This is a genomic window from Actinomyces sp. HMSC075B09, assembly GCF_001812395.1.
GTDB classification, from domain to species: Bacteria; Actinomycetota; Actinomycetes; order Actinomycetales; family Actinomycetaceae; genus Gleimia; species Gleimia europaea.
This window is the reverse complement of the sequence record NZ_KV808730.1, coordinates 115344-172853: the sequence shown is the minus strand read 5'-3', so window position 1 is coordinate 172853 and position 57510 is coordinate 115344. Positions and strand designations below refer to the sequence as shown.

Genomic DNA, 57510 nt, shown 5'->3' with positions numbered 1-57510 from the left:
CGGGTCACAACGAACACCGTAGTAGTTCTGCACGCGACGCTCGGTGGGCAGCCCATTGTCATCCCAACCCATCGGGTAGAACACGTTCTTGCCGCGCATCCGCTGATAACGCGCAACCGTGTCGGTGTGGGTGTAGGAGAACACGTGGCCTACGTGCAAAGATCCTGAAACCGTAGGTGGGGGAGTGTCAATCGAATACACCTCTTTACGGGTGGTTTCGCGATCGAACGCGTAAACGCCGCGCTCATCCCACTTGGCCATCCATTTTTCTTCGAGGCCGTCAGCGCTCACGCGATCCGGAACAACCGGTGCTGGCAGCTTGTTGTGTCCGGTATCTTGCGCAGATGGTGACATGCTTTAGTCTCCTGGTGATAACGATAAATAGACGAGTTTACACGTCTGTTTTAAGGCTATCGCTCATGCTATCAGCTACGAAATTCCCAGGCGCGATTCGCCGCCTTTTGGGTGGGAGGGATCACGTTAAAGAGTTTGGATCTCCGCGCGCAGTACAGCCACAACCTCATCAATGTTCGGTTCGGTGAGAGTGACGATGGCGAGGGCGGTGGGCTCCATGTACGTGCCCCGTACGGGCACGGCAACGGAGGTGAGACCCGGGATTACTTCATCTTTAGAGTAGGCCCACCCGCGCCGGCGGGCGCGTTTGACTTCCTCAAACTTGGACCCGGCAAGCTCTTTGAGCTCTGCCGATCCCATTCGGTCTCCCATTGAGACGAGGAGGGCTATACCAGGTGCTCCCACTTGCAAGGAGTGAACAGTTCCGGGCCGCTGTACCAGGGTTGCGCCCTCACGCGGAATTTCTGCGCATGCCAACGTGACGCACATTTCGTTGCGTGCGTGGACGAGGAACGCCGTCATATCCAGGCGATTCGCGATGCGCTTAAGCACATCCGGGGTCTCATCAACCACCTGCGACTTGGTGTCGGCTAGCTTGTGAATGCCAGCACCGATTCGCCACCCCTTGGAAGATCCAGAAATGAGGTCGTGTGCTAGCAGCGTGTTTAGTAGCCGGTTAACGTTGGTGCGCGGTACATCCAGGTAGTCGGCCAGGTCTGTGGTGGACAGGGGTGCGGGGGACTGGGCAAGTACTTCGAGAATCGATATACCGCGAGACAGCGTTTGGGTGATATCTGCGCGTGCCGCCATCGGTAGCCTCCCCACCTGTGAAGTAGCGGTGTCCACATTGGACACACCTAAATCCGGTCTAAAAAATCAAGATCGTATACAAATCTACCAGGTGTGTGCGGTTGGGCTGGAACCACAGGTGCTAGAGCCCCTCGGGGTGGACGTTCCGAGGGGCTCTACGGCTTTAACGGTTAGTATCCAGCGCCGTGCTCAAACGTTGCTGGCGTACCGGAAACCTTCTGCGCCGCAACCGCGGCCTCTAGCTGCGCATTGCCGGGAATGTCGTTGGCTTCCTTACCCAGCGGTAGCCCCGTGCGGTCTTTGATAGTTGATACCGCGATCAACCCAATGGCCGTGAAAGTAAATAGGTAGATTGAGATTGCCGTGGAGGTTCCGAACTTGCCGTACAAGAAGGTGGAGATGAGCGGCGAGAACGCTCCGCCTAGAATCGCCCCAATCGCGTACGCAAGGCCCGCTCCTGAGTAACGGACTCGGGCCGGGAAAATCTCGGCAAACATTGCAGACTGTGGTCCGTAGGTGAGGCCTAGGCCAATCGTCAACGGCAAGACGCCAAGCATAATGTTTGACCACTCGCCGGTATTGATCAGCATAAAGAGGGGGAATACCCAGACCAGATTTAGAACGAAGCCGATCTGGAAGGTGCGCACGCGGCCTATCCTGTCTGAGATCCAGGCCGCAAACAGGGTGGTGACAATCCAGGAGGCGGAGGCCAGCGTGATGATGTTCAGCATCTTGTTTCCGTCAAGGCCCATGCCGTTGGGTCCGGAAGTGTAGGCCAGGATGAACCCTCCGGTGATCATGTAGCCAACCACTCCGTTACCCATGAATGCGAGGGCGCCCTGTACCAGTTGCTTGCCGTTGTACTTGAACATCTGCACGATGGGCAAGCGCAGCTGATCGGCGTCCTTCGAGACCTCCTCGAAGATGGGGGATTCGGCTACGCCTAGGCGGATGAACATGCCGATGGCGATCATGACGATTGAGAAGAGGAACGGTACTCGCCATCCCCAGGTATTGAAGGCATCGCCAGAAATAGCATGCACGATAGCGAGGACGCCCGTGGCAGTGAGCATGCCCAGTGGCACGCCAACCTGGGGGAAGCCGCCGTACCAGCCGCGCCTGTTGGCAGGTGCGTGTTCTACTGCCATGAGGGTGGCTCCGCCCCACTCGCCGCCGGCCGAGAATCCTTGAACGATTCGTAGCAACACAAGCAGGATCGGAGCCCAAATACCGATTGTTTGGTAGGTGGGCAGCAGGCCAATCAATACGGTTGCAAGACCCATGAGGATCAAGGTTGCTACCATCATCGATTTGCGGCCAAGCTTGTCACCGAGTGTGCCCGCCACCATCGCCCCCAGTGGGCGGAAGAAAAAGCTGATGCCAACGGTTGCAAAACCAATGATCTGTCCTAGGAAAGCGTTGTCCTGTGCCAGGGGATCAAAGAACAGCGGGCCGAAAATCAAGGCGACTGCGTTGGAGTAAATGAAGAAGTCGTACCACTCAACGGTGGTGCCTACAAGGGTTGCGACTGCAACCTTGCGATCTTCCTTCTTCTTTGGGCTAAGAATGAGGCGATTGTTTGCCACGGTGGCCTCCTGTGCGTGGGCGGGACGATTGGTGGGTGTCCGACAAGCGGGTAGGTGTCTTAAGCTACGGCATTGCAGTACTCAAAACGGAAAACATATACATCGTCGTATACGATTTACAGTTTAGTTGAGCTACGCATCTTCGCAATGCTTCCCGCCCGCAAATATGGCCGACACTTAGGAAAAACGTGCAACGTCGCCGAGGGCGCCTCAAAACCCTTCTACATCAAGGAAATCGCCAAGGCGTCAAAAACCCCGATGTAGCTCTTTCGTAGCAGAGCGAACATCGGGGGCTTAGCTTTGTGACCGAATAGTGGTCACGTCCCTATAGTTGGAGACCTCGCTAATAGGCGGGCTTGTGATCTGTAGCGATGTACTTGCGCATCGTGCGCATCTTGTGTTCGCGAACCAAAAGCTCTACATCAACCGAAGGTGAACCCTCTTCAATCAACTTCAAGATCTCTTCATGCTCGTCCACTGACCGCGTCGAGTAGCTTGGGTCAAATGCAAATGCAGATCTGCGAATGATCGTAATGCGGTCCCATTCGCGCTCAAGCAAATCAAAAAGCCTGTGGTTAGGGCAGCGCTGAGTCAAGATTCGGTGGAACCTGTTATTGAGCGTGGTGAACTTGCGCGGATCAAACTCTCCAACCAGCAGTTCGCGCATTTGATCGTTAAGTTCGTGAGCCTCTTTCAGGTCTTCTTCAGCCAGGTAGGGGATGGACAAAGCGGTGGCGTAGCCTTCCATAACCGCCATCGTTTCCATCGTTACCGCATAGTCCTTTTTATCCACACCAGTAACGATCGCGCCAACATTTCGCTGGAACTCCACGAGGCCTTCAGCCTCTAGACGGCGAACAGCCTCTCTTACAGGGACAGCAGACACCCCAATTTCGCGAGCAATACGGTCAAGAACCAGACGATAACCAGCCGAATACCGACCGGAGAGGATTCCTTGGCGCAAAGTCCGATAAACCCTTTCGGACTTCGAAATAGATCCCCCAGCATGTTCCGTCATCGTGCCTGCTTTCTAAAGTGCCAGAAGCACCAAGACCCTTAGATTTCTTAGCGTTCTCTTTATTTATCATATCTAAAGAATCCATAAAAAATAAGTTAATTATTTGCCGGCCCAAAGCTAAAGTGCTTTGGGCCGGCAAAACTTTTGTTCGTTCTAGAGCTGTTCGCCTACCTTGAAGCCCTTCTCCGTATCGCCCTTACGGGTGTATGAGAAGCCGTCGGCTCCAATCGTCACGTCCATCTCCTTCGGCGCCTCCCGCTCGATAAGCGGAACGAGGTTTCCATCCAGGTCCACAACGCGGGAAGCCTCGGTGTACCAGGACGGCACAACCTGGTGGCCCCACCAGTCGCGACGCTGGTTATCATGCACGTCCCACGTAACCAACGGGTTGTCCGGGTCACCCGTGTAGTAGTCCTGCGTGTAGATCTCCACGCGGTGACCATCCGGATCACGCAGGTAGAGGTAGAACGCGTTCGAAACGCCGTGGCGTCCCGGGCCGCGCTCAATCTGGTCCGACATGCGCATTGCGCCCAGCTTGTCGCAAATGTAGAGAATGTTGTGCTTCTCGTGGGTAGCGAAAGCAACGTGGTGCATGCGCGGGCCCTTGCCGCCGGTCAAGGCGGTGTCATGAACCGTCTGCTTGCGAGCAAACCAAGCTGCGTAGGTTACGCCGTCCTCATCCTCAATATCCTCGGTGCGCTTGAAGCCAAGGCCATGCTCAAGATACTTCGCACCAGCTTCCACATCGGGGAACACCTGGTTGAAGTGATCCAGGCGCACCAGGGCGCCCGCACCCTGCTTGTCGTAATCCCAACACATGCGCCTTTGATGCTCGGTCTCGTAGAAGAACTCGTAAGGGAAGCCCAGCGGATCGAGCACGCGCACCGAGTCACCAACGCCCTTCACAAAGCCTTCCTTCTCACGGCGAACGTCACAGCCAAGCGCCTCGTAGTAGGCAACGGCCTTGTCTAGGTCTTCGGGCGTGCGCACGCGGTAAGAGAACACGCGCACCGCAGCCTCGTTGCCCTTACGAAGGATGAGGTTGTGGTGGATGAACTCTTCGAAGCTACGCAGGTAGATGACCTCATCATCTTCGTAGGTGACTACCAGGCCGAGAGCGTCAACGTAGAACTCGCGCGACTTGGCAAGGTCGGTGACGATCAGCTCCATGTATGCACAGCGCAAGATGTCAGGTGCGGGTAGATCAGGTAGTTCAATCGGCTTGATTTGGGACATGTTAGGCTCCTTTGGCTACGGGGTGGTTAAGGGTTTCGTCATTGAAATCTGCTTTGCCGACCCCGGTTTGAAGGCCGGCAAAGCTGGTGGGTTATGCGCTGGGGCCGCCGAGCCCGAGGTCGTTATCGGCGTATCCTGTTGCGCCAAACCTGGTGGTGTGCACGTCACCGAGGGTGAGGTGGATTGCCTGCTGGTCAGAGTAGAAGTCCAGCGAACGGTATCCGCCTTCCTGGCCAAGACCGGAAGACTTCACGCCGCCAAACGGGGTGCGCAGGTCACGAACGTTATGCGAGTTGATCCAGACCATTCCGGATTCAATGCCGTGCGCGAAGTTGTGGGCGCGCGTTACGTCCTTGGTCCACACGTATGCGGCGAGGCCGTATTCCACTGCGTTGGCCAGTTCCAGGGCTTCTTCTTCCGTGTCGAATGGCGTGATTGCAACGACGGGGCCGAAGATTTCCTCCTGGAAGATTCGCGCGTCGCGCGGCACGTCCGCAAATGCGGTTGCCTCAACGTAGTTGCCCTTGTCAAGGCCCTCGGGACGCTTACCGCCGGCAATCAGGCGAGCTTCGCTCTTGCCAATCTCGATGTAGCTCATGACCTTGTCGTAGTGCTCGGGGTGTACCAGAGCGCCGATCTCGGTGGTCGGATCTGCCGGGTCTCCCACCACTACCTTCTTGGCGCGCTGTGCATATGCCTCTACGAACTTATCGTAAATGGGGCGCTCAACGAGGATGCGCGAGGACGCGGTGCAGCGCTCACCATTCAGTGAGTAAACGCCAAACAAGGTGGAGTCGAGTGCGGCCTCGAAATCTGCATCAGCAAAAATTACGGCAGGGGACTTGCCACCGAGCTCCATGGACATGGACTTCATGTTTGGAGCGCAGTTTCCGTAAATGATCTTGCCGGTTCCAACTTCGCCGGTGAACGAAATCAGGTTCACGTCCGGGTGCTTCACCAGCGAATCACCAGCGGTTTCACCAAAGCCGTGCACCATGTTGAATACGCCCTTGGGAAGGCCGGCACGTTCAAAGATTCCCGGCCATAGCGAGGCCGAGGTCGGGGTGAACTCAGCGGGCTTCAAAATGACTGTACAACCGGAGGCAAGGGCCGGGGCAAGCTTCCACGACTCCTGCATGAACGGCGTGTTCCACGGGGTAATGAGGCCGGCAACGCCCTTGGGCTTGCGGTTAACGTAGTTAATCTGGCGGCCGGGCATTTTGAACGCGTTGTCGTGCTGGGCAACGATTAGGTCGGCAAAGAAGCGGAAGTTCTCCGCCGCACGGTTGGCCTGGCCCTTGGCCTGGCGGATCGGTAGGCCGGAGTCAAACGACTCGATTGCGCCGAGCTCCTCGTTTAGCTTAGAAACCTCATCTGCAATGCGGTAGAGCACCTGGGCGCGCTGGCGAGGTAGCATGCGCGGCCATTCGCCCTCGTCGAACGCCTTGCGGGCAGTCGCGGCCGCGAGGTCCACGTCGGCCTTGTCGCCGGACGCACACTTAATGTAGGCCTCGTTGGTGGTGGGTTCGATTACGTCGAAGGTTTCACCGCTTACCGAGTCCACGTTCTGGCCATCAATGTAGTGCTGAATGCGCTCGGGTAGGTTTGCTGGACGCTTCGTCATGTTTCTCCTTTGAACGTGAGGTTACTTTGACTCGCGAAGCGAGGACGGCAGCGGATTGTCTTGCAGCCATGCCTCGTAGCGCGTCTTCCATTCGGGTTTCTTGATGGGGTAAAGGCCGTCAACACTGGCGCCCTCGGCAACCATCTGGGCGATGAACGTTTCGCGGTGCTCTTGGTCTTCTGCGGCCGCAACCACCTCTTCCACGAGGTGGCGGGGAATCACGATCGCGCCGTCGTCATCTGCAACGATTACGTCGCCAACCATGACGGTTGCGCCGCCGCAAGAAATGGTCACGTCGTGCTCGTAGGGCACGTGGCGCCGGCCGAGTACGGCCGGGTGCTGGCCCCCGCAGAACACGGGAATACCAACTTCTGCTACGGCTGCCGCGTCTCGTACCGAACCGTCGGTAATGACGCCGGCCGCTCCGCGTACCTTGGCACGTAGGGCCAGGATGTCACCGAGCGTGCCTGCAGTGTTGTCGCGGCGCGCCTCCATGACGAGAACTTCGCCTTCACCCACAGAGTCGATTGCCTGCTTCTGATGGTTGAAGCCGCCGCCCATCTTGTCGAACAAGTCTTTGCGGTAGGGCAGGTAGCGAAGCGTGCGGGCGGTGCCAACGATCTTCATACCGGGACGTAGCGGCGTCACGCCGTCGAAGGAAACCTCGTTGAATCCCCGCGAGCGTAGCTGTACTGAAAGGGTAGCTACCGCAACATTTTCGAGGCGGGCGCGAAGCTGCGGGTCCAAAGGTGCGGTCTGGGCGGCCTTCTCGGCCTCTTCGCCGATGGGGTAGCCCCACGCGTCAGAGCGCTGCTTGTCATCAACCTTGGGAGGATTACCAACCTCGGCCAGAGCGGGGCCGGACTTCACTTCGGTGCGCAGCTTGCCCGTGGTTACCTCGGGGCGATCCAGGTCGAACACCTCAACTTCGATCACCTGGCCGGGTTCGGCAACGGATGCGCCGGCCGGAACGCCGGTGAGGATCACGTCGCCCTCTTCTAAGGTGAGCAGGCGTGAAAGGTCGGCAACCATCGTGGAGATCGAGAAGAGCATTCCCGCTGTGGAATCATCTGATACCAACTGGCCATCCAACCACGTGCGTACGCCAATGCGATCCTCGCTCAGCTCGCTCGCGTCGAGGAGGGTGGGGCCAACCGGCGTGTAGCCGTCGCCGGACTTGGAGCGCACGTTTGAGCCCTTGTCCGCGTAACGCATGTCATGCAGACCGAGGTCATTGGAAGCCGTGATCCAGCCGACGTGACCCCAAGCGTTAGCAACACTTACATTGCGCGCTTCTTTCCCGATTACGACCGCAACTTCGCCCTCGAAACCAAGAAGCTCGGTGCCTTCTGGGCGCACGACAACGTCAGAACCGGTCAGCGACGATGGAGCCTTAAAGAAATAGGAGGGGTATTTTGGAGTGCGGCCGCGCTGGTTGGCGCGTGACTTGTAGGAAAGGTGGACGGCAAAAATCTTGCCCGGTCGCTTTCCAAGTGTTTGAGTAATAATGTCCATGAAATGAAACCTTCTTACTGCTCTTCAGCGGCTATCCACTTGAGGCTTCGTTGCCCCTTTTAGTCAACACTTACAATATCGTATATGATCTACGCGAAACAGTACGGCAAAGTGTGATGTGCGTCAATAGATTTTCTAATATTGAGAGACTTTGGCAAATAGTCGGATCTGTTTGTAAAAACGTATATGATTTTAGTGTTGGTTTCAGTTCGTGAAAACCAGGCCTAAAAATGGGCGTTACCCACTCGCTTTGCAGAGAGCTCGAGTGGAAATAAGAGCAAAGGAGCTACCCGTGGCGAATATTAAGGTCGACGAAGTTATTGGAAGAGTTCCAACTCGGTTGTACGTCAATGGCGAGTGGAGAGATTCCTCCAACGGAGAAACCTTCACCGTTATTAACCCGGCTACCGAAGAAAAGCTTGCCGACGTGGCTTCCGCAACTCCCGAAGATGGGATGGCTGCACTTGACGCTGCGGTTGCCGCCCAACGTGAATGGGCCCGGACCCCCTCGCGAAAGCGCGCACAGATTCTGTGGGACGCGTTTGATCGCGTAGTCGAGTTGAAAGATGACTTTGCGGCCGTGATGACCGCCGAAATGGGCAAGCCCCTGGATCAGGCGTATGGAGAGGTCGCCTACGGCGCGGAGTTCCTCCGCTGGTTTGCAGAGGGCGCTACGCGCACCATGGGGAACTACTATCCGACGCCGGAGGGCAACATTCAGGTAGTCACGATCAAGAGGCCGGTGGGCCCGTGCTTGCTGGTGACGCCGTGGAACTTCCCCCTCGCTATGGCTACCCGAAAAGTGGCTCCGGCTCTTGCCGCAGGTTGTACCACTATTTTGAAGCCGGCCGAGGCAACGCCCCTCACCTCGCTACTTTTTGTACGCGTGTTGGAAGAAGTAGGGGTGCCCCGCGGCGTAGTGAACATTGTTCCAACCTCGTCAACGCCGGCTATGACCGGCCCGATGATCCAAGATTCGCGTCTGCGCAAACTGTCATTCACCGGTTCCACCCAGGTTGGGCGAGCGTTGCTGCGTGAGGCTGCGCAAAATGTTTTGCGCACCTCCATGGAACTGGGTGGTCTGGCGCCGTTTATCGTATTTGAGGACGCCGATATTGACCTTGCCGTTAAGGCGGCTCTTGCAACAAAGATGCGCAACATGGGAGAGGCCTGTAACGCGGCCTCGCGCTTCTACGTGCACGAGTCGGTAGCCAAGGAGTTCACGCAAAAGTTTGCTGCGGGCATGAGCAAGATGGTGGTCGGCAACGGTATGGAAGAAGGCGTGGACGTAGGGCCAATCGTGTCGGCAAGGCAGCTGGCGTCGGTTGAAGAGCTGGTGGAAAGGTCCGTGGCTGCAGGCGCGAAAATCGAGGTTGGAGGCAAACGCCTGGACCAGCCCGGTTTCTTCTTCCCACCCACGGTACTTACGGTGGAAGGCGCCGACAACCCACTGCTGGAAGAAGAGGTGTTTGGCCCGGTTGCGCCCGTCTACTCGTTTGCGAGTGAAGAGGAAGTACTTGAACTGGCCAACAAGTCCCAGTACGGTCTGGCCGGATATGTTTACACCAAGGACATGCAGCGGATCATTCGCCTGGGTGAAGAGCTTGAGGTGGGCATGATCGGCGTAAACTCGGGCACAATCTCGAATGCGGCCGCTCCCTTTGGTGGGGTAAAGGCCTCCGGGCTTGGTCGTGAGGGCGGTGTTGAGGGAATCGAGGAGTACCTGGAAACCATCTACCTCGGTACTCCGCGCGCATAGCTAGCCGCTTTAAAAGAGGGCGTCCGCCAAATGCGGACGCCCTCACTGCGTGTTGACGCTTCTTTGCGGGACGCTAGTTTCTGGTCGTCCCGCACTCTCTGTTGGCCCACATGGACGTGTGCAGCAGGGGGCTAACGCAGTAGCCTTCTGCTTGAAATCACGCGGCAACAGCCTCGGAAGTCGAACGAGCTTCGCGATGTAGTGACGCTCGTGCGCGCAACGTGGACCAAGCGTATACGAGGGCAAAAACGAAGCCGGAGACGGTTACCACGGTTGCGCCCGATGCCATATTGAACCAGTAGGACAGGTAAATGCCTATGGTTACGCATATTGCGGAAATCAGGGGTGATACCCATAGCTGGGTGCGGAAGCTATCCGTGAGCAAGAATGCGGTGGCGCCCGGAATGATCAGCAGAGCCACAATCAAAATCATGCCTACCGCCTGCATAGCAACCACAACCGTGATCGCAAGGCAAGAAAGTAGCAGTGCGGAAAGTCGCTTGGTGGACAGGCCGATTGTGGAGGCGTGCGCCGGGTCGAATGCGAACAGGGTCAGGTCACGGCGTTTCAGCCACACGGTGATGCCGGCCAGCGGCGCTAGAATCATAACCTGCAACATGTCCTCATTGGTTATGCCAAGCAGGTCGCCAAACATGATGTGCTGCAGATCGATGTGGCTTGGGAATATCGATATGAGAGTGAGCCCCAGTGCAAGCATGGTGGTGAACACGACGCCCATCGCTGTGTCCTCTTTGATTTTTGACGTGTGTTTCAAGGCGCCGATCAGGCCAACGCAGGCGAGGGCAGCGAGAAAGGCGCCCAGTGAGAATGGGATGCCAACAATGTATGCAACCACAATGCCGGGAACAACGGCGTGAGAGAGCGCGTCTCCCATCAAGGACCATCCCACCAGAACCAGCCAGCATGACATTAGTGCGCACACCATGGCAGCCAGCAGCGTCACCGCATATCCGCGAACCATGAACGAATGCGTCCACATCTCGCCAAACGTTAGCCACAGCCAGGTACTTATGTTCATTTTGTCTCGCTAAAAACGTGGAGCAGATTTTCTTCCACGAGGGCGCGCTCGGGAGTGTCTACGGTGTAAATCTTTCGGTTAAGCAGAGCTACCTCGTCTGCGAACTTATGGATTGAGGCGAGGTCGTGAGTGGAGATCAGCAGGGTAGTGCCCGCGATGGCCAGCTGTTTAAGTAGGTCGGTGATCAAAGCTTCGCTGGTGTAGTCCACGCCAGCAAAGGGCTCATCGAGGAGTATCACGTGCGCGCCCTGGGCTACGGCTCGCGCTACAAAGGCACGCTTTCGCTGCCCTCCAGACAGTGCCCCAATGGGGCGATCAGTCAGGTCGGTAAGCCCCACAATTTCGAGGGCGCTCGCTACGGCCTCCACGTCGGATGGCCGCGGCTTTCGACGCCAGTTCATTTTTCCGTAGCGGCCCATCATCACGACTTCTCCTACAGTGATGGGGAAGTCTTTGTCTATGCCGTCATTTTGGGGAACATAGCCGATGAGGCCGGCGCGGCGGGCCTCGTAACTACTTTTTGCGCACACGCGGATTTCGCCGGACCTGGTTGGCACTAGTCCCATGATCGAGTTAAACAGGGTAGATTTGCCCGAGCCATTCATGCCTACAACCGCCATGATCGTGCCCTGCCTTACGGCAAGATCCACGCCGGTAAGGGCATGAACCTTGCCGTAGGAGACATGCAAATCGCGGATGGTAAGGGCAACGCCCGGCTCGACCGAAGGCGTGCTTTGTTCCACCTGCATTGCTGTCATTGTCACTTGCTGAGTCCCTTCGTGATCAGCTCGGCATCGTAGCGTAGCAGGTCGAGGTAGGTGGGCACGTCCCCGTCCGGGCCGGTTAGTGAGTCAACGTAAAGAGTGCCCCCGTACTCGGTGCCGGTAGCCTGCACGATTGGTTTCATCTTGTCGCCAACCGTGGACTCGCAAAATACGGACGGGATTTTGTTGGTCCTAACAAAATTCTCAACATCAGCCACGCGAGCGGGGGTGAGCGCCCCCTCAGCATTTACGGCCCACAGGTACTTTTCTTGTAGACCTGCGTCCCGGGCAAGGTAGCTGAACGCTCCCTCGCAAGTCACCAGCGCGCGCTGGTCGGGCTCCAGGGTTTGCAGTTCTTCTTCCATCTGCTTGCCCACAGCCTCGATCTTGGCGGCGTATTCCTTGCCATTCTTTTCGTAGTAATCGGCACCCTCCGGATCGAGCTCGCTAAAGGCCTTCACGATGTTCTCAACATATTTCACGCCGGCAGCGGGGGACATCCAAGCGTGTGGGTTGGGGTGGCCCGCATAATCGCCCTCAGAAATAGGGATGGGTGTGATGCCTTCGGAAAGCACTGCGGTTTGCGCGTCGGTGTTGGTCACAAACTTTTCAAACCAGCGTTCGAGGTCGAGGCCGTTGTTCAAGATTAGGTCCGCGCTCTCGGCCCGTTTGATGTCATCGGGAGTTGGTTGGTACTCGTGGATTTCCGCATCGGGTTTGGTGATGGAGTGGACGTCGAGGCGCTCGCCCGCAACGTTTTGAGCCATGTCTGCAATCACTGTAAATGTGGTTAGAACCTGTGGCTTTGCGTCTTCGGATGTCTCTGGCGAGCATGCGGCCAACGGAATGGAGAGCGCTATAACGGCGCCAAGGGCAGCGAGTTTCGCCGCAATCTTTTCTTTTCTTTCGGTCATGTAAATAAGATATTTCGGTCGCCCGAAAAATGCAAGACGGTTTAAAACGTGTCACAATTCGCGAAGGCGCGTTCAGCGCGGGCACGAAACTACATTGGAGAGAACACGTGAGTAACAAGACGGCGCGAATCCCGGTTAACTGGCCGGTGTTTGCCGGATCCGCAATAAGCATTATCGCGATCGCGCTTTGGGCAGTGATCTCGCCGGCCACCGCCGGTAGCGTGCTAACCGTCGCAGTAGACTGGATTGCCACCTGGTTCGGTCCGTTCTACATCCTCATGGCAACTGTCATGGTGGTGTTTGTGGTCGCGCTAGCTATCTCTCGATTCGGCAAAGTTAAACTTGGCCCACCCAACGCCAAACCCGAGTTCTCCACATTTGCCTGGGCCTCAATGCTGTTTGCTGCCGGCATTGGTACCGACATCATGTTCTTTGCCGTTGCCGAACCTGTCGCTCAGTACATGAACCCTCCCATCGGCGAGGCCCAGACGATAGAAGCGGCAAGGCAGGCAACCGTGTGGACGCTGTTCCACTACGGTATTACCGGATGGGCAATGTATGCCCTCATGGGCATTGCCCTAGGATACTTCGCATACCGGCGCGGCCTCCCGCTTGCCGTGCGCTCGGCGCTCTCTCCAATCTTCAAAGACCGCTTGAACGGCCCCCTCGGCCACGTGGTTGACGGGGCGGCCGTCCTTGGCACGATATTTGGTATCGCAACCACCCTGGGCATTGGCGTGGTGCAACTGAACGTGGGGCTTGAAATTCTGTTCGGCATTGGTCAAGGACTACCTGCACAGATCGCGCTGGTGGTGCTAGCCGTTTTGGTGGCCACGATCTCGGCTACCTCGGGAATCAATAAGGGCATCCGCTTCCTCTCCCAACTCAACGTTGTACTGGCCGTGGCACTGTCTGGGTGGGTGCTGATCACCGGACGCACCGACTTCTTGCTAAACGCAATCATCATGAATGTGGGGGACTTCGTCACTCGCTTCCCAGCGATGAGCCTGGAAACCTTTGCCTACTCCGACGCCTCGGCGTGGAAAGCTGCATGGACACTGTTCTTCTGGGCATGGTGGGTTGCATGGGCCTCTTTTGTGGGAATGTTCCTCGCCCGAATCTCGCGCGGGCGCACCATCAGGCAGTTTGTGGCCGGAACGATGACCATCCCGTTCCTGTACGTTCTCATGTGGATCTCTATCTTCGGTAATGCTGCCCTGGACTACATCCGCACAGGCGGCAATCTGGAATACGCGCAAAAGACGGTTGAAATCCCCGAATACGGGTTTTACACGCTGCTGCAGGAATTTCCGCTACCAATGCTCCTCGTGGCTGTGGCGACCTTTGTGGGCTTGCTCTTCTTCGTTACGTCAGCGGACTCGGGCGCACTGGTCATGGCAAACCTGTCATCATTCCTACCTTCGGTACAAGACGATGCGGCCGGCTGGCTACGCGTATTCTGGGCCGCGGTCACCGGCGTCCTCACTATCGGAATGCTACTTGTGGGCGGTATTCCAGCTCTCCAAAACGCTACCATCGTGATGGGGCTACCATTTAGCGTGGTTATGGTTCTGGTCATGTTTGGTCTGATGAAGGCGCTTCGTGAGGACGACCGCAGCGTTCGGCTGCGGGAACGCTCATTGCGAAACACCATAACGGGGGCGGGTGCGGAGCTGGTTAACCCGTCTTGGCGAGATCGTCTGGCGCGCACGTTCGAACAGGTCTCACCGATCCAGGCAAAGAGGTATCTGGACCGCGTTGCTGAACCCGCTCTACGTCTGATTGCGAAGGAATTAGCCGCGCAGGGTTATCAGGCAGAGGTCATTCGGGGCGGCGATGAGCCAGTTGAGGACCTCGACGAGTCGATCTGTATTCACGACCGCCTTAAGTTTGTTGCGGGAGTTGGGCAAGAACAGTTTGTGTATCGCATTCTGGCAGTTGACGCTCCAACCACCGTGTACGGCGGTCAGATGAGCAGTGCAAGCCACATGTCGACCAGGCTGGAAGTGCACATGCCCCAGGGCGAACAGGATTACGACGTGATGGGCTATTCCACCGAGGCGCTAATCCATGACGTACTTGACCAGTTTGAGGTGCACCAAGACTACTGGCGTGTTCAGGAGCTGGATGAGACAGCTCGCCAAACACGCCAGGATCACTAATGGTTACCTCGTTCTAATTTCAGAGGGGCGCGGCCAATCTAGTTACTAGTTTCGAGGAACTTCTCAGCTAGAGCCTCGCTACCGCGTGCGAGGATAGTGACATCTGCTCCCACGAGGACGAAGTCTGCACCCGCATCGATGTATTCGCGAGCAATAGCCGGGTCAAAGGCGTTGGTGCCAACCGGCTTGCCCGCGGCTTTCGCGGCCTTAATGCAGTGGATGACGCGGGACTTGACTGCCTCGTCGCCGGCCTGTCCGATGATTCCTAAGTCAGCTGCTAGGTCTGCAGGGCCGACAAAAATGGCGTCTACGCCATCAACGGCGAGGATATTCTCCACGTCCTCCACAGCCTTGGCAGATTCGATCTGGCAGATTAGCGTAATCGTTTCTCGTGCACGCTCCAGATAGTTTGGGATCCGGTTCCACATAGACGCACGTGCGAGGGCGGATCCAACACCGCGCACGCCCTTGTCAGGATAGTTAACGCGGGCTGCGGCAAGCTCGGCCTCTTTCGCACTGTCGATCATGGGGACCAGCAGGTTGCGCACGCCAAGATCGAGGTACTGCTTGATCAAACGCTCGTCATTGATTGGTGCACGCACGATAGTGGATGCCGAGTACGCGGCGGTCGCGTGTAGTTGGTGCAGGAGGCTGGTCAGATCGTTGGGGGAGTGCTCGGCGTCGATGAGCACGTAGTCAAGCCCGCAGGAGGCACAGATTTCTGCGGTAATAGGCGAAGCGGCGCACGCCCAAATGCCGATGAGGGCGCGGCCGGCCTCGTCAATATGCTGAATGAGGGTGCGAGGTGGGTCTAGTTGAATTGGCATGTGATTGTCCCTAGCGGTCCGTAGTCTGCGAGCACCGAGTCACCCTTGTAAACCCACATGGGCCTAGTGAATGACCCGGCGAGGATGATTTCGCCTGCGCCCAGGTATCCCTTGTGCGGGGCGATTTTGTTTGCCAGCCAGTGTACGCCTGCGGCCGGGTGGTTCAACACTCCGGCGGCCACGCCCGTCTCTTCGATTTCCTGGTTGCGGTACAGCACGGCACTGACCCAGCGCAGGTCCACTTCGTCAACGCGCACGGGACGTCCTCCGATAACCATCGCCCCCATAGCCGCGTTGTCAGCGATTGTGTCTACGATTGTGCGCCCCTTCATTTCGATGCGCGAATCGAGAATCTCGAGGGCTGGCACCACCCACTCGGTGGCGTCTAGAACGTCAAAAATTGTGGCGCCCGGGCCCTTAATGTCCTTGCCGAGGACGAATGCAAGCTCAACTTCGATACGCGGATGCGTGTACTCGTCCCACGCAAATACGGATCCGGTTTCGAAGATCATATCGTCAAAAATGAGGCCATAGTCGGGTTCGTCAATGCCGGTTGCGTCCTGCATCGCTTTAGATGTGAGTCCGATTTTGCGGCCCTTTAGCACGCATCCGGCCGCCTCTTTCTCTGATCTCCACAGGCGTTGAATAGCGTAGGAGTCCTCTACGGTCATCTGTGGGTAGCGAGCGGTGAGCAGGGAGATCGGGGTGCGTGTTTCTTTGGCTTTAACAAGCTCTTTAGCGATAGATTGGCGGATTGTCTGGTCCAGCATGACGCCTCCTTGAGTCTTTATTGCTGCCAGGTGCCGGCGCGCGTGCACGCGGAATCGGTACCGTTAGGCAAAATCGTACACGATTTGGGGAAGGGTAGGCGCAAACTTAGCCGAGCTCACCATCTCGGGCCACAGCCGCGTCTACCGCAAGGCCCAACACCGTGGATAGTCCGCTTTGCTGTGCGGCCAGTAAACCTGCAATTGTGGTACCACCCGGGGAGGTCACCCGGTCTATCAAGTTTGCTGGAGTTGCGCCGTCATTGGCGGCCTCGTCAAGAATCATTTGTGCCGATCCCAGCATTGATTGGGCAACGATTGCAACTGCCTGGTGTTTTGTAAGGCCGTGGTTAACGCCTGCGCGCGCGAAGTCGTCCACGATTTGATACATCCACGCCGGGGAGCATCCGGCGAGAGCAGAAAAAATAGGAAAGTGTACCTCGTCGATCACGAGGCAGCGGCCCACAGGAACCATGATCTCCTTGGTCATCTCCACGTGTTTTGAGGAGGCGGCCGCGCCGCGCGCGATACCGGTCATGGACTCGCCGATGGCCGCGTTTACATTCGGCATGACGCGCACAATCGGCACATTGGTTTCGGTTGCCTGCTGCAGTGACGCCAGGCTCTTGCCTGCCGCAAGCGAGATAACGAGTTTGCTACCGTCGCTGATTTCTGGCGTGATTTCTTTGAGCACATCTTCCACCGCGTGTGGTTTCACACCTAGTACGATTACGTCTGCCGTTTGGGCTAGCTCGTGGTTGTCGGCCAGCGCGTGGGCACCAACCTCGGTTGCAAGTGCAGGAGCAGACTTTCCTGATCTGTCCGTCAAGTAGATTTCATCTGCATCCAAACCCGCAGCTACCACGCCACGCACAATCGCGCTCGCCATATTGCCGGCGCCAATAAAACCGATTTTCATAGCGTTCCTTTCCTATCCACAAGCCTAGCGCGCCGGGGGTTATCCACGCCCGCGCTAGAGATCAGAATGGCAAGGCTTTCTTAGCGGCACACTGGCGTCATGAAGCATGCAATTTCGCCGGCCCGGTTAAGGCAGCGCGCTTTTGATAACGCGGTTAGTAGAAGCGCCAAAAAGTCGAATCCGCCTATTCTTAGACTTTTGCCCTCTCCGTTCGCCACGGTGGCGCTCGCCGTGGCACTCGTTGCAGTTGCAGCGTTCTCACTCTTTCAGCTGGGCATTGCCTCACCCGCGACTGATGCGATTTTAGAGGATGGAACTTCCCAACTACGTGAACGCATAAAAGCTGAGGGGGAGGACCTGCGCGCCCCGCAACCAAGCGAGGCTGAATCCGAACCTCACCCCAGTAACGGGGGCGCAATTTTCGTGCAGGTCACTGGAGCGGTCAATAAGCCTTCGGTGGTTCAGCTGCGCGCCGGCGCTCGCGGAGCGGACGCTGTTCAGGCTGCTGGAGGAATGACCGCAGATGCCGCGTTGGCTTCGGTAAACCTCGCGCAGGTCGTGGCGGATGGGCAGCATATTCACGTCCTCACCAATGAAGAACTAGAAAAGGGTGGCGCGGCCGGCGGCTTGAGCGTACCGAGCGCAGGCACGGTTGGGGCAGAGGGTTCCGCAAATGCTGGGGCGGGCGCGGGCGGGTGTATCGATCTGGCGGTGGCAGATAGTCAGACCCTCCAACGTTTACCTGGAGTTGGCGACGCGCTCGCCGAACGCATCATCGCTTATCGCACCGAAAACGGCATCACCAAACCCGAAGATGTCCGCGCGGTTTCTGGGATAGGTCCAAAAACGTTCGCGGGATTCAAGGACCAGCTGTGTCAGTAGCTCAAAACGTGCCCAACGAGCAGTTAGATCGCGCGCCACTCGACCTGCGTCTAGTGCCGGCCGCGATACTGGCATGGCTGTCCACCGCGCTTGTTCTGCAGGTAGCGAACTCTTCAGGCAGCACGCTTGGCGTGCTCCTCGTATCGTTGGCGTTCACGTCTGTTCTCGTGCTGCTTGGAATCGTGCAGAAGACGCGGCGCGCGGCGCACGCTCGCCAAGACCCGGGCTCGTTCGTATCGGCAGCGGCCCTGCTTTGCCTCGTCCTTGCGGTTTCGGTAATTTCAGCTGCCACACAAGCGCACATGTTTGCGCGTCACGACATGAAAGAAGCATGCAAAACCAGGTGTGTCATTACCGCATTCGTTGAACGCCCCAGCCGTGAGGCCGCACAAGGCCGCTGGATCACCCACCTTGCGGTTCCAGGCGGCAAGATCCTTGTTGCCGGCAGTCGGATCGAGGCACGCGCGGGGGATCAGGTTATACTCTCAGGCCGTCTGCAGGCCGGTCTTACCCCGCCCATGCTTGGCGTATTTAAACCAGCCAATATTGAAACTCGCGAGGCCACCGGCTGGCGCGTGACATTTCGTAAAAACCTGCACTCGGCCCTCGCGCCCCTCCCGCCTGCGTCTCGCGGCCTCATTGCAGGAATGAGCATCGGTGACTACTCCGATTTACCGCCACAGGCACGCGACGCCATGGTCACGACGGGAACCAGCCACCTAACCGCCATCTCGGGACTTCACCTGGCTATCCTGATAGGCACAATCAATGTGCTACTTCCGGGCAGAGGTACCGCCAAAATAGCGTTGGTCAGCACGATCGTGGCCGGCCTGGTTGCGATCGTTGGGCCCACTCCCTCCATAATCCGAGCCGTTTCAATGGCCGCAATCCCAACTTGGAGCGGCGTTTTGGGTCGACACGGTCAGCCTTTCAACTCCCTCGCACTCGTGGTCTTAGCTTGGATCATCTGGAACCCGTGGCTCAGCTTCTCCGTAGGGTTTTTACTGTCCACCCTCTCCACGGCCGGCGTGCTCATCGCCACGGCAGGAAGGCAAAGAAACCCTCCACCAGGCTGGCCCAAATCGCGTCGCTTGGCTCAAAAGCTATGGAATGCCGGCTCCGTTCCGCTCGCGGCCACGATAGCCACCAGCCCCGCACTCCTATGTTTAAACGGAAGCGTTGCACTCTACGCAGTATTTACAAACGTTGTGCTGGCACCTCTAGTTGCGCCCACAACCCTACTTTCGCTGGTAACCGCTGTCCTCGCACAAATCGGAAACGCCAGCCAAGTAGCTTCGCTTGCCGCGTTGTGTGCCCAAGGGATCATTGCGATCACCACCTGGTTTGCGAAGCTCCCGGGCGCGCAAATCATCGGCCCGGGAGCAATCGCTACAGTTTTGGTGATGCTACTTATTGCAGTCACCTACATTGGGTGGAGACTTTTACCACTCCTCGTGGCTCATCGGATCCCACACAAACCGGTCTGACGTATCCAGGAGATCCAAAGCCCGCATGTGATCATCACTGAGTTCAAAATCAAACACCTGCAAGTTCTCGGCATTACGCTGTGGTTTCGAAGAAACCGGGATGGGAAGGATCCCGCTTTGCACCGCCCAGCGCAGCACCACCTGCGCCGGCGATTTTCCGACCTTACTCGCAATATTTTCAACGAGCACCTGTCCCAGCAGGTTCTCCACCGGTCCGAGGGGGCGCCACGCCTCAGTCACTATTGCTTTACTGGCGTGGAAACTGCGCAAGTCCTTGCGGGCAATGATTGGGCTGAGCTGAATCTGGTTTAACACGGGAAGCACGCCTGTTTGCGCCTCTAGTTCTTCAATCTGGTGGGGCAAGAAGTTCGAAACTCCAATGTGCTTAGTCAGACCCCGCTCACGTAGCTTGATGAGCTCTTCCCACGTCTGCAAATAGAGGCCGCGCGAAGGGTTTGGCCAATGAATCAGAGTCAGATCAACGTAATCAACGCCAAGCCTTCGCAACGATCCTTCCAAACCGTGCGTGGTTGCGCCCGTTCCTTGATCTCCGCCCGCAATCTTCGTGGTAATAAAAAGTTGTTCGCGTTCTACTCGAGAGTCTTTAACACCCTGACCCACGCTAAGCTCGTTGCCGTACTGCGCGGCCGTGTCAATCAGTCGGTAGCCGTCTTCAATCGCGCGAGCAAAAAGCGCCGCGCCCTCCACACCCTTGTGTTTTGAAGTGCCCAGTCCTATCGCGGGAATGCGGCCGCCGTCAAGTAGTTCCAATGTTGGAATATCTGCCATTGTTACCCCTTTCTTCATTTCTAGACTAGAGGTCTATGCGTGGCGGCGAAACCGGAGCGGGACAGGCGGATGAAAATTGTCCGTGCCCTGTGGCACTCTGTACGTATGGCGCAAAATCGTAAGGCCCCCAAACAGTGGTTTGAGGCAGCTCTGGCTCCCGTGGTGCTTATCCAGTCCAAGGAGCCACTTCTTGCTGAACGCGCAGTTTCGAAGCTTCGTGATCTGGCGCGTAAAGCGGATCCTGCTGTAGAGATGATCCGTCTAGAGGCAGGCTCTTACGAATCGGGCCAATTGGCTATTCACACATCGCCAAGCCTGTTCGGCGAGGCGCGTTTTGTGTACATCCCCGAGTTAGAGGCCGGATCACCTGCCCTGTTCGATGACCTCGCAAAGTACATGGAACATCCCGAGCCGGACGTGACTTTGGTGCTCCGTCACAACGGAGGAAACGCCGGACGCAAGGTGCTCACCGCCGCGCAAAAACTGAATGTGGCAACGTTTGTGGCTAATGAGGTGAAGCGTCCGGGCGACAAAATGGATTTTGTGCGCGAGGAGGTCCGCCGGGCAGGGCGCCGCATCGAAGCCGAAGCTGTGCAGGCCCTAGTGGACGCTTTGGGGTCAGATTTGGCTGAGCTTGCGGCTATGACCTCGCAGTTGCTTGGTGACGTTGAGGGAACTATCACCAGCCAGCATGTGCACCGGTATCAATCGGGCAGGGTGGAGGCAACTGCGTTTGCGGTTGCTGACGCAGCCGTTTCTGGCCGGGCCGGTGAGGCCCTAACGCTCTTGCGTCATGCTTTGGCCACAGGTGCAAGCGCTCCCGCTTTGGTTGGAGGTATTGCACTTAAAGTCCGGCAGATCGCAAAAGTTTCTATTCGCCCGCCGCTGCCTGCTTCCAAGCTGGGGATGCAGAGCTGGCAGATTGACCGTGTGCGCCGGGATGCTCGCGGCTGGAACGAGGCGCGACTTCGCCGAGCGGTCATGGCTGTTGCAAGTGCGGATGCCGCCGTTAAAGGCGAATCAGATGACCCAGAATATGCCCTTGAAAAACTCGTCCTAGCGGTAGCAGGGAAGTAGTTCTCCTCTTGCTCGCATTCTTGGCAGCAAACGCCATTTTCGGCCAATCCTTGCCAAGAACCCTAGTAGTTCTGCCGTACCCTTCTGGGTAAGACCCTGATCTGGATATAAAAAATGGAGGCCGGAGCCTCCATCTTTTGGTCGATCCGCTAGTCCATCTTCGCTACAGCTTTAGCGAGCTTGGACTTACGATTGGCAGCCTGGTTGCGGTGAATAACACCCTTGCTGACTGCCTTGTCAAGCTTGCGGCATGCAGCCTGCAGTGCCTCGTTAGCCTTATCGCGGTCACCGGCAGCAATCGCTTCACGAGTGCGGCGTACGTACGTCTTCAACTCCGACTTAACGGCCTTGTTGCGTAGACGACGCTTCTCGTTGGTCTTGTTGCGCTTAATCTGGGACTTAATATTTGCCACAGTTTTACACTCTCTTTTTCGATTACAAGGTCGGTGAGGGGTTGCTGAGCCTTGGACAAAAGTGGGGGACACTCGACTGCGAACAGCTCAGCGTTGGAACGCCCCGACCAGGGCGAACCAACTAGCCATAATACCAGGTGTTTCTCGCTCAAACTAGGCGTGTTTTCACCGTGTCAAGGTGATGATGCACACGCTTCGCTTTTGCCGCAACTAGAAACTCCTTAAGTGCAAGAACCCGAACTGCGCATTAGCCTGCCAGTAGCAGCGCCATTGCGGTTACCACAATCAGAAATCCTCCAATGGGAATAACAAGGACAGTCCCAAGAAAAGCCGCGAGAGTGGGGCGAATATCGATCTGTAGCCAAACCGCATCGTAGCTGGGATCAACCATTTGCCGCATGGCTCGTTGTAGCGCTTCAATGCGCGGAAAGAACCGGGCGCTACGGGAAGAAAACTCTTCTCGCGCACGCTTAATTTTTGCGCCTTCCTTAGCTGCCACATCTTGTAGGTCCGCATACGCATCGGCTTTCGAGCCAGGGCGGTTTAAAGCAGAACTTTCTTGAAGAACCTGTTTGGGGCCAGACCTCGCAAATGCTTCTTGCAGTTGCCTGCGGCGCACCGCGAAAAACAGAGTCACCCCCAGCCCGGCAAGACCGAGGATGGCGGGGATCCAAAAGCCCCATGAACCGTATGCGAATATCCCAATGAAGCCCAGCAGGGTAGTTATACCCGCAGAAAGGAGCGCTAGATCAACCAGGATCCTGCCTGGAACAGTCACAATGTTTCGCGTCATTCTCTCGGTGCGAGCCACGTCGTCCTCGCCCCCGGATTCGCTCACATAAAAACTACCGTCCGGGCTTTGCTGGGCCTCGTAAATGTGAGGGCGGGAGCCGCGTTCATCACTGTTTGATTCCCAGTTGTGGATCCAACCCTCGGGGCGATTTTGATCGGCCATTGTGGTTTGTACTCCCGCTTCGCAAATGGTTTAGATTGATTGTGTTGCCTGTATTTTAAGCCCTCTTGTCTGGGAGGACACTTGGAGAACCTGAATCTAATCTCAATGTCGGCAGTGCGTTCGGCAATGAAAGTGATTTACACGCCGGCCATTACGCTGGCGCGCCCAATCGGCCTGCGCAACGATCCACATACGGCCACCATCTTGCATATGGGTTCGCAGTTTCGCACCGATTTTGAGGGAGCGGTGGCGCAAATGACGCCGTTTGAGCGCCGTGATTTCGAGCAGTGGCAGCAGAGTGAGGGAGGAGCGGCATTTCGGGAGTGGAGTGATCGCGCACTACCTCTGGCCGCAGCTTTGCAGATCGTCGAAGAGGCGTTCGAGCAAGACGAAGCAGAAGACGCCCCGGTTGATCCAACTTTGCAACGAATGGTGGACCTTAACTGGACCTTTGAAACCCACGGCCAGTGGTTCTTAATAGTGGCGTTCATGGTTGGATTCCTCGCGTTCTTCTCAACGGGAGGGTTGACCGGGCCGGTGGCTTCCACAATCAGACTGGTTGCGGGCGTTATGGCAGCTATCCTCGTCCTCGCTTGGGTTGGAACCAAACTGATGCCGTCGGTGATAGCCGTGCGGGCGCGCCGCGTGGGTGTAGAAGTTCCGAACCGTCACGCCAGCTTGGAAGAAGCTGAACTTCCTATTTGGCAGGAGGAGCATTTCACCTCCTCGGCAAAAATCTTGAACTACGCCAACTGGGTGCTCTTGGCGCAGCCGGGGCCAGGTGGCCTCATGGATCTGCATGCTCCCATTCCGGTGGAGCCTACCGCCGCATACAACGAGCGCCAGACCGAGATTTTGAACGCAGCTAAACGCTTTCGCGAGAACAGTCCGATGCGCGGCCCGGGTACCCGCTAGATCGCGGCGGGGAATGCCGCTAGTTTAGTGATGTTCGCCCGATAATTCGGCTGTCGCCCCCAATAGTGCGACAATTGGGAGTAACTGCAGTTCAGAAAGGTTAGGTCCGGGTGGCCAAGATCTTAGAAGCCCAAAACAAATTGATTCAGCCGGCTCACACAGAGCCGTCTCGAATCCGCAATTTCTGCATCATTGCGCACATTGACCACGGTAAGTCCACGCTTGCCGACCGCATGCTTCAAAACAGTGGCATTGTGGAACAGCGCGTTATGCGAGACCAGTATCTCGACCGTATGGATATTGAACGCGAGCGCGGCATCACCATTAAGTCGCAAGCCGTGCGCATTCCGTGGCAGGTTGATGGAGAGCCGTATGCGCTCAACATGATTGACACGCCCGGACACGTCGACTTTTCCTATGAGGTCTCCAGGTCTCTTGCGGCGTGTGAGGGAGCTGTGTTGCTAATCGACGCTGCGCAGGGCATTGAGGCGCAAACTCTGGCAAATCTGTATATGGCAATGGGTAATGACCTCACCATTATTCCCGTGCTAAATAAGATCGATTTGCCGTCCGCGCAGCCGGAAAAGTACGCAGCTGAAATCGCTGGACTTTTGGGCGTGGATGAGAGCGAAATTTTCCGCGTGTCCGGAAAGACGGGCGAGGGCGTTGCCGAGCTGATGGATGCGATTGTCGAGCAGGTTCCTGCCCCCTCAGGCGTTGAAGAGGCGCCTGCTCGCGCCATGATTTTCGACTCTGTTTACGACACCTACCGCGGCGTGGTCACGTACGTGCGAATGGTGGATGGGCGCTTGTCGCCGCGCGAGAGAGTCTCGATGATGTCCACGGGCACCAACCACGAAATCCTCGAAATCGGCGTAATCTCGCCAGAACCTATCCCAACTGAGGGGCTTGCCGCGGGCGAGGTAGGCTACATCATCACGGGCGTGAAGGACGTGCGCCAGTCGAAGGTTGGTGACACGGTCACAACTGCTATCCGCGGCGCCACCGAAGCTTTGGAGGGCTACGAGGATGCCAAGCCGATGGTGTATTCGGGTATTTACCCGATTGACGGCTCGGACTTCACAAACCTGCGCGAGGCCCTTGAAAAGCTCCAGCTAAATGACGCTGCTTTGACGTTCGAGCCAGAATCTTCCGCCGCTCTCGGGTTCGGCTTCCGTTGCGGCTTCCTTGGCTTGCTGCACTTGGAGATCGTGCGCGAGCGCCTTGAGCGCGAGTTCAACTTGGACCTGATCGCTACAGCGCCGAACGTAATCTACGAGGTCACCGCTGAAGACGGCACCGTGATTGAAGTGACCAACCCATCCGAATACCCTGACGGCAAGGTGCAGGAGACGCGCGAGCCCGTGGTGCAGGCAACGATTCTCACCCCCTCGGACTACGTGGGGCCCGTTATGGAGCTGTGTCAGGAGCGCCGCGGCCAGATGGGTGGCATGGACTACCTGTCGCAGGATCGCGTTGAGCTTCACTACAAGCTCCCTCTTGCCGAGATCGTGTTTGACTTCTTCGATTCGCTCAAGTCGCGTACGCGTGGTTACGCTTCCCTCGATTATGAGGCGGCAGGCCAGCAGGCTTCGGACTTGGTGCGAGTAGATATTTTGCTGAACGGCGAGCAGGTTGACGCTTTTTCTGCGATTGTGCACCGCGACGCTGCTTACGCTTACGGCGTGCAGCTCACCAAGAAGCTCAAGGAACTGATTCCAAGGCAACAGTTTGAGGTGCCGGTTCAGGCGGCGATCGGTTCGCGAGTTATTGCCCGCGAAACGATCAAGGCGTTGCGCAAGGACATGCTTGCCAAGTGTTACGGCGGCGATATTTCGCGTAAGCGAAAGCTGCTTGAAAAGCAGAAGGAAGGCAAGAAGCGCATGAAGTCGATCGGGCGCGTGGACGTTCCGCAAGAGGCGTTCATCTCTGCTCTTACTTCCGAGGCGCCGTAGGAGAGCCGATGGCGCAAAACACGCCTTACATGGCGCGCACTAAGTCGTTTGCCCGCCGTGGTCGCACGTTGCACGCATCCACCCAGCGCACCCTCGAAAAGCATGCGGATAAGTATGTGATCGAGGTGCCGCGCGATGGGGGATACACAACTATTGACGAGTCCTACCGCCTTGACGTTGCCGGCGAGTTTGGGAGGCAAGCGCCTCTGATCGTTGAGATCGGCACGGGCAATGGTGAACAGATCGTCGCCTATGCGAAGGAACATCCGCAGGTCAATCTGTTGGGTGTGGAAGTGTGGGCGCAAGGCATTGCGAAAGGTATTTCACGGGCCGTTTCGCAGGGTGTAGATAACATCCGTTTTATCGAGGTTGACGCCGCGCAGGCTCTTCCCATCATGATGCCACAGGCGAGCGCTACTGAGGTATGGACGTTCTTCCCTGATCCGTGGCGGAAGGCACGACATCGTAAGCGTCGCCTGGTCAATGACGCTTTTGCTTTGACCATCGCGAATCTGCTGGCAGACGGCGGAGTGTGGCGCCTGGCCACCGATTGGGATGACTACGCGTGGCAGATGCGTGACGTGATCGAGGCGTGCGAATACTTCGAGAATCTCTACTTGGGTGAGCGTCCGGATCCAGAAGATCCACAGCCGGAAAGAGGCGGTTTTGCTCCTCGGTTTGAAGATCGTGTCTTAACGCGTTTCGAGGAACGTGGGCAGATGGAGGGGCACGGCGCCCACGACCTCGTGGTACGTCGCTTGCCGCGCGAGGAATCCAATTGAGCCCGCAGCTACCCGACGGTGTTGCATGGCCAAGCGATGGTTACCTTGACCCGCATCTGGTTGGGACGCCGAGTAAAAACTTGGCCCTCTACATTCACGTACCTTTTTGCACGGTTCGTTGCGGCTACTGTGATTTCAACACCTACACCGTTGGATTTGGTCAAGGTGCTGACAAGGACAGTTATCACCACTCGGTAAATAAAGAAGTAAGGCTTGCCGCAGATCGGCTCCGCCCTTTCAACCACGAACCGGTAAAATCCATTTTTCTTGGTGGAGGCACCCCAACACTGTTGCGGGCAGGCCAAATCGGTCAGATCCTGCAGGATGTGAAAGACAACTTTGCCCTTGACCCAAGCGCGGAAGTGACCGTAGAGGCTAACCCGGACACAATCGACCAGGCCGGCCTCGAACAGCTTGCCCGAGCCGGCGTTACCCGCGTGTCTTTCGGAATGCAATCAGCGGTCTTGCACGTGCTTCGAACCCTGGACCGTAGCCACACTCCGCAGCAGGTTCCGCACGTGGTCAAATGGGCGCGTGAGGCCGGCCTAGACGCCTCCGTCGACCTCATTTATGGCACTCCGGGCGAGTCGCTTACCGATTGGAAGACATCGCTTGAAGCCGCTATTGAACTGCAGCCCGATCATATCTCTTGCTACGCCCTCGTCATTGAAGAAGGCACGAAAATGTGGGCTCAAGTGAGGCGCGGCGAACTCGCCATGCCCGACCCGGATGACGAAGCCGAAAAATACGAGCTTGCAGACGCTCTCTTGGCGCAGGCCGGATACGCGTGGTACGAGATTTCAAACTGGGCAAAGCTAGAGGACGACGAGGCGGCGGGAAGCACCAACCTGCAACACGCTTCGCGTCATAATCTGGCCTACTGGTTCGACTGGGACTGGTGGGGGATTGGGCCCGGAGCGCACTCGCACGTGGGTGACGTTCGCTGGTGGAATCGCAAGCATCCACGCGCATGGGCTGATGCGCTCGCGGGCGGCTCTGCAAATCTTGGGGCGCGTTCCGCTGGCGCGGAAGCGGGCATCGCTGCAGGTTTAGACAGCGCAGCCGCACCCCGCCCTTTGGCACCACTCGCATCTCCTGCGCAGGCAGGGGAGATTTTGGAGGAGTCTGATCGCGTCCTCGAGGCCGTCATGCTGCGCATCCGCACCGCTGATGGGATCCCAATCTCGAGCCTTTCCCCGCAGATTCATGGGCGCGTGCCTGTGCTCATAGATGAAGGTTTGATTGAAGAGGCGGCCGCGGGTGCAGGGATCGTGAAGCTAACGCTGAAAGGTCGCTTGCTGGCAGACTACGTGACGCGTGAGCTCACGGTTTAGGTTTTCCGGCTACCTCAGATCTGTTCGGCGCCGCCAACAGTGACGAAGTCAATCAACTCTTCTACACGGCCAAGCAGTGCGGGTTCGAGGTCGCGATAATCTCGCACGCGCGCCAAAATCGCCTGCCAACCCAGGCCAATGTCTTCGCGGGTTTCGTGCGGCAATCCCAGGGCGCGCAATGTTCCCACTTTAATATCGGTGCCGCGCGGAATGTTCGGCCAGGCTTTCAGCCCTACACGCGCTGGTTTCACCGCCTGCCATATGTCCACAAACGGGTGTCCAACCACCAGGACATCGCCCGGCCAACGCTGCATAACGGCACTCGCAATGCGTGACTCCTTGGATCCATCCACGAGGTGATCCACTAGCACGCCTGCCCGAGAAGTAGGCGAGGGGCCAAAAACCTCCAGCACATCCTCTAGGTTGTCCACGCCCTCGAGGTACTCCACGGCCACGCCCTCAACGCGTAGATCATCGCCCCACACCTTCTCCACCAGTTCGGCATCGTGCGTGCCCTCCACGAAAATACGTGATGGCACAGCCACTCGAGCTCTCTTTAGCTTCACTGCTTTCGAGCCCGAGGCGGTAAGTTTTGTTTCTGGAGCCGCTTTGGGCGCGGGCGCAACTAACTCAACTGGCTTGCCGTCAACCCAAAAACCGCCGCCGAGGGGGTAGGAGCGGCGCGCTCCTCGCCTGTCCTCCAGTTCCACAATCTGCATTCCGCCAGACTTCTCCACTCGTATAACAGCACCTACAAACCCTGAAACGGGGTCTTCTACTACCAGGCCGCGCTCGGCCGGCATAGGAACTTGTCGAGGGCGGGTCGCAAACGGTCCCTCACGGTGAGGGTCGGAAGCTAAAACATTGGATCCATAGCGGTCAATCACACCGGCAGACTAAGCGAAAATCACTCAGAATTCGCGGAAGGCATGCGCGCGGCGCTAAGGAAGAGCTAAAAGGTGATCAACACCAACATAAAACAAGTGTTTTTCGATTGAGGGAAATACATTTACATCGGACAATAAAGAATGTTTGTGGAAAATTGAGTGAGGCTTCGTGAGGTTTCGTTTATGTCTCGCACGTTGAAGTGGGTTCTTGCCGCGGTTGCGGCCGTTCTTGTGGTTCTAGGAGGATCGTCGGCGGCTTACGCTTCCTATTACGCCGATCGTGCGGTTCCCGGCACCCAGGTGGCTGGCAAGTCGGTGTCGGGTATGACCGCTAAAGAGGTCGCCGAAGACGTGCAGAAGCGTTTCGATGAGTTCAAGACGAACATCACGGTTGATGGTCGGGATCATGAGCTTAGCCTTGCGCAACTGGGCGTATCTCTCGACGAGGATGCTACGGCCTCGGCTGCGCTTACTCCATCGGCCACCGTGTGGTCGCGTATTCAGGGCCTCTTTTCTGCTCCAAATGTCCCTCTCAGCGTTGAGGTGAACCATGACAAGATTGCGCAGTTCACCGATTCTTTAATCGCAGAGCTGGGGGATCCGGTGCAGAATGCTTCCGTAAAGTTCGATGAGGGTACCGAGAAGTTCGCTGCGGTACCGGCGGTCGAAGGCCATGGCATAGATACCCAAGGTATTGCCGATCACGTCCTCGCCACTGCAAAGTCACTGAACCCGCAGCCGGCATCCTTTGAATCTAGTATTGAGGCCCCCAAGATTGCGACGGAGCGCGCACAGCAGGTGGCTGACAAAGCTAACGCGATGATCGCCATCCCGGTTGTCATTTCCACCGGTAACCGCGAGATTCTTCCAGAAGCCAAAGAACGTGCCGCGTGGGTGGACATCGAGGCCGATGGGGAGCAGATTCAGGATCCGGTCTTGAACGAGCCAGCGGCGCGAGAGTGGCTGGTTAACACCGCCACGTCCACCAACGATGAGCCGGTTGAAGGCATCCACAACGTGAATACGCGCGGCGACGTGGTGTCTACCGCCGAAGAAGGCTCGCCCGGCTACACCGTGAACAATCTGGAAGCGATTGCCGATGCTCTGATCGAATCGCTGAAGGCGGGTCAGCCCTACGAGGGTCTGCTTACCTACGATGAGACGCCGCAGCAGTTCTCTACGCGTCTCATTGCTCCGGGTGCGGAAAGTTTGGCATACCAAGCTGCTCCAGGAGAGAAATGGGTGGATATCAACCTTTCGAACGCCACGGTGACAGCGTTTGAGGGTGCTACTGTGGTGCGCGGTCCGGTGCCCATGGTTCCCGGCGCTCCGGGGCTTGAAACCGTAACCGGTAAGTTCCGTATTTACTTGAAGTACGAGTCGCAAACTATGCGCGGCCAAAATCTAGACGGAAGTAGGTACGAAACCCCAGACGTACCGTGGGTTACCTACTTCGTTGGTAGCTACGCCTTCCACGGAGCCCCGTGGCGCAGTAGCTTTGGATGGAGCGGTCCGGGTGGTTCGCACGGCTGTGTGAACATGCCCGTTAGTGAAGCCAAGTGGCTTTACGACTGGGGTGAGATTGGCAATGTAGTGGTCAGCCACTACTGATTCGGAAACGTAGCGAAAGCCCACTTCGGTGGGCTTTCGCTGTATCTGTAAGAGGATCCAGAATGACGAGGGCAGGGTGAAATCCGCCTTTGTCTAGTGCCGCGATTCACCCGCCAGCTGTGGAAGATGAACGCTGAAAGTAATAGAGTTAGCACTCAGATAGTTCGAGTGCTACAAGCGGCGGGCGACGGCGAGAGGAGCAGGCATGGCAACAGCGGAAAGGCGCTTTGACGTGCTTCGCGCAATCGTGTCTGATTACGTTGCAACTCGCGAGCCCGTTGGTTCTAATGCGCTTGCCAAGCGTCACGATTTAGGCGTTTCGCCAGCGACTATCCGCAACGACATGGCCGCACTTGAACAGGCGGGTCTCATTTATCAACCGCACACGTCCGCTGGTCGTATTCCAACGGTTGCAGGATATCGCGTATTCGTTGATTCACTCACGCAGATTAAGCCGATGTCAGGTCCAGAAAAGCGTGCTGTTGAATCGTTTCTTGCCGGAGCAGTGGATGTTGAGGATGTAGTTGAGCGAACGGTTCGCCTACTGGCACAACTGACTCGGCAGGTGGCTATCGTGCAGTATCCGCACTATGACTCTGCGACGCTGGTACGCGTAGAGTTGGTTGACCTTGGGCCTGACCGCACGCTTGTTGTAGTCATAATGAACGATGGCACTATCGAGCAGCGCGTAATTTCTGATTTTGGGGCTACGAGCGCTGAGATTGATGCGGTACGCGACCAGATCAACGAGGTGTGCCACGGCCAGGACCTACGCGATTTGCCGAGTCTGCTTTCACCGCTGTCTGTTCTTGGCGGCCCAACTGAGAAGCAGTTCCGCGCCGCTGTTTGCCAGACGGTTGCGGACCTAACTAACCGAACTGGTGAAGAACGGATCCTTGTTGCCGGCATGGCAAACTTGGCCCGCTCCGACGTGGATTTCACTCGTTCTATTGTGCCCGTCCTGGATGCGTTGGAAGAGCAAGTTACGCTCTTGCGCCTATTCTCTGAGGTCCCGCAAGGCAACGTAACAGTGTCGATTGGTGAAGAGAATGCGCACGTGGGCCTGGCGGAAACCGCTGTGATTGCAGGAGCCTACGGATCGCAAGGAACCAACGCCCACTTGGCAGTGGTGGGACCAATGCGTATGGACTATCAGAAGGCGATGACAGCGGTGCGCGCGGTAGGTGTGTACCTCACCCACTTTTTGCACAGTAATAATTAGTCGAAAAGATTAAAGGAATTTTGGTGAACGAAGACTACTACGAGATCCTCGGGGTTTCGCGCGACGCCGGTGCAGACGAGATTAAGAAGGCGTACCGCAAGCTTTCCCGTAAATACCATCCGGATATTGCGGGAGTTGAGCATGAGGAAACGTTCAAGAAGATTTCCGTGGCTTACGAGACCTTGTCGAATCCGCAAAAGCGTCAAGCTTACGACATGGGCGGTTCTGCCAATGCCGGCTTTGGAGGCATGGGCGGTTTTGGTGGCTTTGGTGACTTGTTCGAAACGTTCTTCTCTGCCGCTGGTGCAGGATCAGGCCCGGTTCCGCGTGGTAGGCGCGGTCAAGATATTCTGACCGCGCTCGAGGTAAATCTTGAAACGATTGCATTCGGATCGCGCGAAGAAGTAACGATTAACACGGCCGTTCGCTGTCCTACGTGTGATGGTTCTTGTGCGAAGCCCGGCACTTCGCCGCGTACGTGTTCTGCGTGTCACGGGGCGGGCACAGTTCGCCAGGTGCAGCGCTCACTCCTTGGCGAGATCATGACGCAGGCGCCGTGTTCGGCTTGTGGCGGATACGGCACGATTATTCCTGAGCCCTGCGAAGAATGTAACGGTGAGGGCCGCGTGCATTCCAAGCGCACTATCGCTGTGGATGTGCCGGCTGGTATCGAACACGGTACGCGTATCCGCATGTCGGGTCAGGGTGAGGCCGGTCCGGGTGGAGGAGGCTACGGTGATCTCTATATTGAGATCCGCGAGAAGCCACATCCGGTATTTCGCCGCCAAGGCGATGACCTCGTGGCCGATCTGTATGTGCCGATGACGTCCGCCGCTCTTGGAACAACGATTTCGCTTGAAACCCTTGATGGCGCTCACGATATTGAGATTCAGCCGGGCACGCAGCCGGGCCAGGAAGTCAAGGTTGAGGGGCTTGGTGTGGGCCGTATCCATAGACGAGGACGCGGCGATCTTCGCGTACGCGTGAATGTGGAAGTTCCAACCGGTTTGACCAGCGCGCAGCGAGAGCTGTTGGAGCAGCTCGCAAAAATGCGCGGAGAGGAAACCGTGGAGGCCAAAACCGGATCTTCTCAGCAGGGCTTTTTTAGCAATCTGAAAGAAAAGTTCAGTAAATGACCGCACCGGTTTTCTTCGTCAGTGACCTAAACGACGCCCGCAAGGCAGAGCGGTTTGAGTTTACCGGGCCGGATGCCAAGCACGTGATGGTGAAGCGCATTGAAAAGGGGGAGCGTCTAGATCTAGTAGACGGAAGAGGTACGCGGGCGCGTGCGCGTTTGGTAGAAGCCTCATCTAGCTTGGCGATCGTTCAGATTGATGAGGTGACGTTTGAACCAGAGGGCAGCCCACGCATCACCCTCATCCAGGCGCTGGCAAAGAATGGGCGAGACGAGCTGGCAATAGAGATGGCTACCGAGCTTGGTGTTGACCGAGTGATCGCGTGGCAAGCAGAGCGATCGATCGTGCGCTGGCAGGGCAAGAAGCAGGAAAAGGGGCTGCAGAAGTGGGTAAACGTGCTTCAGGCTGCAACCAAGCAGTCTCGGCGTGCTCGCGTTCCCGCCTTGGAGTTTGCCGCAAATGCGGCTGCCGCTATCGCCCAGGTGGAAGGAGCGCAACTGATCGTCATGCATGAGAGCGCTACCGAGCCCATAACTGGCCTTACCGATCTCGGTGCTAAAGAGTATGCCCTGGTTGTTGGCCCGGAGGGTGGAATCACGGATGCGGAACTCGAACAGTTTAAACAAGCCGGGGCGAACATAGTGCTGGTGGGCGATATCGTTATGCGCGTATCCACAGCCGTCGCCGCCGGCCTCACGTCGCTTAACATTGCAACCGGTAGGATTTGAAACGAAAGAGCTAGCAAGGAGCCTCGTATTTCAAACATGCAACAAACGGATGAGCAGACGGCCTTGGCGAACACGATAACTATCCCGGAACATCTTGATCCGGTGACGGTCCTTGGAGCCCAGGATGAGGTTTTAAGAAGTCTGGAACGTAGTTTCAGCGGGATCCGCGTATCGGTGTTGGGCAATAAGATAACGGTTGAAGGGGAGGCCGAGTCGGTAACGCTCGCATCAGATTTGGTGCGCGAACTGGTTTCCCTAGCACGTTCCGGGCAGTATTTGAATGCGCAAACGGTTGAACATGCGGTCGGTTTGTTGGCGAAAACAGGCACGGCAAGTGCAAGTGCGGAAACAATTTTGAATGTACGCGGCCGTGATATCCGCGCGAAAACGCCGGGGCAACAGCGCTACGTGGACATGATTGTGCAAAACACTGTGGTGTTTGGGATCGGTCCAGCGGGTACAGGCAAGACCTACCTGGCTATGGCGATGGCCGTTAATGCGCTTCTTACGGGTGAGGTAAGGCGCATTATTTTGACGAGGCCGGCTGTAGAAGCGGGAGAGTCACTCGGATTTTTGCCCGGTACGCTGACTGAGAAGATTGATCCGTACCTGCGGCCTTTGTATGACGCGCTGAACGAGATGGTCGATCAGGAGGCACTTCCGCGTCTGCTGGCTGCTGGAACCATCGAGGTTGCCCCTCTTGCATACATGCGCGGGCGCACGCTTAACGACGCGTTCATCATTTTGGATGAAGCACAAAACACCACGCCCTCGCAGATGAAAATGTTCTTGACACGTCTTGGTTTCAGATCAAAAGTTGTGGTGACGGGTGACGCTACGCAGGTGGATTTACCTAACCGAGCGGCATCGGGGCTCGCAAGCGCGCGTAGCATTTTGCAGGGCATTGAAGGAATCGAGTTTTGTCAGCTAACGTCGGCTGATGTGGTTCGTCACCGTTTGGTCGGTGAGATAATCGACGCATACCAGCGTTTCGACGAAGCAAATGAGCAAGTTAGGCGGGGCAGGCGTGAGCGTAGAAGTCATTAACGAAACCGGCGTTGATATTGAAATCGCAGAGTTTCGCGACATAGCAGAGTACGTGCTGGCCCAGCTACACGTCTCTACTGATGCTGAGCTTTCGATCATGTTCATTGATCCAGAGCCGATGGAAGAACTTCACGTTAAGTGGCTGGATCTGCCGGGGCCAACGGACGTCATGAGCTTCCCAATGGATGAGCTTCGCCCCGGTAAGGAAGGCCAGGAAACACCGCCGGGAATTTTGGGTGACATTGTTATCTGTCCGCAGGTTGCGCATAAGCAAGCGTTAGAGGCGGGTCATTCCTCTGTTGAGGAAATGTTACTTCTGACTGTGCACGGTCTTCTTCATCTGCTCGGTTTTGACCACGCGGAGGAAGAGGAAAAACAGGTGATGTTTAGCTTGCAGCGCAAGCTCTTGCTGACTTTCTTGGCAACGAACCCAGTGGGACGTGCTAATGGGTAGTATTCCAATCGGACTGCTAGCTTTTTTAACAGTCTTTTTTGTTATTACTGCCGCGGTACTGGTGGCCGCAGAATCTTCTGTGGCGAGGCTTTCTCGGGCAGCAGTGGATGATCTGCTTGAAGATGGACATAAGAACGCTAAACGCTTGCTCGCGCTTGTGGAGGAACGGCGTCGTAGCGTTCTAGCTGCACGTGCAGGACGTATTGCGATGCAAACCGGCGCCGCCGTGGCTATTACCATCGCGTTCGCGCAGACTGGTTGGCGCTGGTGGGCTGTGCTACTCGCTTCGCTAGCTATAAACTGGCTGATCGCGTTTGCGGTCATCTCTGTGTTCCCGCAACAGGTAGCGTGGCGCAATCCGGAAAGAACGGCTTTGCGCACGGTTGGACTGCTAGAGCTCACCACCTCGATTGGACGTTTGGGCGCGCCGGCCCTGCGTTCACTTCGCAAGTTCTTCCCCGCTCCCGAACAAACTGAGGCGCAGGCTCGGGCGGAGATGACCGAAGAGATGCGCGAGGTGGTTGACCAGGTTGGTGAGACCGAAGGATTTGAGGACGAGGATCGCGAGATGCTCCGCTCGGTTTTCGAGCTGGGCCACACCTTCGTGCGTGAGGTCATGGTGCCGCGTACCGATATGGTTACTATCCAAGCGGACACCACACTTGAAAAAGCCATTCGTCTATTCATTCGTTCGGGCTACTCGCGCATTCCAGTAATTGGGGAGTCCTCCGACGACATCGTGGGCATACTGTATTTCAAGGATTTGGTCACCCGCGTTGTTGATAGGCCGGAGAATCGTGAAAAGCCAGTGCGAGACGTTGCTCGTGAGGCGCATTTTGTTCCCGAAATGCTGTATGCAGATGACGAGCTTCGCCATATGCAGCAACTTCGCGTTCACATGGTGATGGTTGTTGACGAGTGGGGCGGCATTGCCGGCTTGCTCACAATCGAGGATCTGATTGAAGAAATCGTTGGCGAAGTGATGGATGAGCACGACCGACGGGTCGTGGAGCCTGAAGAGGTTGAACCGGGCGTTTGGCGCGTGCCCGCCAGGTTCCCAGTGATCGAATTGGGTGAACTCATGGGGCTGGACATCGAGGATGAAGACGTCGATTCGGTGGGCGGCTTGCTTCAAAAGGCGCTTGGAAAGGTTCCTCTGCCCGGAGCGAAGGCTGAAGCGCTTGGCCTTGAGCTTGAGGCGGAGGAAGCGATTGGTCGCCGGCGACAGGTGGGCACTATTCTTGCCACTAGATTAGAAAATGAACCAGAAGAAGAGAGTTAAACGTGCGTTTCCCCTCTGATGATGAGCTAATGGATGGCCCGAACGCGTTTGAAGGCTTCGAAGATGAAGACTTTGAAGACGCTGAGTTGATTGAGGATGATCCTAACGAGCAACGCGACCCCTCTGATACTGATGAGCGCGATGCGGGACTTATTGGGGCTGACTACGACGAAAAGTTTAGGGCTGGTTTCATCGCCATTGTGGGCCGTCCTAACGTGGGTAAGTCCACGCTCACGAACGCTCTTGTTGGACAGAAGATTGCGATTACGTCGATGAGGCCGGAAACCACGCGCCACGCTGTGCGCGGCGTTGTGCAGGGGGAGGATTACCAGCTTGTCCTGGTGGACACTCCGGGGTATCACCGCCCGCGCACACTTCTTGGCCAACGCTTGAACAGCGAGGTTCGTGAAACGCTTTCTAGCGTGGATGCGATCTTGTTCTGTTTGCCGGCGGACCAAAAGGTGGGACCGGGTGATGATTTCATTGCGCGCCAGCTACGCGGGATTAAGGCGCCAATCATTGCGGTGGCAACGAAGGTGGATGCGGTTTCTGACGAGCGAGTCATGAAGCACCTGTTGGATATCGACAAGCTGGGTGATTGGGAAGAGATCATTCCGGTATCTGCAATCAAGGGGCATCAGATTGATAGGTTGAAGCAGTTGCTTTCCCGCCGTATGCCGCTGTCTCCGCCGTTGTATCCGCGTGACATGGTTACGGACGAGTCTCGTGACACCATGATTGCAGAGCTTATTCGCGAGGCCGCTTTGGAGGGGGTGCGCGAAGAGCTGCCGCACTCGTTGGCTGTTCAGGTTGAGGAGATTGTCGAGAGGCAGAAAAAGCCGGGACAAAACTACCCGGCGATGCTTGATATTCACGTGAACCTGTTTGTGGAACGAGATTCGCAAAAGGCAATCATCATCGGCAAGGGCGGATCTCGTCTCAAGCACGTTGGGATGCGGGCGCGCCGCGGGATTGAGGAATACCTGGGGCGCCGGGTATACCTGCACCTGCATGTTCGTACTTTGAAGGATTGGCAAAAGGACCCGAAGATGCTGGGACGGCTAGGGTTCTAGAGCCAAGCGTTTAGGCCGTGGTTGGCGCGGTTATGGGATAATAGAAGGTGTGAAGACTTACCGTGATGAAGCCATCGTTTTGCGTACGCAAGACCTTGGCGAGGCCGACCGTATCGTCACGGCGCTCACCCGCTCGAACGGTCTGAAAAGAGTTGTCGCCAAAGGCGTTCGCCGCACGTCGTCGAAGTTTGGTGCCCGCCTCGAGCCTTTTACTATCGTGGACGCGCAGTTCTATAAGGGGCGTAGCCTTGACGTATTAACGCAGGCACAAACGCTTCGGCCATACGGTCTGCAAATCGCGAGTGATTTTGAGCTTTATACTCGTGCCAACGTGATGGTGGAAACCGCGGAGAGGTTGTCGGAGGACGAAGCGCATACCTCTATGTACCTGCTCCTTTTGGGGGCTTTGCACGCCCTCGCAAATCGGCGCCATTCGCCGGATTTGGTGATGAACTCGTTTATGCTCCGCGCGATTTCGATGAGTGGTTGGGCTCCCTCATTTTGGGATTGCGCGGTGTGTGGCAGGCCCGGCCCGTCATCCTCGTTCAATGTGGTGGCCGGAGGCACGGTGTGCGAGGCCTGTAGGCCGCCCGGATCGTTAGCGCCTTCGCGGGAAGCGATGCAGTTGCTTGGAGATTTGCTTTCGGGTGATTGGCAAAGCGCAGATGCGGCGCCCGATTTTGCGCGGCGTGAGGCTGCGGGGCTGGTTGCCGCGTGGGTGCAATGGCATGTTGAGCGGCGTATCAAGTCATATAGTTTGATCAACTCACATTTGGGGGACGTATGAAGGTTGCACCGCCAGGGGCTGGCAAGAATCTGGCTCCAACGATTGACGGGGTGCCTCGTCACGTTGCGATCATTATGGACGGCAACGGAAGGTGGGCGAATGCGCGTGGCTTGGCGCGCACTGAGGGGCACCGGGCCGGCGAGGTTGCGCTAATGGACACGATTGCGGGCGCCCTCGAAATCGGTGTGCAGCACCTGACCGTGTACGCGTTTTCTACAGAGAACTGGAAACGCTCACCCAAGGAAGTTAGCTTTCTCATGGGTTATTCGCGCGATGTGCTTCGCCGGCGCCGCGACGAGTTGAACGAGTGGGGTGTGGCAATCCACTGGTGGGGGAGGCGGCCTCGTCTCTGGAAATCGGTGATCACCGAGTTGGAAGTGGCGCAGGAACTCACCAAGGCCAATTCGAAGCTGCATTTCAACATGGCTGTGAACTACGGGGGAAGGGCCGAGATTGCCGATGCTATGCGACAAGTTGCGAGTGAGGTCGAGGCGGGCAGACTGAAGCCGGCTGGCATTACGGAAGACACGGTTGGGCGGCGTCTGTATGCACCTTCGTCGCCAGATGTGGATTTACTGATCCGCACGGGTGGTGAACAGCGCATATCGAACTTCCTGCTATGGCAGTGTGCCTACGCCGAGTTTGCGTTCAACCCCGTGCCGTGGCCGGAGTATTGCCGCGAGGAACTGTGGAACGATGTGCTGGCCTTCACCGGCCGTGAGCGCAGGTTTGGTTCCGCTGTGGATCGGGTGGAGAGCTAATCGGCAACGATTTCTGCGGCCCGGTGGCGTCGCTTCAAGATGGTGAGGCCCATGATGACCACCATCGTAGTGCATAGTACGAGCGCCCACGTTTTCCCAGCAGTTGCGGCTTGGCCGGTTTTGAATAGTCCGATGCCGATGGATGCGTAGAGGCAACCCCATGCGATGTAACCGGGGATTGCCGCAAGAGTGTAGGTTAACCAGCGCAGGCGAAGTACTCCGGCACCGGCGTGAACCACGGTTTGGAAACCAATGGTGAGGAAGGACAGAGGAATGATGAGCAGTCCCCACTTGTCTACAGCGTCGATGCCTTTTTGAACAGAGGCGCCTTCAAGCCACGCACGAACTTTACGCACCCACGGTTTGCTCGAATGCTCTGATTTAGCGAGAAAACCCCAGGTTCCGAGGCGGCCAAGCCAGTAGGTGCCCTGCGAGCGTAGAAAAACCACGATGGTGAGGAATAGGGCGATTCCAATGAATGGCCCATCCGCGATCCACTGGGGAACTCCAGGCATTTTTCTACTTACCTTCCTTGGCTTGGCATTGGGGGCAGAGCCCAAAAATCTCGATTGAGTGTTCCACGTCAGAAAACCCGTGCTTTTTGACGAGTACTTGCAGTATCGACTCTAGGTCGGATTCGTGGATTTCGATACTGGATAGGCAACGCCTGCACACGATGTGGTGGTGGTGTGATTCGTGGCCGCATGCGCGGTACAGGGATTCTCCGTCAGGGGCCATGAGGGTGTCGATCGAGCCTTCTTCGGCGAGGGTGCGCAGATTTCGATAGACGGTGGCAAGGCCAATCGATTCGCCGGCAGCAACCATGTCGGCGTGAATTTTTTGGGCGGATCGAAACTCGGTTGCCTCGCTCATCGCTTCGATTACGGCTTGGCGCTGGCGCGTGTTGCGTCTGGGCTTTTCCATGGGTCTACCTTTGTTGTTGGCGTTCGGGGTGCATGACGGTGGGCGGCTTGGCTACGGCTTTGCGTTTGCCGTGAACGCGGTCGATGAGGGGGCGGGCAAGGAAGACGATGGCGTAGATGAGGATTGCAAGTACAACGATGGCTGCGCCGGGAGACAGGTTGTAGAAGTACGTGATCGTAAGTCCACTGACCGTTGTGAGCATGCCTATCACCATTGCTAGAGCCATTGTTGACCTAAATGAGCGTACCAGGATTTGCGATATTGCAACAGGAACGATCATGAGGGCGGAGACGAGTAGTGCCCCCACAACTCGCATGGCAACGGCCACGGTGGTTGCGGCCATGATCGCGATGATGAGGTTGAGGAGATTTACGGGTAGACCTGTGGAACGCGCGAACTCTTCATCGTTGCATACGGAGTACAGTGCGGGAGCTAGTCCTATGCCTACCAGGAGCACGATGATGGTAAGGATGGTGATCGCCCAAATGTCAGAGTTGGTGACGGTTGCAATGGATCCAAAGAGGTAGGAGTTTAGCTGTGAGGATGTTCCTCCGGCTATGCCCATGAGGAGCACGCCTCCGGCGATACCGCCGTAGAAGAGCATGGCCAGCGCCACGTCGGATGAGGTGCGTCCGGCGATGCGGATCACTTCGAGGGTGACGGCTCCGAGTATGGAGATGATGAAAGCGCCTGGTAGGGCGTAGCTTTCAGGCTCCATGGCGCCCATTGCCGTTCCGGCAAGCCAGCCGAGAGCCACACCGGTAAGGGCGATGTGACCGATGCCGTCACCAAGCATGGCCAGGCGCCGGTGCACGAGGTAGGTGCCAACTACGGGGGCGGCAAGGCCTACGAGAATAGCTGCGATGAACGAGCGTTGCATGAGTGGTGAGGACAGCATGGTGCCCAGTTCGCTGATGAGGCCGGGAGCGATTGCACTATTCATCGTTGCCTCCACTGTAAATGTCGATCTCGATGTCTTCTGGGTGCGGGAAGTGGTGGTGTTCTTCAGCGTGTATATGAGGCGCCTCGCCAACGGGACCATCAAAGGTGACGTGTCCGGAGGCAAGGTTAATGATCCGCTCGATGTGCGGTTCGATGGGGCCGAGCTCGTGCAGGATTAGCACGATGGTTTTGCCGCGTTCTTTGGCCTGCCCGATGAGTTGGGCAAGTTTTTCTTGAGAGTGCCGGTCGATGCCGGCTAGAGGCTCGTCAAGGATTAGTAGTTCAGGGTCACGGGCGAGTGCTCTTGCGATACGCACGCGCTGGTGCTGGCCGCCGGAGAGCTCCTGTACGGGGGTTTGTGCCCGGTGCAAAAGGCCGACGCGCCGAAGTGCATCCTCGGCAATCTTCTTGGAGCCGGCTGCATACCACCATTGTTTAGGCCCAAGCAGTCCGGATCGCACAACTTCAAGGGCGCTGGATGAGACCGCAGAGGCAACAGAGGGGCGTTGCGGAACGTATCCGATCCGGTTCCACGGTACGGCGGCTCGACTAAACAGGCCTTTGCCCCGCGCGTTCTTGCCAAAAATTTGCAGATCGCCTTCGGTTACGGGAGCCGAACCCATAAGCGCTTTCACGAATGTGGATTTGCCGGATCCGTTTGCTCCCGTGATTGCTACACACTGGCCTACGGGGATTTCGATATCGAGGCCGTGCAGGATCGCGTTCGTGTCATACGCGACGTGCAGATGGTGGGTATATACGGCAAGAGCCGCACCTGGGTGGTGCGACTCTTGCGTGGTGTTTTGCAAACTCACTTGCAGTCGAGGCCTTTCTTGAGGTTTTCAAGATTCTTGGTCATTATCTGCAAGTAGTCTACGTCCGGATCGTTCTGTGTGGCACCCGGGTCGAGCACTAGAGTTTCAATGCCCAGGTCGTGCGCCAGAACTTCAATGGCTTTCGGGGATACATTGGCTTCGGCGTAGATAACCTTCACGCCGTTTTCTTTCACAACGTCGCTGATTTCTTTCAGACGTTGGGGCGAGGGGGTTACTTCGGGCTCAAGACCAGAAACACCCACCTGGTGTAGTCCCGTTTTGGCTGCAAGGTATCCGAATGCTTCGTGTGAAACCACGAAGGTGTCGAGGGCACAGTTTCCGAAGCTATTCGTCACGGACTTATCCAGATCCTTCAGCTTGGAAACTACTTCGTTCGTGTTCTTCTCGTATTCTTGCGCGTGCGAGGGGTCGGTTTCAGCTAGGAACTTGTTGATCTGCTTGGCAACTTGCTCCATACGTGCCGGGTCCAGCCAGAAGTGCGGATCGCCAGCCATATTGTGTTCGTGATCGTGGCCTTCGCCCTCATGGTCATGGTCGTGCTCTTCGTCTTCGTGACCGGCTTCGTGATCGTGATCAGCTTCGTGCGGCTCTGAGGCGTGGTCGTGGTCTTCGCCTTCATGGCTTTCAGCTTCGTGGTCGTGCCCCTCCGCCTCGTGGTCATGATCCTCGCCCTCATGGTCGTGGTCGGCTTCATCATCGTGGTGGTGATGGTGGTGCGCACCCGTTTCCATCAGCTCGGCGCTTTCGGTGACATCGAGGACGTGGCTTGGCTTCGCCTGGTCTACAGCCTCGTCAACTGCGGTCTGGAAGCCGCGCAGGTACACAACGGCGTCGGCGCCGGATAGCTCGGAGACGGTTTTTGGAGATAGCTCGAGGGAGTGAGCGTCGGTTCCTGGGGGAGTAAGCGAATCGACGGATACTAGGTCGCCGCCAATCTGCTCAACCAGGTACTGAAGCGGATAAAACGATGCTTTAACAACTAGCGGGTCGCCGCTTTCTTTCATGCCACTGTCCTTGGTCGCGCTGGAGGAACAACCAGCAAGGGCCAGTGCGGACGCGGCGCCTACTGCAATCAAACTCTTACGAATGTTCATGACAACCATTATCGCTATCGCTTTGTTGTGGATCAAGCGCGAGCGCCCAATGTGACGCAATGCAAGTCCGCCCGGAGTTGGTGCTTTCGATATTTCAGCAAACCCAACTAAACTTGAGATGATTCGTGATTGCGAATAGTGAAACGCACCAGCCAGGTGCGCATGACTCAAGGAGAAAAATGGCAAACCCGTCGCGTCTAGATTCCGTAATCAACCTTGCTAAGCGTAGAGGCTTCGTGTTCCCTTCCGGTGAGATCTACGGAGGTACGCGTTCAGCGTGGGACTACGGCCCGCTCGGCGTCGAGCTCAAAGAAAACATCAAGAGGGAGTGGTGGTCACGCATGGTTCGCCAGCGTGACGACGTTGTTGGCTTGGATTCCTCGGTAATTTTGCCAACGGCAGTGTGGAATGCTTCTGGCCACGTGACGGCTTTTACCGATCCACTTGTAGAGTGCCTTTCGTGCCACAAGCGGCAGCGTGAGGATCAGCTGATCGAGAATTATGCCGAGAAGAACGGCGTTGAAGAGGCTGACGTTACGCTCGACATGGTGGCGTGTGAAAGCTGTGGTAACCGGGGTAACTGGACGGAGCCGAGGGCATTCTCGGGCCTCATGAAGACTTACCTGGGTGCCGTGGATGATGAGACTGGTCTGCACTACTTGCGTCCAGAAACCGCGCAGGGCATTTTCGTAAACTTCGCGAACGTCATGACTACTTCGCGCATGAAGCCCCCATTTGGTATTGCGCAGATTGGTAAGTCGTTCCGTAACGAGATCACGCCGGGTAACTTCATTTTCCGCACTCGCGAGTTTGAGCAGATGGAGCTCGAGTTCTTTGTAGAGCCGGGCACGGATGAGGATTGGCACCAGTACTGGATTGATGAGCGCATTAATTGGTACGTAGATCTTGGTATCAACCGTGATCACCTGCGCCTTTACGAGCACCCGAGAGAGAAGCTGTCGCACTATTCAAAGCGCACTGTAGACATCGAGTACACGTTCGGCTTCAAGGGCTCGGAGTGGGGCGAGCTTGAGGGTATCGCAAACCGCACTGATTATGACCTTGGTACTCATTCGAAGGAGTCGGGCGCGAAGCTTGACTACTTCGATCAGCAGAAGAACGAGCGTTGGACACCCTACGTCGTTGAGCCGTCTGCTGGCCTCACCCGTTCGCTTATGGCGTTCCTAGTAGAGGCCTATTGCGAGGACGAGGCTCCTAACACTAAGGGTGGCGTTGACAAGCGCACGGTTTTGAAGCTGGATCCGCGTTTGGCTCCAGTGAAGGCAGCAGTCTTGCCGCTTTCGCGCAAGGAGCAACTCACGGAGCCGGCTCGTAAGCTCGCTATGCAACTGCGTCGCCGCTGGAACGTTGAGTACGACGACGCGGGCGCAGTGGGCCGTCGTTACCGCCGCCAAGATGAGATCGGGACACCTTTCTGCATCACCTACGACTTCGACACGCTTGACGATAACGCGGTGACGATTCGGGACCGCGACACCATGGAACAGGTTCGTATTCCGCTAGACGAGGTCGAGGCATACCTCGCGCAGCGTCTGCCGATCAGCTAACGGACACAGGTTTGGTAGCAAGTACGAATTCCGGTGGTCTACAGATTGGTCCTATCAATCTGTGGACCCCGGTTGTTTTAGCCCCCATGGCCGGCGTTACGGATGTTCCGTTTCGCCGGCTGTGTCGGGAGTACTCTGAGCGCGGGCTGAGTGAGGCTCTGGCAAGCAAGCTTGATGAGGCAAAGAAGGGCGTTGATGCGCCTGCAGGACTGTTTGTTTGCGAGATGATTACCGCGCGTGCCCTCGTGGAAGGTTCACCGAAGACTTGGCGCATGGTTGAGCCCGACCCGTCCGATAGGGTGCGCTCGGCTCAACTGTACGGGGTTGATCCAGACACGATGGGTAGGGCCGCGCAGATGATTGTAGAACGCGACCTTGTGGATCATATTGATCTGAACTTTGGTTGTCCGGTGCCAAAGGTTACTCGCAAGGGCGGGGGAGCAGCCCTACCGTGGAAGCGGGACTTGCTGGAAGACATTTTGAAGGCAGTTGTGGCCGGCGCTGAAAGAGGGTCGAAACTGGTTGGCCGCCACGTTCCCGTGACTATGAAGATGCGTATCGGTATTGATGATCAGCACTCGACATACATGGATGCAGGCATTATTGCCCAGCGCAGCGGCGTGGCCGCAGTTGCTTTGCACGGTCGCACACAGGCCCAGTATTACGCGGGCAAGGCTGATTGGCAGCCGATAACCGCTCTGAAAGAAGCGATCTCGATTCCAGTCATGGGCAATGGAGATGTTTTCAAGGGCGCGGACGCGCGCGCAATGATGGAACAGACGGGGTGCGACGCAGTCGTGATCGGCCGCGGTTGCCAGGGCCGGCCCTGGCTGTTCACAGACATTACTTCGGACTTAACGGGCGCGGGTATTCCTAAGATGGCCCCGGATTTGCGTACCGTTGCACAGATTATCCGTGAGCATGCGCTGTTGATGACTGAGCATCTTGGTTCTGAGTTTGACGCGTGCAGGAACATGCGCAAACACATTGGCTGGTATTTGCGCGGCTATAAAGTAGGTGGCGAGTCCCGGTTGAAGCTGGGGCGCGTGAGTAGCTTGGATGAGCTCGATGAGCTTTTGAACAGCTTGGACTTGGATCAGCCCTGCCCGAAGTCAGCGGAGGGGCCGCGTGGCCGGAAGGGACACGAACGGCGTCCTCATCTGCCGCACGGTTGGCTGGATTCGCAGCTGATTCAAGACGCAGAACGTGCACAGGTTGTAGCTGATGAGGCGGTTGCAGATGGGGGCTGAAATGGCGCAAATGAAGGTGCGTGCCGCAAACGTTGAATTGGGTGGAGATCGGGCGGCGATTATCGCGCCGCTGATGGGCAAGAATGCGTCTGAGCTTGCGCAGGAAGCTCGCGCTGTTGCGGGGGGCCGTGGTGCCGACCTGGTGGAGTGGCGAGTAGACCACCTAAGCGATATTTCTAACCCGGTAATCGCAGGGTGCGCGCAGGTCCTTCGTCGCGAGGTAGACCTGCCGATCCTCGCTACATTCCGTACTGAGGAGCAAGGGGGCCGCGGTGCGGTTGCCGATTATGAGCGCGTGGCGCTCGCGGTCTTAGAGGCCGAGGCAGCGGATTTGCTAGACGTGGAGTATGGCTTGGAGCAGCGTCGTCGCGTGGCGTTCAGCGCTTTCGAAGCGGGGGTTCCAGTGGTGCTATCAAGTCATGATTTTGGGGCTACGCCAGGTGCAGACGAGCTTGTTGCTAGGATGCGCCAGATGCAGGGTGAGCTGTTGGAGTGGTTCGAGCAGTTCCTAGATGACGCTGATGAAGATGCAGATGTTCGCAGTCGCGGCGCCGGCTTAGTGAAGGTCGCATACATGCCGGGTTCGGTGATGGATTCATTGCGACTGGCGGCATGTGCGCGTCATTTTGTGGATACGTTTGCGCGGGTGCCGGTGATTGCGGTTTCGATGGGGGAGCCGGGCGTGTTCACTCGGGCGTTTGCTGCAAAGTTTGGGTCTGCAGCAACGTTTAGCTCCCTGGGTGATGATTCCGCACCGGGGCAGATCGGCTTGGATGCGCTGGTGGTGTTCGATAAGGCAACGGGGTGCTTGAGCGCACATTAGTGCGGCCTCGCCCTATGATTTAGGCGCTCGCGTTCTTTGTCCTACCTGTTGGAGGCTTTTACAACGGGTGGTATAAACCACGCGGTGGTGCCGGGTGTGAGGGTGTTTTGCTCCTCGCGTTCAGCGGTGGAGAAAATTTGCGGTGGTCCGGTCCTTAGAACAGTTTCGGCGCCGGGCAACGCCCACTCGCGAGTGGAATCTGAGCGGAGCAATAGCTCGTTTTCTAGGGGCACGAACACGTCTTCGTTTGACGTGTTGAATACACACATGACGCTACCGCTGGTGAATACACCGACGCCTGGAGTTTGCCATGGCAGGCCGCTGACCCACGCGAGGTTGGCGTTGCCCAGGTCGTATTTCTTTCGTAGCCGTAACGCCAGCTGTGTATGGGCAAGGCGGCGTTCTTCGATGGAGTTAATCGGAGGTAGGGGCCGCACAGCTACACCCTTGTATGTAACGTGCCCGCCAGAAAAGCCGAAAGGCAGGTAGATAGCACCGGGCAACGACGCCATGATGATGCGCATCGAAGAGCGCCTTGTGGTGTTGGTGCCATCTTCCCAGGAACCGGGGTAGTTGTTGGGCCGGTCGGGTTCCATGATGAGGCGGGAGTTGATGGCTTTCCAGACAGGGGGAACACCAATCTTGTCTCTTTCAAAGAGGGATTCTTCGATTGCCTCAATGATGGCTGCATCCGAGAATGGCGCGCGTTGAAGACGGTTATCTATGAAGTTGTGGATCCAGTCTTCCTGCAAGTGGTACTGGTATTGCTCGTGCAGTTCGGTGCGCGCTTCCGCAACAAGGATCTTTTCTTCAGAGAAATCTGCCAGTTCGAACATGAGGAGGCGAACGAGATCGGAGAACTCTTTATCACGCTCTTTCGCGCCAGGTAGATTCGGGTTTTCTGCGATACGACCCAGGTCGATGCCATCCGCACCGCTCTTGAGTGCTTCGCGGGCTCTCGTGATGGTGGTGGCGGTAGACTCTTCGGCTCCGTAGAAGGGTTTGAGAGACGGAGTCAGGTCAGGAGCGTAGTCGCCACCAGAGAGGCGCACAATGACGCGCAGTCCGGCTTGCTTGCCAGCTTCGATGATCTGATCCAGGTAGACCTTGGACGTGTAAAAGTCGAGTAGAGCGGGGCGAAACACTACGCCGTCGAAACCGGTTTCTTTAATGGTGGGCATGATGGAGGCAAGAGGTTTTGCGCCGGCTTTGTCGATGATGCCGGGAATTTCGGCTATGACGGGAGCGTGCCACCAGGAGCCGGGTAGAGGTGAGCGCCTGTGAATGAGGTGCGTGCGCACATACCGCGAGTTTTGAACCGCTCTCGCGGTTTCTTTCTGAATATGTGAAGGTGCCTGCTCAGTGCTCATGGCTCTATTGTGCCAAAGAAGTACGTTGGTTAGAAAAGGTTGCTTGTTGTTGTCGATATGATTGGTCCGTGAATGTTACCAGACATGCGTATTCTGACTTTGATCGCGAACGCTTTGTGAAAGAGCGTCCGAAGTCGCCCAATCGAACCGATTTTGAGCGCGATCGTGCGCGAATCCTGCATTCAGCTGCGTTTCGTCGGTTGGGCGAGAAAACCCAGGTTCTTGGCCCGGCTTCGGACGATTCTGTGCGCACCCGGCTTACACATTCGATGGAAGTAGCACAGGTTGGTCGAGAGATCGGCAAGGAGTTGGGGGCGGATCCAGATATTGTGGACGCTGCATGCCTGGCGCATGATTTAGGCCATCCACCATTTGGACACAACGGGGAGAGTGCGCTCGATTCAGTTGCTGGTGACGTGGGCGGTTTTGAAGGTAACGCGCAAACGTTCCGCCTGGTGGTTCGCTTGGAGCCGAAGGTTGTTGGCACAGCCGGCGAGCCACGCGGCGTGAATCTAACGCGTGCTTCATTGGACGCGATCTGTAAGTACCCGTGGGCCCGCTCAGAAGGTCCCGATCCGAAGTATTCAACTCGGAAGTATTCGGTGTACGAAGATGATCGCGAATCATTTGACTGGATGCGTTCGGGCGCGAAGGGTCGCTGCTTGGAAGCGCAGATTATGGATCTATCAGATGACATCGCATACTCGGTGCACGACATCGAGGATGCAGTTATGACCGGCAAACTACCCCTCGAAGAGTTGCGCGATGACGCCGCGTTCGCGAACGTGGTGGAGCGTACGCGCGAGTGGTACGACAAGGATTTACAAGAAACGCACCTGCAGGCGGCGCGCGAACGCTTGTTGGCGATGCCGTACTGGCTCACTTCGTTCGATGGAACGTATGCGGACAGCGCGCGTTTGAAGGACATGACGTCACAGCTGATCGGAAAGTTTTGTTCCGAGGCGGTTGAGGCCACGCGCGGCGCGGCTGGCCGTCAGCGCGGGGAGGGGCTGGGAAGGTATGACGCGGATCTGGTTGTCCCTGACGAGACGGCAACCGAGATCATGTTGTTGAAGGGGATTGCCGCGCACTACGTGATGGCTCCGCGCGAGATGGAGGGGTCGTATCACCACCAGGGCGGTGTGCTGGTGGACCTCGTGCACATTCTGTATGAAACATCGGGGCGCCACCTGCAAGAGCCGTTTGCCTCACTTTGGCGCCAGACGCCGGATGATAACGCTCGTTTGCGCATTGTGATTGATCAGGTGGCCTCACTCACGGATCTTTCGGCGGCACGCATGCACGCTTCACTTTGTGGCATGTTCGATACGCTTCACCTGTAAGCGCCCCTCCGCGCGAATGATTAGGATATAAGGCATGGCTGGGCTGATTCGGAAAGAGGACATCGCGAAGGTTCGCGAGGCCACCGCAATTGAGTACATCGTTAATGATTACGTGACGCTTCGTCCCGCGGGAACCGGATCAATGAAGGGGCTGTGCCCATTCCATGATGAGAAGACGCCTTCATTCCATGTCCGCCCCCACCTGGGCCTGTGGCACTGTTTCGGGTGTGGCGAGGGCGGTGACGCTATCGCGTTCTTGCAAAAGGTTGACCATTTAAGCTTTACCGAGGCCGTGGAACACCTTGCGCAAAAGACTGGCATCACGCTCCACTATGAGGAAGGGGCGAAGGGGCCGGGCGAGTTCGGCAGACGCCAACGTCTGATTGATCAGCACAAGATCGCAGAGGAGTTCTACATCCGCTCCCTGTCCTCGCCAGAGGCTCAGATTGCCCGCGAATTCTTGGCCCAGCGTGGCTTTGACCAAAACGCGGCCGCTACCTTCAGCATTGGCTACGCACCTAAAGGCTGGAACAACCTCACAAATCTGCTTCGCTCTCGCGGATTCCAGGATCAAGAGATAGTGAAGGCGGGCCTTGCAAGTAACGGCAATCGCGGGATTTATGATCGTTTTCGAGGGCGCCTAATTTGGCCAATCCGGGACCTAACAGGTGCGACCATCGGATTTGGTGCGCGTAGATTGCATGAGGACGATCAGGGGCCGAAGTATCTAAATACGCCAGAAACTCCCATCTATCACAAGTCTCAGGTGCTGTACGGGCTAGATCTTGCTAAGCGCAACATTGCAAAAAAGCGCGAGGTAGTGATCGTGGAGGGGTACACGGATGTAATGGCCGCGCACTTAGCTGGCATTGATACTGCCGTGGCTACCTGTGGCACGGCTTTTGGTGAAGAGCACGTGAAGATCATTCGCCGTCTGTTGGGCGACGTGGCTAATCCGGCTGCGGGGGTACAACTCTCATCGGGCCTAAGCCTGGGGGGAGAGGTGATCTTCACCTTCGATGGGGACGAGGCAGGTCAGAAGGCCGCTCTGCGAGCATTTGGCGAGGACCAAAGTTTCGCTACGCAAACGTTCGTTGCCGTGGAACGCACCGGAATGGATCCTTGTGATCTACGCATGAACAAGGGCGATGCGGCGTTGATCGAGCTGGTCGAGTCGCGCGTGCCACTGTTCGAGTTTGTCATTCGCTCAACGCTTGCCTCGGTTGACCTCACTACTGCGGAGGGGCGTGTTCACGGGCTTCGTGCAAGCGCTCCGATTGTGGCGGGCATTCGCGATCGCGCCTTGCAACGTGAGTACGCGCGTCAGCTGTCCGGTTGGCTGGGCATGGATGTGCGCGAGGTCTTGCACGCCGTGTCGGTGGCTAGCAGGGGAGCCCGTCGCCTCGACCCGCGGCTTGAGCGCAGCCATGGCGCGCCGGCGCAAGACGCTCCAATGCGCGTTGGTAATGAGGCTGATCCGATTGTACGTCTGGAGAGGCAAGCGCTGGAGGCAATCGTGCAGCACCCGGGCTACGTTTCGGGCTCAGGTTTCGACGAACTTGATGGAGATGCTTTCTCAACGCCGGCCTACCGCGCGGTCCATGACGCGATCCGAGCAGGCGGCGGACTGGCCTCCTATATGGACTACCTGCAAATCACCGAGGCCGAGATTGGGGTTGGCGATGAGGCCGCGCGCAGAGCTACAGCGCATTGGAATCAGAGCTTGATCGAGTCGGGTAGTGAGGTGGTTGCGAAGGTAATCACGCAGCTTGCGGTGGCGCCACTACCGCAGGATGATCCGGAACGCCTCCGCGACTACTGCTTTGGCGTGGTTCGCGCGTTGGTACGCAATGGGCTTAATCGTCAGATCGGTTCGCTGAAGGCTTCGCTCGGTCGCTATTCGTTTGACTCTGACGAATATCAGGCGGCGTTCAGTGAGCTACTGCGTCTGGAAGAAAAACGCCGCTCACTCACAGAGGATCTCTAATCGATCGGCTCGATCGTCGCACCCGCCGAAACCCGCTATGTAACTTAGTCGATTCGCAAGACAGAAGTCTCGCAACGACTGGTCAGAATCAGGCGATAGGAAAAGCCCGTCTTTTCAGACGGGCTCTTGTTTGCTCCCGCGGCTGGATTCGAACCAGCAACCGTTCGATTAACAGTCGAATGCTCTGCCGTTGAGCTACGCGGGATTGCTTAGCGCGAAATACACTCTACATACTTTTTTGCCCCGTGCCAAATCGGGATTGAACCGGTCTATTTACCGCTCTAATCCAACAGATTCACGCAGGTTTCGTTCCAGTTCGAATGCGAGCTTTTCGCCTTCGTTATCTAGATCACCGCCGGCTGTTAGCGTTGAAAAAAGATTGCCGTTGCTAGAGCGCCGAATGGATGCGCGGATCCACGTTCCATCTGCAGTTTTACGCGAGGCGGTAGAAATATAGGTGTACTCGATGAACTCCTCGAGCTGCGACATAAATCGGCGAACATCGTCTTCCAGCGTAACGCCGTGCCATGGCTCACGGGTAGGATCTACCCAGCGGATAATGAGCATCTGGCTACCCGCCTCCCAAACGGCGTGCTGGATCTCGTGCCAGTGTGCAACAAATGCCACGTCCTCGTCACTAATTACCACAGGACCAAGCTGTGCGAGCAGTAGCCAAGCTCCACCCTCAAGCTCAATGGCCGGACGTTTGGCGTCTGCTTTTGTTAAGAAGTTCGCTTGAAGTGAGCTCGCAATGGCTCTTGGAAGCTTAAATTTCGTAGCTGAAGTCATAGCCTTCACTGTACGATAACCACGCTCTCCTCACATCAGCGCTCGTGAAACGGTGCGCGGTAGATGCTTAGATTGGTTTGATTCACAGTCGCCTAGCTGGCATGATTTACCCAGGCCCTGATAGCTCAGTCGGTTAGAGCAGCGGACTCATAATCCGTCGGTCCCGGGTTCGAGCCCCGGTCGGGGCACTTTTTATGGCCGCGCCCCGCGCTTACTTTGTTGCTCCACTGCTGTTGTAGAACGGGGCAAACTGCGTGGGCTCCGTGGGCGCTTCTTTTGGAACATCGGTTTTCGTGATGCCCGGCGTTGCAGGAACATTCCCAATGCTTACCCACGACGCCAACTGGGCGGTGAGTGCTTCGAACGCAAGCGGATACTGTGCGTCATCCTCGCCAGGCAGGACGAGGTAGGGGCGGTCAACCAAGAACGCCAGGTTAGTGGCAAATAGTTCGTTCTCCGCGCCGCTAAGCCCCGTCTCATCCCCTTCGTCAGCAGGCGTTAAACATGACAGGGTGCGCTGATCCGGCGCTCCAGCGTTGATTGCACGCTGCGAAAAAGCAACGAGGTCGTCTACTTGCGCGCGGGCCGTTACCTCGGTAGCGGAAGGCCCATCCGCGTCATCGCCGGCCCCGTAATAAGCGATCCACTGCGCAGCGCAGTCCCATTGTGCGGCAACTTCACCAAGATTCTTGAGGTCGGAGCGGCCTGCTACGTCTTTGCGAGGTTCAGCCTTAGGGGTGGTAAAAGCCGGGAGGGTGGGTTGGATTTCAAGCAGGTTCGCCAATTTGAGGCCATCGGCCAGCCTTCCGGCGGCCACGGAGGCGGCGGCCAGCTGATCGTCTTTGGAGTCGAGTTCGGTGGCGGCTGCGAGATCGGCGGTGGCGGTACCGATGGTGAAGTCGGTGAGTTCGGCCCACGTGTGGCTTGCCCGGGGCACGGGATCGGGCAGGGGAGCGCCATCTGGCACATTCTCTCCCCACGGATCCCACAATCCACCAAGCAGTTCGGCACGCTGTTTCGATTTTTCACCCAGATCAGCGGCGAAAGCCATACAGGGCTTACAGTCCTCGCCTGGTTGTGCGAGGCTATCGAGTACCGCGGTTTCGTTGCGAACAAGCCGTTGGAACACCTCTTGGGACTCCAGGACGTTCGGTAGTTGCGGTCCGTCTTGCTCGATGTAAACGCCCGTGCAGCCGGTTAGAGACGCGGCGGCGATTCCGGCGGCGAAGATTGGGACTACAATTCGTTTCGAAGCGAGAGCTTGAGTTTTCGTGTCGTTCTTCGCGTCAGCCGCGGATTCGTGCGTTATTGAAGGCATGTGTGCATAATAGTCTGATTGAGGGCTCAGGCTCGAACCAGTCCCGCTCTTTAAGGAGAATGATGTCAAAAGCCATCGAGGCTCGGATTGAGGCGCTCGTAGCTCCGATTGTGAGCCGTGCAGATCTGTTCTTGGAATCGGTAACTGTAACTAGGGGTAAGGAACCCTTGGTGCGGGTGACGGTTGATTTGAAGGAGGGCGTGGGGTCGGTGGACGCCGACGACATGCTCCAGGTCTCGCGTGAAATCTCGGCGGCTATGGACGAGGCCGATCCGATTGAAAGTGCCTACACGCTTGAGGTTTCAACGCCGGGCGCCGAGCGCAAACTCGAAACTGCGCGGCACTTCTCACGCTGCATCGGTCACTTGGTGGAGATCAAAACGCAAGATGGTGAACGCTTAAAAGGTAGAGTGGTCAGCTCCGACGATCAAAGTGTGACGCTTAGCATCGCGGGTAAAAAAGGTAAGCCTGAGCGCGAAGAGACCGTAGCTCTTGATAAGATCACGAAGGCGCATTCGCGCGTTGACTTCGGTTCGTTAGGTAAGTAGGAGGCTCCCCGTGGAAATCGATATGCGTACACTCCGGGAAGTGGGTGCCTCGCTAGAAATTGATGGCGATACGCTAGTTGCAGCAATTGAGGAAGCCCTGCTGAAGGTCTACCACAAGATGCCCGGCGCCATGGATCAGGCCCGCATCGAGATTGATCAGCGCACCGGCAAGGTTGCCGTGATGGCAACCGAGCTTGATGAGGAAGACAATCCGATCGGCGAGTTTGATGACACTCCCAAGGAGTTTGGGCGTATCGCTACCGCTACCGCGCGTTCGGTGATTGCACAGAGGCTTCGCGAGGCCGAAGATTCAAAGGTGCTCGGCGACTTCCGTAGCCGTACCGGTTCGGTTGTGGTTGGCACCGTGGAGGCGCAGCGCAATCCGGCTTTCGTAATGCTACGCGTGGGCGAGTTCGAGGCTCGCCTTCCCCAATCTGAGCAGGTCCCGGGCGAGGTTTACAACCACGGCGACGTGCTACGCGCTTACGTAGTGGATGTTTCTCGCGGAGAGAAGGGCGCTGCGATCACGGTTTCGCGCACCCACCCCGGCCTGGTTGAAGGCTTGTTTGAGCGCGAGGTTCCAGAGATTCAGCAGGGTCTTGTGCAGATCAAATCCGTTGCGCGCGAGGCCGGCCACCGCACCAAGATCGCGGTTGCGGCCACACGTGAGGGTGTGAACGCTAAGGGTGCTTGCATTGGCCCCATGGGTAGGCGCGTGCGTGCGGTGATGACGGAGTTGCAGGGCGAGAAGATCGATATTGTCGATTACTCTTCTGATCCGGCTCGCTTCGTTGCTAACTCTCTGTCTCCCGCGCGAGTATCTTCGGTCACAATTACCGACCTCGAGGGTAAGAATGCGGAAGTGATTGTGCCTGACTTCCAGTTCTCCCTCGCTATTGGCAGGGAGGGCCAAAATGCGCGTCTTGCCGCGCGTCTGTCCGGCTTCCATATCGACATTCATTCTGATACCGAGGCCGGCCTGGGGGTCGTGACTGGCGACATTTCGCGCCCTGACGTGAGGCAGGGCTCAGAAAATATCGAACCAACGGACTGAAAATAACGATAGGCTTAACAGGAAGCATGCTTATGCGTAGCCGTTTTGCGGATGCACCGCGGCGAACGTGCGTAGGGTGCCGGGAAGTAGCAACTCCTAACGAGTTGCTTCGCTGCGTTTACAGTGAGGCCCTTGGAAGTGTTGTTAGTGACCCGCGCCGGAGCATGCCCGGGCGAGGAGCCTGGATTCATCCTCGGCAATCCTGTCTAGATCGGGCAGTGAAGAAGAAGGCGTTTAACCGCGCGCTTCGTTTGCCTGGGAGCAGAAGCCGTGTTTCCTTCTCGATAGATATTTCCGCTCGAGAAGAAAACCAACCAGCGCGCAGGGAGCGCGTTGTGGACGAGTAAATGGAAGCGGGTTGGAAGCTGATGGGCACCCGATGAGTACCCAGCGATGAGCTGCCAGCAGAAATAGACGTCCGTCCTGTTCGGGGCGGACCTGAACAGGAGAGTTGTGGCAAAATTGCGTGTACACGAGCTCGCGAAAGAGCTCGGAATCACGAGTAAAGAACTTCTTGCGCACTTGAAGGAAAATGGTGAGTTCGTAAAGTCGGCCTCGTCGACTATTGAACCTCCGGTTGTTAGAAGAGTTCGCAAGACCCTTGGCGCTAAGCTCGAATCTGAGCAAAGCAAGGAGCCAGCTAAGGCCGATAAGCCGGCAAAGTCGGCAAAATCGACTAAATCTGCGCCCAAGACTGAAGCCAAGGAAGAAAAGGCTAAGAAGGCTGAGGCAAAGCCCAAGGCTGAGACTTCAAAGACCGAGAAGGTTGAAACGCCGGCGCCAAGTCCGGCAGATGTCATCCCCGGTCCGGCAAAGATCACTAAACCGAATGCGAAGAAGGCAACGCCTCAGCCTGCAGAGTCTGAAGCTGAGAAGAAGACAGAAGAGGCAAAGCCTAAGGATGAGGCAACGCCGCGCCCCGGTAATAGCCCGTTCGCTTCGCAGCAGGGAACGCCCCGTCCGGGACCGCGTCCGGGCAATAACCCGTTTGCAACCCAGCAGGGAATGCCCCGTCCGGGGCCGCGCCCAGGCAATAACCCATTCGCTTCGCAGCAGGGAATGCCTCGTCCGGGTGGTGGCCGCGGCGCAGACCGCAATGATAAGCCGCAACGCGGTCAGCGGGGCGGACGCAACGCATCCGAGGCGGCTCCGGCACGCGGTGGTAAGAGGCGCGGGCCTCGTCCATCGCCCATGATGATGCCGGGTCATTCCACACTGGGACAGCCGGGCGGAAACAACGCTCCCGAGCGCGGAAACCGTCAAAGCAGGCGTTCTAACCGTTCCAGCTCGCGCCAGTCGCAGGCTCCTAGCTTCGGCCAGCAGCCGCCAATGTCCGCGCCTCCGCGCGGTGGTCGTGGTGGCCGTGGGGCAACGCAGGGCGCATTTGGTCGAGGAACCGGTAAGCGGGGACGCAAGTCGAAGCGCGCGAAGAGGCAAGAGTTCGAACAGCAGAACGCGCCCGTCATTGGCGGCGTGCAGATTCAACGCGGCAACGGCCAGACTATTCGCATCCGTCAGGGTGCCTCGCTTGCCGATCTAGCGGAGAAGATCGATGCGAATCCCGCATCGCTGGTAACCGTTTTGCTTCACCTGGGCGAGATGGCAACCGCAACGCAGTCGCTGGATGAAGACACCTTCACACTTTTGGGTGAAGAGATCGGCTACAAGGTTGAGGTTGTGTCCCCAGAGGATGAGGACCGCGAGCTACTTGAGTCGTTCGACATTGATCTTGAAGCTGAAGAGCTTGACGACGTGGAGCACCTCGCTCCGCGTCCGCCGGTTGTAACCGTCATGGGTCACGTTGACCACGGTAAAACCAAGCTCCTTGACGCCATCCGTCACACGGATGTTGTGGACCGCGAGCACGGTGGCATCACCCAGCACATCGGTGCGTACCAGGTACACGTGAAGCATGACGACACCGATCGTTTGATCACGTTCATTGATACGCCCGGTCACGAGGCTTTCACAGCAATGCGTGCCCGTGGCGCTCAGGTAACGGATATCGCGATCCTGGTTGTCGCAGCCGACGACGGCGTTATGCCGCAGACCGTTGAGGCGATCAACCACGCGCAGGCCGCTGATGTGCCTATCGTTGTGGCGGTAAACAAGGTTGATAAGGATACTGCGAACCCGGATAAGATCCGCCAGCAGCTCACCGAATACAACCTCGTTGCTGAAGAGTATGGCGGCGACGTCATGTTCGTGGATGTATCCGCAAAACAGCGCAAGGGGATTGGCGACCTGCTTGAGGCGGTTCTACTTACCGCTGATGCGGCCCTCAATCTGGAAGCGAATCCGGATACGGATGCTCGCGGTGTATCGATTGAAGCGAACCTTGACCGTGGTCGAGGGGCGGTTGCAACGATGCTGGTTGAGCGTGGAACGCTACGCATTGGTGATGCCGTTGTTGCCGGCTCATCCTACGGGCGCGTGCGCGCGATGTTTGACGAGTGGGGCAACGAGGTTCAAGAGGCCGGCCCGGCACGTCCGGTTCAGGTTCTTGGCCTAACGTCCGTGCCGCGCGCTGGTGACTCGTTCCTAGTTGCACCAGATGACCGTACGGCCCGCCAGATTGCGGATAAGCGTGAGTCTGCTGAGCGTCAGGCTCAGTTGGCTCGCAGGCGCAAGCGCGTTACGCTTGAGGACTTCGATAAGGTCCTCAAGGAAGGCAAGGTTGACACGCTTAACCTCATTATCAAGGGTGACGTTTCGGGTGCTGTTGAAGCGCTTGAAGATTCGCTACTCAAGATTGATGTGGGTGAAGAGGTTCAGCTGCGCATCATCCACCGC

At 57.1% G+C, this 57510-nt stretch carries 53 protein-coding genes and 2 tRNA genes (2 of these 55 running past the window's edge); 29 read left to right on the top strand and 26 right to left on the bottom strand.

The window, feature by feature from the left end; translation table 11 throughout:
- From valS to HMPREF2854_RS00765, 7 genes are all read right to left on the bottom strand, one after another.
- Window positions 1-354: the beginning of a valine--tRNA ligase gene (gene valS, locus HMPREF2854_RS00795; RefSeq protein ID WP_070617716.1), read on the bottom strand. It extends 2313 nt beyond the left edge of the window; 354 of the gene's 2667 nt are visible here — the first part of the coding sequence; its start codon is at window positions 352-354; its stop codon lies beyond the left edge, outside the window.
- A gap of 126 nt (window positions 355-480) precedes the next feature.
- Window positions 481-1200, bottom strand: coding sequence for an IclR family transcriptional regulator (locus tag HMPREF2854_RS00790; protein WP_148130864.1), 720 nt, complete (start codon window positions 1198-1200; stop codon window positions 481-483).
- Window positions 1201-1334: 134 nt separating this feature from the next.
- Window positions 1335-2750, bottom strand: coding sequence for an MFS transporter (locus HMPREF2854_RS00785; RefSeq protein ID WP_070617710.1), 1416 nt, complete (start codon window positions 2748-2750; stop codon window positions 1335-1337).
- Between the two features lie 343 nt (window positions 2751-3093).
- Window positions 3094-3768, bottom strand: a complete 675-nt coding sequence (locus HMPREF2854_RS00780; protein ID WP_034508145.1) for a GntR family transcriptional regulator — start codon at window positions 3766-3768, stop codon at window positions 3094-3096.
- A gap of 153 nt (window positions 3769-3921) precedes the next feature.
- Window positions 3922-5004 (bottom strand): 3,4-dihydroxyphenylacetate 2,3-dioxygenase, encoded by a 1083-nt coding sequence (hpaD, locus tag HMPREF2854_RS00775; protein ID WP_070617707.1) that lies wholly within the window; start codon window positions 5002-5004, stop codon window positions 3922-3924.
- Window positions 5005-5095: 91 nt separating this feature from the next.
- Complete coding sequence (gene hpaE, locus HMPREF2854_RS00770; protein WP_070617704.1) at window positions 5096-6628, bottom strand: 5-carboxymethyl-2-hydroxymuconate semialdehyde dehydrogenase; 1533 nt, start codon at window positions 6626-6628, stop codon at window positions 5096-5098.
- Between the two features lie 21 nt (window positions 6629-6649).
- Window positions 6650-8143 carry a fumarylacetoacetate hydrolase family protein gene (locus HMPREF2854_RS00765; RefSeq protein WP_070617701.1) on the bottom strand — a complete coding sequence of 498 codons (1494 nt, stop codon included), beginning with the start codon at window positions 8141-8143 and terminating at the stop codon, window positions 6650-6652.
- A 292-nt stretch (window positions 8144-8435) separates the two neighbouring features.
- Between HMPREF2854_RS00765 and HMPREF2854_RS00760 the strand changes: the two genes are divergently transcribed.
- Window positions 8436-9902, top strand: coding sequence for an NAD-dependent succinate-semialdehyde dehydrogenase (locus tag HMPREF2854_RS00760; RefSeq protein ID WP_148130863.1), 1467 nt, complete (start codon window positions 8436-8438; stop codon window positions 9900-9902).
- Window positions 9903-10059: 157 nt separating this feature from the next.
- On the opposite strand, the gene HMPREF2854_RS00755 is transcribed toward HMPREF2854_RS00760, so the two are convergent.
- Genes HMPREF2854_RS00755 through HMPREF2854_RS00745 form a run of 3 tightly spaced genes read right to left on the bottom strand, consistent with a single transcriptional unit; the run spans window position 10060 to window position 12619 of the window.
- Window positions 10060-10941 (bottom strand): metal ABC transporter permease, encoded by an 882-nt coding sequence (locus HMPREF2854_RS00755; protein WP_070617695.1) that lies wholly within the window; start codon window positions 10939-10941, stop codon window positions 10060-10062.
- Window positions 10938-11699, bottom strand: a complete 762-nt coding sequence (locus HMPREF2854_RS00750) for a metal ABC transporter ATP-binding protein (protein ID WP_083309302.1) — start codon at window positions 11697-11699, stop codon at window positions 10938-10940. Before HMPREF2854_RS00750 ends, HMPREF2854_RS00755 begins: the two co-directional genes overlap by 4 nt.
- 2 nt (window positions 11700-11701) lie before the next feature.
- Window positions 11702-12619 (bottom strand): metal ABC transporter substrate-binding protein, encoded by a 918-nt coding sequence (locus HMPREF2854_RS00745; protein WP_070617692.1) that lies wholly within the window; start codon window positions 12617-12619, stop codon window positions 11702-11704.
- A gap of 107 nt (window positions 12620-12726) precedes the next feature.
- On the opposite strand from HMPREF2854_RS00745, the gene betT reads away from it, so the two are divergent.
- Window positions 12727-14781: a choline BCCT transporter BetT gene (betT, locus tag HMPREF2854_RS00740; protein ID WP_070617688.1), complete on the top strand. Its 2055-nt coding sequence runs from the start codon at window positions 12727-12729 to the stop codon at window positions 14779-14781.
- A 38-nt stretch (window positions 14782-14819) separates the two neighbouring features.
- Here the strand turns inward: betT and HMPREF2854_RS00735 are convergent, their stop codons facing one another.
- From HMPREF2854_RS00735 to proC, 3 genes are all read right to left on the bottom strand, one after another.
- The gene (locus tag HMPREF2854_RS00735; RefSeq protein ID WP_070617685.1) at window positions 14820-15608 is read right to left on the bottom strand and encodes an HpcH/HpaI aldolase family protein; all 789 of its coding nucleotides are present in this window, start codon (window positions 15606-15608) and stop codon (window positions 14820-14822) included.
- The gene (gene hpaH, locus HMPREF2854_RS00730) at window positions 15593-16378 is read right to left on the bottom strand and encodes a 2-oxo-hept-4-ene-1,7-dioate hydratase (protein WP_070617680.1); all 786 of its coding nucleotides are present in this window, start codon (window positions 16376-16378) and stop codon (window positions 15593-15595) included. Before hpaH ends, HMPREF2854_RS00735 begins: the two co-directional genes overlap by 16 nt.
- Before the next feature lie 106 nt (window positions 16379-16484).
- Window positions 16485-17294, bottom strand: coding sequence for a pyrroline-5-carboxylate reductase (gene proC / locus HMPREF2854_RS00725; protein WP_070617678.1), 810 nt, complete (start codon window positions 17292-17294; stop codon window positions 16485-16487).
- Window positions 17295-17393: 99 nt separating this feature from the next.
- Here proC and HMPREF2854_RS00720 point away from each other — a divergent pair, with 99 nt between their 5' ends.
- Together HMPREF2854_RS00720 and HMPREF2854_RS00715 are read left to right on the top strand one after the other, a co-directional pair.
- Window positions 17394-18176, top strand: a complete 783-nt coding sequence (locus tag HMPREF2854_RS00720) for a ComEA family DNA-binding protein (RefSeq protein ID WP_070617675.1) — start codon at window positions 17394-17396, stop codon at window positions 18174-18176.
- Window positions 18167-19663: a ComEC/Rec2 family competence protein gene (locus tag HMPREF2854_RS00715; protein WP_070617672.1), complete on the top strand. Its 1497-nt coding sequence runs from the start codon at window positions 18167-18169 to the stop codon at window positions 19661-19663. The genes HMPREF2854_RS00720 and HMPREF2854_RS00715 overlap by 10 nt, the downstream gene beginning before the upstream one ends.
- Here HMPREF2854_RS00715 and HMPREF2854_RS00710 read toward each other — a convergent pair.
- Window positions 19619-20452, bottom strand: coding sequence for an aldo/keto reductase (locus HMPREF2854_RS00710; RefSeq protein WP_070617669.1), 834 nt, complete (start codon window positions 20450-20452; stop codon window positions 19619-19621). The genes HMPREF2854_RS00715 and HMPREF2854_RS00710 overlap by 45 nt on opposite strands.
- A gap of 69 nt (window positions 20453-20521) precedes the next feature.
- Here HMPREF2854_RS00710 and holA point away from each other — a divergent pair, with 69 nt between their 5' ends.
- Window positions 20522-21529: a DNA polymerase III subunit delta gene (gene holA / locus HMPREF2854_RS00705; protein ID WP_261666628.1), complete on the top strand. Its 1008-nt coding sequence runs from the start codon at window positions 20522-20524 to the stop codon at window positions 21527-21529.
- A 149-nt stretch (window positions 21530-21678) separates the two neighbouring features.
- Here the strand turns inward: holA and rpsT are convergent, their stop codons facing one another.
- Complete coding sequence (rpsT, locus tag HMPREF2854_RS00700) at window positions 21679-21942, bottom strand: 30S ribosomal protein S20 (protein WP_034508104.1); 264 nt, start codon at window positions 21940-21942, stop codon at window positions 21679-21681.
- Between the two features lie 247 nt (window positions 21943-22189).
- A complete protein-coding gene (locus HMPREF2854_RS00695; protein ID WP_070617665.1) occupies window positions 22190-22897 on the bottom strand; it encodes a hypothetical protein in 708 nt (235 codons plus the stop codon).
- An 81-nt stretch (window positions 22898-22978) separates the two neighbouring features.
- Between HMPREF2854_RS00695 and HMPREF2854_RS00690 the strand changes: the two genes are divergently transcribed.
- From HMPREF2854_RS00690 to hemW, 4 genes are all read left to right on the top strand, one after another.
- Complete coding sequence (locus HMPREF2854_RS00690) at window positions 22979-23812, top strand: hypothetical protein (protein ID WP_148130862.1); 834 nt, start codon at window positions 22979-22981, stop codon at window positions 23810-23812.
- Window positions 23813-23922: 110 nt separating this feature from the next.
- On the top strand, window positions 23923-25767 hold the full coding sequence (gene lepA / locus HMPREF2854_RS00685; protein WP_070617659.1) for a translation elongation factor 4: 1845 nt from the start codon (window positions 23923-23925) through the stop codon (window positions 25765-25767).
- Between the two features lie 8 nt (window positions 25768-25775).
- Window positions 25776-26549, top strand: a complete 774-nt coding sequence (gene trmB / locus HMPREF2854_RS00680) for a tRNA (guanosine(46)-N7)-methyltransferase TrmB (protein WP_070617656.1) — start codon at window positions 25776-25778, stop codon at window positions 26547-26549.
- Window positions 26546-27883: a radical SAM family heme chaperone HemW gene (gene hemW / locus HMPREF2854_RS00675; protein WP_070617653.1), complete on the top strand. Its 1338-nt coding sequence runs from the start codon at window positions 26546-26548 to the stop codon at window positions 27881-27883. The genes trmB and hemW overlap by 4 nt, the downstream gene beginning before the upstream one ends.
- Window positions 27884-27897: 14 nt before the next feature.
- Here the strand turns inward: hemW and HMPREF2854_RS00670 are convergent, their stop codons facing one another.
- Window positions 27898-28770: a DUF3097 domain-containing protein gene (locus tag HMPREF2854_RS00670; RefSeq protein WP_083309300.1), complete on the bottom strand. Its 873-nt coding sequence runs from the start codon at window positions 28768-28770 to the stop codon at window positions 27898-27900.
- Window positions 28771-28929: 159 nt separating this feature from the next.
- Here HMPREF2854_RS00670 and HMPREF2854_RS00665 point away from each other — a divergent pair, with 159 nt between their 5' ends.
- From HMPREF2854_RS00665 to uppS, 10 genes are all read left to right on the top strand, one after another.
- The gene (locus HMPREF2854_RS00665) at window positions 28930-30381 is read left to right on the top strand and encodes a L,D-transpeptidase family protein (RefSeq protein WP_083309299.1); all 1452 of its coding nucleotides are present in this window, start codon (window positions 28930-28932) and stop codon (window positions 30379-30381) included.
- Between the two features lie 205 nt (window positions 30382-30586).
- Entirely contained in the window at window positions 30587-31603 is a 1017-nt protein-coding gene (hrcA, locus tag HMPREF2854_RS00660; RefSeq protein WP_070617650.1) for a heat-inducible transcriptional repressor HrcA, read from the top strand.
- Between the two features lie 23 nt (window positions 31604-31626).
- Entirely contained in the window at window positions 31627-32739 is a 1113-nt protein-coding gene (gene dnaJ / locus HMPREF2854_RS00655) for a molecular chaperone DnaJ (protein ID WP_070617647.1), read from the top strand.
- Complete coding sequence (locus HMPREF2854_RS00650) at window positions 32736-33467, top strand: 16S rRNA (uracil(1498)-N(3))-methyltransferase (protein ID WP_070617645.1); 732 nt, start codon at window positions 32736-32738, stop codon at window positions 33465-33467. The genes dnaJ and HMPREF2854_RS00650 overlap by 4 nt, the downstream gene beginning before the upstream one ends.
- Before the next feature lie 36 nt (window positions 33468-33503).
- Window positions 33504-34514 (top strand): PhoH family protein, encoded by a 1011-nt coding sequence (locus HMPREF2854_RS00645; protein ID WP_034508079.1) that lies wholly within the window; start codon window positions 33504-33506, stop codon window positions 34512-34514.
- On the top strand, window positions 34495-34968 hold the full coding sequence (gene ybeY, locus HMPREF2854_RS00640) for an rRNA maturation RNase YbeY (RefSeq protein ID WP_186822464.1): 474 nt from the start codon (window positions 34495-34497) through the stop codon (window positions 34966-34968). The genes HMPREF2854_RS00645 and ybeY overlap by 20 nt, the downstream gene beginning before the upstream one ends.
- Window positions 34961-36250, top strand: coding sequence for a hemolysin family protein (locus HMPREF2854_RS00635; protein WP_070617640.1), 1290 nt, complete (start codon window positions 34961-34963; stop codon window positions 36248-36250). The genes ybeY and HMPREF2854_RS00635 overlap by 8 nt, the downstream gene beginning before the upstream one ends.
- A gap of 2 nt (window positions 36251-36252) precedes the next feature.
- Entirely contained in the window at window positions 36253-37323 is a 1071-nt protein-coding gene (era, locus tag HMPREF2854_RS00630) for a GTPase Era (protein WP_070617637.1), read from the top strand.
- A 49-nt stretch (window positions 37324-37372) separates the two neighbouring features.
- Window positions 37373-38110, top strand: coding sequence for a DNA repair protein RecO (recO, locus tag HMPREF2854_RS00625; protein WP_070617634.1), 738 nt, complete (start codon window positions 37373-37375; stop codon window positions 38108-38110).
- On the top strand, window positions 38107-38871 hold the full coding sequence (uppS, locus tag HMPREF2854_RS00620; RefSeq protein ID WP_070617631.1) for a polyprenyl diphosphate synthase: 765 nt from the start codon (window positions 38107-38109) through the stop codon (window positions 38869-38871). Before recO ends, uppS begins: the two co-directional genes overlap by 4 nt.
- Here the strand turns inward: uppS and HMPREF2854_RS00615 are convergent.
- Genes HMPREF2854_RS00615 through HMPREF2854_RS00595 form a run of 5 tightly spaced genes read right to left on the bottom strand, consistent with a single transcriptional unit; the run spans window position 38868 to window position 42667 of the window.
- Window positions 38868-39386 (bottom strand): SNARE-associated domain-containing protein, encoded by a 519-nt coding sequence (locus HMPREF2854_RS00615; RefSeq protein WP_034508062.1) that lies wholly within the window; start codon window positions 39384-39386, stop codon window positions 38868-38870. The two genes, uppS and HMPREF2854_RS00615, sit on opposite strands and share 4 nt — an antisense overlap.
- A 4-nt stretch (window positions 39387-39390) precedes the next feature.
- Window positions 39391-39795 carry a Fur family transcriptional regulator gene (locus HMPREF2854_RS00610; RefSeq protein ID WP_070617628.1) on the bottom strand — a complete coding sequence of 135 codons (405 nt, stop codon included), beginning with the start codon at window positions 39793-39795 and terminating at the stop codon, window positions 39391-39393.
- Window positions 39796-39799: 4 nt separating this feature from the next.
- Window positions 39800-40738: a metal ABC transporter permease gene (locus HMPREF2854_RS00605; RefSeq protein ID WP_070617625.1), complete on the bottom strand. Its 939-nt coding sequence runs from the start codon at window positions 40736-40738 to the stop codon at window positions 39800-39802.
- Window positions 40731-41552: a metal ABC transporter ATP-binding protein gene (locus tag HMPREF2854_RS00600; RefSeq protein WP_070617622.1), complete on the bottom strand. Its 822-nt coding sequence runs from the start codon at window positions 41550-41552 to the stop codon at window positions 40731-40733. Before HMPREF2854_RS00600 ends, HMPREF2854_RS00605 begins: the two co-directional genes overlap by 8 nt.
- Window positions 41549-42667: a metal ABC transporter substrate-binding protein gene (locus tag HMPREF2854_RS00595; RefSeq protein ID WP_306826024.1), complete on the bottom strand. Its 1119-nt coding sequence runs from the start codon at window positions 42665-42667 to the stop codon at window positions 41549-41551. Before HMPREF2854_RS00595 ends, HMPREF2854_RS00600 begins: the two co-directional genes overlap by 4 nt.
- 179 nt (window positions 42668-42846) lie before the next feature.
- Here HMPREF2854_RS00595 and HMPREF2854_RS00590 point away from each other — a divergent pair, with 179 nt between their 5' ends.
- The 3 genes from HMPREF2854_RS00590 to HMPREF2854_RS00580 are packed head-to-tail and all read left to right on the top strand — an operon-like array spanning window position 42847 to window position 46308.
- Window positions 42847-44235, top strand: coding sequence for a glycine--tRNA ligase (locus HMPREF2854_RS00590; RefSeq protein WP_070617616.1), 1389 nt, complete (start codon window positions 42847-42849; stop codon window positions 44233-44235).
- Between the two features lie 11 nt (window positions 44236-44246).
- Entirely contained in the window at window positions 44247-45485 is a 1239-nt protein-coding gene (gene dusB, locus HMPREF2854_RS00585; protein ID WP_261666627.1) for a tRNA dihydrouridine synthase DusB, read from the top strand.
- Between the two features lies 1 nt (window position 45486).
- On the top strand, window positions 45487-46308 hold the full coding sequence (locus HMPREF2854_RS00580; RefSeq protein ID WP_186822463.1) for a type I 3-dehydroquinate dehydratase: 822 nt from the start codon (window positions 45487-45489) through the stop codon (window positions 46306-46308).
- Window positions 46309-46349: 41 nt separating this feature from the next.
- On the opposite strand, the gene HMPREF2854_RS00575 is transcribed toward HMPREF2854_RS00580, so the two are convergent.
- Complete coding sequence (locus tag HMPREF2854_RS00575; RefSeq protein ID WP_070617609.1) at window positions 46350-47678, bottom strand: hypothetical protein; 1329 nt, start codon at window positions 47676-47678, stop codon at window positions 46350-46352.
- A gap of 68 nt (window positions 47679-47746) precedes the next feature.
- Between HMPREF2854_RS00575 and HMPREF2854_RS00570 the strand changes: the two genes are divergently transcribed.
- Window positions 47747-49021: a deoxyguanosinetriphosphate triphosphohydrolase gene (locus HMPREF2854_RS00570; RefSeq protein ID WP_070617606.1), complete on the top strand. Its 1275-nt coding sequence runs from the start codon at window positions 47747-47749 to the stop codon at window positions 49019-49021.
- Window positions 49022-49055: 34 nt separating this feature from the next.
- Window positions 49056-51008 (top strand): DNA primase, encoded by a 1953-nt coding sequence (gene dnaG / locus HMPREF2854_RS00565; RefSeq protein ID WP_070617603.1) that lies wholly within the window; start codon window positions 49056-49058, stop codon window positions 51006-51008.
- 133 nt (window positions 51009-51141) lie between these two features.
- On the opposite strand, the gene HMPREF2854_RS00560 is transcribed toward dnaG, so the two are convergent.
- Both HMPREF2854_RS00560 and HMPREF2854_RS00555 read right to left on the bottom strand, forming a co-directional pair.
- Window positions 51142-51213: transfer RNA gene (locus tag HMPREF2854_RS00560), tRNA-Asn, on the bottom strand.
- Window positions 51214-51281: 68 nt separating this feature from the next.
- Window positions 51282-51797, bottom strand: coding sequence for a hypothetical protein (locus HMPREF2854_RS00555; RefSeq protein ID WP_070617600.1), 516 nt, complete (start codon window positions 51795-51797; stop codon window positions 51282-51284).
- 114 nt (window positions 51798-51911) lie between these two features.
- Here HMPREF2854_RS00555 and HMPREF2854_RS00550 point away from each other — a divergent pair.
- Window positions 51912-51985, top strand: a tRNA-Ile gene (locus HMPREF2854_RS00550).
- 23 nt (window positions 51986-52008) lie between these two features.
- On the opposite strand, the gene HMPREF2854_RS00545 is transcribed toward HMPREF2854_RS00550, so the two are convergent.
- The gene (locus tag HMPREF2854_RS00545; RefSeq protein ID WP_070617597.1) at window positions 52009-53115 is read right to left on the bottom strand and encodes a hypothetical protein; all 1107 of its coding nucleotides are present in this window, start codon (window positions 53113-53115) and stop codon (window positions 52009-52011) included.
- Between the two features lie 59 nt (window positions 53116-53174).
- On the opposite strand from HMPREF2854_RS00545, the gene rimP reads away from it, so the two are divergent.
- The 4 genes from rimP to infB all read left to right on the top strand — a co-directional run.
- A complete protein-coding gene (rimP, locus tag HMPREF2854_RS00540; RefSeq protein ID WP_070617594.1) occupies window positions 53175-53663 on the top strand; it encodes a ribosome maturation factor RimP in 489 nt (162 codons plus the stop codon).
- Window positions 53664-53673: 10 nt separating this feature from the next.
- Window positions 53674-54717, top strand: coding sequence for a transcription termination factor NusA (gene nusA, locus HMPREF2854_RS00535; protein WP_070617591.1), 1044 nt, complete (start codon window positions 53674-53676; stop codon window positions 54715-54717).
- A 26-nt stretch (window positions 54718-54743) separates the two neighbouring features.
- The gene (locus HMPREF2854_RS08875) at window positions 54744-55064 is read left to right on the top strand and encodes a YlxR family protein (protein ID WP_083309296.1); all 321 of its coding nucleotides are present in this window, start codon (window positions 54744-54746) and stop codon (window positions 55062-55064) included.
- Between the two features lie 106 nt (window positions 55065-55170).
- Window positions 55171-57510 carry the 5' portion of a translation initiation factor IF-2 gene (gene infB, locus HMPREF2854_RS00530; RefSeq protein ID WP_186822462.1) on the top strand. Its footprint extends 498 nt past the window's final position, so 2340 of the gene's 2838 nt are visible here — the first part of the coding sequence; its start codon is at window positions 55171-55173; the stop codon falls past the right edge of the window.

What these genes read in the sequence shown, in the direction of transcription:
- HMPREF2854_RS00780 (WP_034508145.1), bottom strand. Translation starts at nt 3,768, where the DNA reads ATGACGGAACATGCTGGGGGATCTATTTCGAAGTCCGAAAGGGTTTAT.
- hpaD (WP_070617707.1), bottom strand. Translation starts at nt 5,004, where the DNA reads ATGTCCCAAATCAAGCCGATTGAACTACCTGATCTACCCGCACCTGAC.
- hpaE (WP_070617704.1), bottom strand. Translation starts at nt 6,628, where the DNA reads ATGACGAAGCGTCCAGCAAACCTACCCGAGCGCATTCAGCACTACATT.
- HMPREF2854_RS00765 (WP_070617701.1), bottom strand. Translation starts at nt 8,143, where the DNA reads ATGGACATTATTACTCAAACACTTGGAAAGCGACCGGGCAAGATTTTT.
- HMPREF2854_RS00755 (WP_070617695.1), bottom strand. Translation starts at nt 10,941, where the DNA reads ATGAACATAAGTACCTGGCTGTGGCTAACGTTTGGCGAGATGTGGACG.
- HMPREF2854_RS00750 (WP_083309302.1), bottom strand. Translation starts at nt 11,699, where the DNA reads ATGACAGCAATGCAGGTGGAACAAAGCACGCCTTCGGTCGAGCCGGGC.
- HMPREF2854_RS00745 (WP_070617692.1), bottom strand. Translation starts at nt 12,619, where the DNA reads ATGACCGAAAGAAAAGAAAAGATTGCGGCGAAACTCGCTGCCCTTGGC.
- HMPREF2854_RS00735 (WP_070617685.1), bottom strand. Translation starts at nt 15,608, where the DNA reads ATGCCAATTCAACTAGACCCACCTCGCACCCTCATTCAGCATATTGAC.
- hpaH (WP_070617680.1), bottom strand. Translation starts at nt 16,378, where the DNA reads ATGCTGGACCAGACAATCCGCCAATCTATCGCTAAAGAGCTTGTTAAA.
- proC (WP_070617678.1), bottom strand. Translation starts at nt 17,294, where the DNA reads ATGAAAATCGGTTTTATTGGCGCCGGCAATATGGCGAGCGCGATTGTG.
- HMPREF2854_RS00720 (WP_070617675.1), top strand. Translation starts at nt 17,394, where the DNA reads ATGAAGCATGCAATTTCGCCGGCCCGGTTAAGGCAGCGCGCTTTTGAT.
- HMPREF2854_RS00710 (WP_070617669.1), bottom strand. Translation starts at nt 20,452, where the DNA reads ATGGCAGATATTCCAACATTGGAACTACTTGACGGCGGCCGCATTCCC.
- holA (WP_261666628.1), top strand. Translation starts at nt 20,522, where the DNA reads ATGAAAATTGTCCGTGCCCTGTGGCACTCTGTACGTATGGCGCAAAAT.
- HMPREF2854_RS00695 (WP_070617665.1), bottom strand. Translation starts at nt 22,897, where the DNA reads ATGGCCGATCAAAATCGCCCCGAGGGTTGGATCCACAACTGGGAATCA.
- trmB (WP_070617656.1), top strand. Translation starts at nt 25,776, where the DNA reads ATGGCGCAAAACACGCCTTACATGGCGCGCACTAAGTCGTTTGCCCGC.
- hrcA (WP_070617650.1), top strand. Translation starts at nt 30,587, where the DNA reads ATGGCAACAGCGGAAAGGCGCTTTGACGTGCTTCGCGCAATCGTGTCT.
- HMPREF2854_RS00650 (WP_070617645.1), top strand. Translation starts at nt 32,736, where the DNA reads ATGACCGCACCGGTTTTCTTCGTCAGTGACCTAAACGACGCCCGCAAG.
- HMPREF2854_RS00645 (WP_034508079.1), top strand. Translation starts at nt 33,504, where the DNA reads ATGCAACAAACGGATGAGCAGACGGCCTTGGCGAACACGATAACTATC.
- HMPREF2854_RS00635 (WP_070617640.1), top strand. Translation starts at nt 34,961, where the DNA reads ATGGGTAGTATTCCAATCGGACTGCTAGCTTTTTTAACAGTCTTTTTT.
- uppS (WP_070617631.1), top strand. Translation starts at nt 38,107, where the DNA reads ATGAAGGTTGCACCGCCAGGGGCTGGCAAGAATCTGGCTCCAACGATT.
- HMPREF2854_RS00615 (WP_034508062.1), bottom strand. Translation starts at nt 39,386, where the DNA reads ATGCCTGGAGTTCCCCAGTGGATCGCGGATGGGCCATTCATTGGAATC.
- HMPREF2854_RS00610 (WP_070617628.1), bottom strand. Translation starts at nt 39,795, where the DNA reads ATGGAAAAGCCCAGACGCAACACGCGCCAGCGCCAAGCCGTAATCGAA.
- HMPREF2854_RS00605 (WP_070617625.1), bottom strand. Translation starts at nt 40,738, where the DNA reads ATGAATAGTGCAATCGCTCCCGGCCTCATCAGCGAACTGGGCACCATG.
- HMPREF2854_RS00595 (WP_306826024.1), bottom strand. Translation starts at nt 42,667, where the DNA reads ATGAACATTCGTAAGAGTTTGATTGCAGTAGGCGCCGCGTCCGCACTG.
- HMPREF2854_RS00590 (WP_070617616.1), top strand. Translation starts at nt 42,847, where the DNA reads ATGGCAAACCCGTCGCGTCTAGATTCCGTAATCAACCTTGCTAAGCGT.
- HMPREF2854_RS00580 (WP_186822463.1), top strand. Translation starts at nt 45,487, where the DNA reads ATGGCGCAAATGAAGGTGCGTGCCGCAAACGTTGAATTGGGTGGAGAT.
- HMPREF2854_RS00575 (WP_070617609.1), bottom strand. Translation starts at nt 47,678, where the DNA reads ATGAGCACTGAGCAGGCACCTTCACATATTCAGAAAGAAACCGCGAGA.
- dnaG (WP_070617603.1), top strand. Translation starts at nt 49,056, where the DNA reads ATGGCTGGGCTGATTCGGAAAGAGGACATCGCGAAGGTTCGCGAGGCC.
- HMPREF2854_RS00555 (WP_070617600.1), bottom strand. Translation starts at nt 51,797, where the DNA reads ATGACTTCAGCTACGAAATTTAAGCTTCCAAGAGCCATTGCGAGCTCA.
- HMPREF2854_RS00545 (WP_070617597.1), bottom strand. Translation starts at nt 53,115, where the DNA reads ATGCCTTCAATAACGCACGAATCCGCGGCTGACGCGAAGAACGACACG.
- rimP (WP_070617594.1), top strand. Translation starts at nt 53,175, where the DNA reads ATGATGTCAAAAGCCATCGAGGCTCGGATTGAGGCGCTCGTAGCTCCG.
- HMPREF2854_RS08875 (WP_083309296.1), top strand. Translation starts at nt 54,744, where the DNA reads ATGCTTATGCGTAGCCGTTTTGCGGATGCACCGCGGCGAACGTGCGTA.